Genomic DNA, 57,671 nt, shown 5'->3' with positions numbered 1-57,671 from the left:
GATGCCTTCCTCCTCCGCCTGAACCCATACATGCTTAGCCAGACGCTTTGCCGTCAATACAAATGCCAATCCCCTACTTCCTTCTACGGCCTCAACCGCAATCTCAGGATCAATAAGCTCAAGCTGTCTTGTATAGACAAAATAATGCTCCGAACGCGCCAGCTCCTGACCTGCCCTCACAATACGTCCAACCAGCACAGACCGGCTCGCATCGTAAAAGCCCAGCTCATCAGTCGTTAACGATAGCGCAACTACAGCCGTACGCGGCGCCACCGCAACAGAAACGGAATCCTGCTTCAGCAGTTCCCCGTCAAAGGCATATAAGCTCCACTCCAGCGTACCCTCCATGGACTCCCCAAGATCCGATACAACGTGGAAGTTAACCGTATTATCCACTTGGTCGATCGACAGCAATAGATCCTCAAAGCTATTCTTGATCAAGTACTGTGCTGCCTTCCACCGACCGTAGTAATCCATGCTTGACCAGGAAGCAACCGGCCAGCAGTCATTAAGCTGCCAATATAACGATCCCATACAATAGTCCATGCTCCGGCGGTGAGCTTCGATAGCCTGCTTCATCGCTTCGGCCTGCAGCACCTGGCTGATATAAAGGAAAGAAGGGAAATCCTTCGGATCCTTCATATAACGGTCCGCATAGTCCTTGATCAGGAAGTTACCTCTGCCGTTCTTCTGATGATGCAGCATCACCTCAGAATCCAGCGCCATGTCCTTTTCTTCCGCATATGCACGAACGGTCTTATATTCCGGGAACGACTGGAAGCCGTATTCGCTCATAAAGCGTCCGATATTGTGGTTGTACTGCTCGAACGGCTCCTGCGCATGCCACACAGCCCAGTAATGGATATCACCGTGTGAAGAGTTGTTCGTCGCATGCTGATCGGCATTGCCTGTTACACTCTGCATGGGGGACGATGGCCAATAAGCGATGTCCGGCGCCATTGCCTCTACAACCTCCGGCAGAAGCTGATGGAATACTGCCTCATAATCAGCCCAGATCCGCTCCCGCTGCTCGCTCGTATATAGCTTTTTCCAGCCCCAGCCGCCATCTTCCACAAATTGTGACCAAGCCGTATCGATCTCATTATTCCCGCACCACAGCGCAATACTTGGATGATTGCGCAGACGCCGTACGTTGTCCTCAGCTTCCGCCCGCACGCTGCTTAAGAAAGCTTCGTCCCCGGGATACATACTGCAGGCAAACATAAAGTCCTGCCAGACAAGAATACCGTTCTCGTTACACAGCTCGTAGAAAATATCCTGCTCGTAGATTCCCCCGCCCCATATACGGAGCATATTAAAGTTGGATTCGATTGCGCTGGCAATCTCATGGCGGTAACGCTCCGGCGTTACTTCGGTGAAGAAGCTGTCGTTCGGAATATGGTTAGCGCCCTTCGCAAATACAGGGATACCGTTTACTTCAAAATAAAAAGTCGACCCCTTCTCATCCGGCTTGCGAATGAGCTTAATAGAACGAAGGCCGGTCATAACCGAGGCGGCCGCCACTGCCGACTCTCCTTGCGAGAGATCTGAAGTAAACGTATACAAATTAGGATCACCAAGACCACGTGACCACCACAGCTTAGGCTGCTCAATCGTAATCGGCACGGAAATGACTTGCGCGCCTTGCTCTAACACAACTTGGCTTGCCCACTCATGGCCGTCATTCGTTCGCAGCTTAAGCACAAATTCTCCGCTATTCTCCGACTCAATGTCGAGCAGCGCTGTGATTTTTGCCTCTGCCGCTGTCACATCATCTTGCTGAATATACAAGTCAGAGATTTTTGCACCACTCCAGCCCCTCAAATATACCGGTTTGCTGATGCCACTCGTTACAAACCGTGGACCCCAGTCCCAGCCATAATGATAAGGTGCTTTGCGCGAGAATACGCTTACTTTTTTGTCTTCTAATCCGCCAGTTACAGAGTCATCATTAGATGCTGGAAGAATCGGGCCATAAGCATCCAGCTTAGCTAATCCCTCTTCGATCGGGGAACGGAAGCGAATATACAGACGATTGCCTTCTTCTTGGACATAAGGCTTAACATCCACAGTCCAAGTCCGGAACATATTATTAGCTGACAGGATCGATACATCATTCAAATAAACGTCGGCATACGTGTCGAGGCCTTCAAATACCAGCTCCAGCTTGGAATGACCAAGCAGCTCAGCCGATACATCAAATACGGACTCATATTCCCATACTTTCTTATCAATCCATTGCAGCTCTTTCTCGTTCGTCCCGACAAACGGATCGGGAATGAGCTCATTCTTAAGCAGGTCCGTATGCACGCAGCCAGGCACAAATGCCGGTCTCCACTCTTGCTCCTCCCTATTTTTAAAAGCCCAGTTCGAAATTTGACACTTCAACTCACTCATTAGAATCCTCCTAAATATAAGGCCATTAACTAGTTCCCTAATATGATTCTTGCTGTTCGTGAAAATGGTGTATTTCAATGTAGTATAACGGAGTATATAAACGAATGATACCTCACTAATTTATGCTTTTTTCAGACTTATTTTATAGAAATTCAGGCTTATCCTATAGAGTGCTTTTCATGCTTTATACTTTTTTTAGATTTGGTTTACGGAATATTTGAATGCACACGCTACAATGGAAGAGAAATGAGGTGCTTTACGAACATGTCGATTCGAAAAAAACTGATTCTGTCCTATGCCGCGATGGTCGCTGTTCCGGTTCTATTGTTTGGCCTAACGTTCGCGCTGCTAGGAAATCTGATTATAAAAGACGTCATGCCGGGAGCCAGCGGCGGTAATAAGTCCGAGCATGCTTTTCCATTCTCGTCGATTCGTGATCTGTTCATGGGTCGCACCGAGCTGTCATCCGGACTAAAATTCGTGGCGCAGTATGATCCAAAGCTGCTCACCGATCCTACTTTTCTTAAAGACACCGAAGCCAAGCTTGAACAGTTAGAGTCAGGTATCATCGTTGTTCATAACGAGGAGGCCACCTACGCCTCGCCCGGATTATCCGCAGCTGCTATTCTTAGCCAAGTCCGCAAAGGGACAACCCGCCAGGAGACTAAACATCCCGGCCCGCCGAGCGGTAATCAATGGGAAGCGATTCCCTATACAACCCCTGACGGAACGACCGGTATGCTCATTATCGTGACCGATATGGATCCAGTTGCTAATTTCTTCAAACAGTTGTTTCCACTTGTATTGCTTACTGTTCTGGCGGCGCTTGTTGTCACCAATGGCTTGCTGACTTATCTCGTTTCCCGCAGCATCATTAAACCACTGTACGCCTTGCAAGAGGCGGCCGGCCGGATTCGCGAAGGTGATCTGGATCATGCTGTAAAGCTGCGAAGACAGGATGAGATTGGACAGCTTGGATCTGCTTTCGAGGAGATGCGCGTACGATTACGGTCATCGATTGGCGCCCAGCTTCAGCTCGAGCAGAATCGCAAAGAGCTGCTGGCAAATATCTCTCATGATCTAAAGACACCCATAACGGCCATCCAAGGCTGCACGGAATGTCTTCGCGACGGCATTGCGGATACAGAAGAGAAGCGGCAGAAGTATGTGCAGATGATTGCTGGCAAAACAACCGAGATGAACCGAATGATTGAGGAGCTTCAGCTCTATTCAACCCTCGATACCGGCAAGCTGCCCTTCCACTGGGAAACGGTTGATTTAGCCGAATACCTCGACCAGATGGTAAAGGAGTTAAGGCATGATCCTCGTTTAAGCGGAGTTCAGGTGTCACTTTCACTTGGCAGCCGTGTATCCGAGTTTACGATGATCCAAGCTGACCGCCAGAAGCTGCACCGGGTCTTGATGAATCTGGTAGATAACAGCCTCCAGCATATGAAGACTGACCCTAAGTGCATTCAATTCCTGCTCGGCCAACAAACTGATGGCAAGATTGTTCTTGAGCTCCAAGATAATGGAGAAGGCATTCCCGAGGAGGCTTTGCCCCGCGTGTTCGACCGGTTCTTCCGGGCAGAATCCTCACGCAGCCCAGGCAAAGGCAACAGCGGACTTGGCTTAGCTATTGTGAAGCAAATTATAGAAGCACATGGCGGGACGGTGGAAGCAGCAAGTCGTAATGGCGAAGGAACGACCATTCTGCTCCGATTCCCCCTGCTAGAGAAGGAGGCTTATGATGAAACGAATCTTAATCATTGAAGATGATCCGGTAATTGCCGAGGTGCAGAAGGATTATCTGCATGCTCATGGTTTTGATATTGGTATGGCCGAACGTGGTGATCTGGGACTCGAGATGGCCTTGCAGGGCGGGTATGATCTTATCCTTCTAGATTTGATGCTCCCATCGATGGATGGCTTTGAGGTATGCCGGCGGATCCGAGAGGCGAGTAATGTTCCCATTCTGATCGTATCGGCCAGGAAAGAGGAGATTGATAAAATTCGAGGCTTCGGTCTTGGAGCCGATGATTATATTTTGAAACCGTTTGGACTTGGTGAGCTGGTAGCCCGCGTGAAAGCCCATTTATCGAGATATGATCGATTAGTCGGACAAGGAGAATGGCGTAAGGACGAGCTGCAGCTAAACGGCATCCGCATCGACAAACAGGCCCGACGGGTATTTGTGAATGAGCAGGAGGTGTCTTTTACCGCAAAAGAATTCGACCTACTTCTCTTTCTCGTAACCAATCCGAACCGGGTATTCCGCAAGGAAGATCTGTTCGAGCGGATTTGGGGCATGGACGCCATTGGCAGCGACCACGCGACGGTGACCGTCCATATCAGCAAGCTGCGGGAGAAAATCGAACGCGATCCGTCCAAGCCTCAATACGTCGAGACGATTTGGGGCGTTGGATACCGCTTTAATATTTAAGTCATGCTTACAAAGTAAGGAGGCTCCTGTTTTGAAAAAAATCACTTTGCAGCAGCGTCGGATTTTATTGCTCCTTCATATTATTTTTGCGGCGATTATGCTTGGTGTGCAAGCTGTGTTTATTATTCTCGCTCTGACTGCAACCGTGACAGATGACGCTGACGTACTGCAGGCCTGTTACACGATTATGCATCTGCTGGCGGATACAAGTGTACGAGCCTCGACGATCGGAACGACCATAACCGGTATTATGCTGTCGGTGATGACCTCGTGGGGATTGTTCCGCTATTACTGGATTATCGCCAAAGAGGTGCTTACCCTGCTCGCCATCGGCATCGGTCTCATCGGGATGTACGAATGGACTCTCCGCGGATTGGATCATGGCACCTTAACGGTGCATCATACCTGGCTTTTGATCGGCATTGCTTTGCAGACCATCTCGCTTGTTGTCATGTATATCCTGTCTGTCTGGAAGCCTGGCGGCAAACGCAAAAACCCGATCTCTTTATAAAGAGGCCGGGTTTTTGGCGACTATTCAGCAATATTCTTATAATAGATCATTGTCGTGTCCAAGCCGCCATCCGCCGATCTCGCGAAATTAGGGATTTTACCTGCTAAAAGGTATCCGACAGAAGTGTACAAAAGGTTCGATGGATCCCCTTCCCTTGTATCCAGCACCAGCAGTGACCGGTTCTCCTTCCGGGCAATCCCTTCTGCCTCCTCCATCAGCAATCGGCCAATTCCTCTGCGCCGATAGTTCGGATGTGTTATCAGCTTGGCGATTTCTGCCCGGTGAGAGCCGTTAGATTTGCCGCATAAATGCAGCTGAACGGTCCCCGCAATATGGCCGTCCACCTTAGCAACAAGCAGGATGACATCAGAACCCGGAACACTTTTCCAGTAATTCTCTGCCTCTTCTCTGCTTAATGGCGGTAAGAAACCGATAGAAGCTCCATCCTCTACTACCTCAATTAGCAGCTCCGAAAGCTCCTCTATATAGGTGTCAATCGATGATAATTGTTCGATGATAACCGGTTGCTTCATGTTGATTCCCTCCATCTTGAAGTGTGCTCCAAACTTTATAGCCCTATCATAGAAGCATATCAATCATTTGTATAACGAATAATATATGTTACTATAATTGAAATTTTCGATAATGGAAGGGCGTTAAGAAATGGACTCTTCTCAACTTGAAGCATTTATTGCCATCGCTCAAATCCTCAACTTCACCAAAGCTGCCGAGCATCTTCATATCTCTCAATCTGCCATTACCTCACGAATCAAAGCTCTGGAAGCTTCTGTCGGCAAAGAATTGTTCGAGCGGGACAACCGTAACGTCAGCTTGACGCAAGCAGGTATTGCCTTCTACCCCTATGCCGAACGGATGCTGCGGCTATCCGAGGAAAGCAAGCTGATGTTGTCCGACATTTTCGAGCAATCGCTCGTCTTAAGCGGCCCGGGGTCCGTCTGGCATTACCGCTATTTGCCTCATATTCTCACCTTTAAGCGAGAGAATCCGCAGGTAGCGGTCAAGTTTCTAAGCAACATTGATCCCAGCTATATGATTCGTGATCTGCTGCTCGACGGGATCGTCCACCTATCTATCAAGTTTGATCCGCCAGATCATCCGAAGGTGACCAAACAGATGCTATTTGAGGATGATATCCTGCTTATATCAAAGACGCAGCGCTCATCACCAGTTACAGCCTCCGATTTTCTATCACCAGATTACTGCCATCTTGCATGGGGTGCCCCTTTTCCGGAATGGTTCGCGGATATTGTAGGTGCAGGCTATGTCCCTTCGCTGGAAATTGACCATTCGACTATTATGCTGACGATGCTTCTGCAGGGAGCAGGGTTTGGTTTTCTGCCGCGTTCTATTGCACAGCCTTACCTCGATTCGCGGGCCTTATTCGAGCTGACTTGTGCGTTCGAGATCCCGTCCATCAAGGCATACGCCCTCTATTTAACGGACCAGCATGATCATAAGAGCGTCCAGCTTGGCCTCAAGCTGCTTGGTCTTTCTTGATACAAGTGTCATATCCTCGCTGCTTTCTTCATATAGTTAATTTGCTGACTCCTTACCCGAATATAAAAGGAGGATCGCGATGTGAGACACGGGGAGCCGATAACGGCTGGCTATGCCATGATTGTAAGAGAAGATATCCCGACGGGGCTTCGCTATGACGCGCTTGTTGCTGCATTCGAACGGCAGATGGGAAGATGGGAGCCTGATTTTAGCATCGGAAATCAGGTCACTTGGGAGCAGGTAGAAGCTGCTGTCAAACAGTTGGAAGGCCCTCATGGGCTGATGATTATGTCAGAGGTGAATCAGGGTGAGCTTCTATCGCTTCATGGCGGCATAAAACGCTGCCGGCTGTATCTAGTAGGCAATCCGATCATCGCAGAGTCCATCCTATCCATTGACCGGAGAGCCAGCCTGTATGTTCCGTTCCGCGTCACCCTGTACGATAACGGCAGCCCGCATGGCGCTTTTATTTCGTTCGACCGGCCTTCTTCCTTCCTCGGAGCGCTCCATCAGCCAGACCTTGTGCCATATGGACAACTGCTGGATGCCAAGATCTACAGCGTCGTACGCTCGATCCTCATGTAGCTATATGGTCATTTCATAAGAACAAGGAGGACACTGCATGATGCAGTGTCCTCCTTTTGTATCCTGCTATTATCATTCAAACGGCTGTGACAGCACCGATTGGCGTCCGCGAGCGATGAATTCTGCAGGTGTTAGATCGGTATGTTTCTTGAACATTCGGAAGAAGTAGGAAGAATCTAGGGATGCCGCAGCGGCATCCCTGTTTGTTTTCCCAAGCTTAGTCACTCTGAGGACAAGTAAAAGGAATATTTGTCCACTAAATAGAATTACAATAATAAAAAAGGTAATCCAGAAAGAAAGCGGTGTAATGAGCATGGCTGGAATATTTGGCGTGTCTGGTCTATCCTTCTTACTTGTAACCTTTTTCACACCATTACTCATTTGGGGGCTGCGTGTTCTTAAGCTAACGCAACCGATCCGCACGGAGCTGCCTCCTGATCATCAAGCCAAACGAGGCACACCGCTGATGGCTGGCCTGATCCTGCTTATCGGCGTAGCAATGTCGTTACAGTTTCATCCCGCTCCATTAATGACTTTATTGTGCGTTACCTTTCTTCTATTCAGCTCAATTGGTTTTATGGATGATTTCAAGAAGGCAGCATGGCAGGATCCATCTGGTATTTCCGGACGAGCCAAGCTGGTACTGCAATTCGCCTTTACTGTTGTGTTGCTGTTCACCTTGTTCCATTCTTTCTCCCTAACGAGTGATATTACGTTGTTCCACGCGTTTCAACTTCACTTGCCCGTTTACGTGTACATCGTCATCATGCTCCTCTTTGTAGTTGGTTCAGCGAATGCTATTAATTTCACCGATGGTCTGGACGGGCTGTTAATCAACGTTGCGATCCCCACTTATTTTTTCTTCTTCCTGATCTCAGACAAACCTGAAGTACAAACCTTCTCGCTTGTCATGATTGGCTGTCTGCTTGGATTATTTCTCTATAATATTTATCCCGCCAGGGCGTTTATGGGCGATACCGGATCACTTGCCATCGGGGGCTCACTTTCCATTCTAGCCGTAATTGAAAAGGTTGAGATTCTAATCCCAATCTTGTTCTCCGTCTATCTCGCTGAACAATTTTCTGTCATGCTGCAGGTCTGGTACTATAAGCGCACCAAATTGCGCCTTTTCAAAATGGCTCCGATTCATTATCATTTCAGTCTAAAATATGGCTGGAGCGAAAATAAAATCGTCATGGTATTTGGATTCATTTCTTGGGTTTCTGTTCTTATCTGCTGGTTGTTGTGGAAATTCGTGCTATGATCGGAAGCCATATAGCCAAAGAAGGAGGGAGCTGCATCATGCAGCTCCCTCCTTCTATTCGTTACAACTGAAAAGAAAGCGTGCTTCCTGTTCCATACTCAATCGTATCGAACAAGACGCGAGTAACACTTCCTGGTGTACTGCATCCAACCGCGATCAGAAGCGGCACAAAATGCTCAGGCCGTGGTACCGCACGTGCTGCATGTGGCGCCAAAGTCTCGTAATGACTAAGCGCTTCAATGTCTCTCGCCAGTACCTTGTCGATCAGCCAATTTTTAAATTGAAGGACCCATTCAGGAGGCGCTGCCTCTTTGTCACGAGAAAATTCATTGAAGTTATGACTTACAAACCCGCTTCCAATGACAAGAATGCCCTCTTTGTCCAGTCCCTGCAGCGCTTCGCCAATCGCAATTTGTTCTCTAGCCGATAGAAAAGGATTCACCGATACAGGAACAACTGGAATATCGGCTTCAGGGTAAGCGTGCATCAGGATTGGGAATACGCCGTGGTCCAGTCCACGGTATTTCCTTTGAACCGGAATGTTATGCGCACGGAGACGTTCTTCCACGATCGTAGCTACAATAGATGAACCTCTGGCAGGATATTTAACCTGGTAAAAGGACTCCGGGAACCCATAATAGTCATAGACCATTTCGTGGATATCATCGGTTGCCGCAATTGTTGTTACTTCGCTTTCGAAATGCGCGGAGAAGATAACAATAGCCTTGGGCCGGTTTTCTTGTCCGAAACGCCGCAGAAACGTTGTAAAATCAGATTCTTCAAATATGGTAAATGGTGAACCATGTGCTAGAAATACGGGGGAAACCATACCTCATCCTCCTGTCTTATAAGCTTATAATGATGCTCTTAGAAACGGCCAATTACCACAAATACGGCTAATGCGAGCAAAATAATGTTCATGCCAATGCCGCTGTATTCCGCTCTTCTGGCATGGAAAACCGCAGCCATCAGCATGATAACCGCAATCCCAATCGCTGCGATTGGTGTAAGAACAGGTGCAATGTCGGTTGCCCATGGCAGAATTAATCCAAGACCACCAAGCAGCTCCGATACGCCAACAAAAGCAACAAAGCCCTTCGAAGCATCCTTTGCCCATGGCATGGTTGTTTTTACTTTCTCATACTGAAATGATTTCATCATACCAGCCGATATAAACATGAAAGCGAGCAGCCCTTGTACGATCCACAGTGCTATATTCATCTGTTTGCTCTCCTTGATTCTCTATTCGTTATAGCGCTATAATAAGCCCAAGGGTTTGATGGCGGAAGTAGGCACATGAAATAAACCTAGTATCCAAAAAGATACCATAAGCCCTGTCTGGGATTGGAGGAATTAGAATGGCTGATAACTGCAAGGTTGAGACCGCATTAGAGCTATTGGTCGGGAAGTGGAAGCCGGTCATTTTATATCAACTTTTCTCAAATGGTACAATGCGATTCAGCGAGCTTCAAAGGGCGCTGCCGGATATTACGAAAAAAATGCTTACATCCCAATTAAGAGAATTGGAATATCACGATATTGTACATCGGAAAATATATATGCAGATCCCTCCAAAAGTTGAATATTCCATTACGGAGTATGGCAAAAACATGACCCCTCTCCTGCAAGCGATGAATGATTGGGGCGTCGCTCATTTGCAGCATTTGAACGAGCTGTATGGCGATGACCGAGGTACATTACAAACTAAATAACGTAAAAAATCCCCACAAATGTGGGGATTTTTTACGTTATTTAACCGATTTAAGCCACGTTCGCCTTCTGACCGTATGCTACTTTTCTAGCTCTTGGACGATGATGCAGCATGTAATAACCAACTGCACAGATGACCGCTACGAAGCACGCTACAAGGTACATCATCCGGTAATCTGTAAAGGAAGCAATCATCCCCATGAAATACGAGCCTAACCCATAGCCAAGGTCAAACATCAGGAAAAAGGTTCCGTTCGCACTGCCCCGCCGATGCTCAGGAGACAGCTTAATCGCAAGCGTCTGGAAGCATGGCAGCAGCGCGCCATAACCAATCCCCATAATTACTCCCGCGATCAGCACCATTGCTGCCGAATGAGCCTGACTCAGAAGGAACATACCAACCGCAAATAAGCCAATGCCCGGATAATACAAGTAATGCTCCTTATATCGGTCGAACACTTTGCCTATGACAGGCCGGAAAGCAACAATCATGACAGCGAACACCATAAAGAACGTGCCTGTCACTTGTGACTGGTGAATCTCATCGGTGAACGAAGCCATAAAGCTGGATAAAGAACTGTATGCAAAAGAAAGAATAAAACCAACCAGCGAGATCGGCAGTGCCGCCGGTTCAACAAGGTTGCTCCAGCTCCAGCCTTTCTTGGCTGGCTCAGCATCAGGTTCTGCTGCTGGTGTAGCTTGAGTGGCAGCTTCCGCCAAGCTGCTGTCCTTCTCTCGTGGCATTTTTAGTCCGATTGCAGAGACCAAGGACAAAGCAGCAATAATACAGATCGCGATCAGCAGGACGTTAATATTCTTATCTTTCCACAAGAACAGCCCAAGTGCTGGCCCCACAACCATCGCGATGCTCATAAACATCGTGTAGTAGCCCATTCCTTCCCCTTGCCGGGAAGTCGGAACAATCGTTGCAGCAACTGTACTCATGGCCGTAGATGCAATCGCATAGCTCATGCCGTGAATGAACCGGACAACAAGGAACAGAATAATCCCTTTTGTCCCAAAGTAACAAATACAGGCGAGCAGGAAAATAATCATCCCGATTATCGCCATTTTTCGTTTGCCGAAGCGGTCGACCCACTGGCCCGAAAACGGTCGGATCAGCACGCCGCCAATCACATAAATCGTAATGACGAGACCCATCTGCTGCTGGTTACCATTTAGGCTGTCTCGAATATACAACGGAAAAGCCGTCGTTAGAACATAAAAGGTTAGGAACATGAAAAAACTGCTCACACAAATGACGATAAAGTTTCTCGTCCAGATATTTTCTCTAAGCAAGATCAACGCTCTCCAATCCCTATTGTAACTTTCTATATGTTGACTCATTATAAAATCAGAAGCTTATAAAGTATAATACTAATTTTATGATGAAATCATTACATTCAAGTTATATAGGAGAGGAAGGGCACTATGGAATTCCTTCAATTAAAATACTTTCAAACCGTTGCACGGTTAGAACATATTACGCAAGCAGCCAAAGAGCTTAACGTTTCACAGCCGTCGCTCAGCAACTCCATCTCTCGGCTCGAGAAGCGCCTTGGCGTTCCACTCTTCGAGCGGAATGGCAGGCATGTGAAGCTGAATGCTTTTGGCAAAACCTATCTGCGGCGCATCGAACGTGCCTTTCTCGAATTAGAGGAAGGAGAACGGGAAATTATCGATATGGCTGGACTGGAGCATGGCGTCGTTTCGATCTCGATTACGCTGCCTTATGTGCTGCCTACTCTGCTGAAGGAATTTCTGACTGCACATCCCCATGTCCGGATCATTCAGCGGCAGTTGGGCTCAGCCCATGAGATTAGAAGTGAGCTGGAGAATGCCGATATCGATTTCTGCATCACTTCCACTGCTATAACCGGGCCGGATATCGAGTGGCAGACCCTTGCCCAAGAAGAACTATGTCTGACGGTTCCGAAGGGACATCGTTTCGCCTCCAGAGAAAGTATTGCGCTTAGCGAAGCGGCTAATGAGCCGTTTATCGCTTTATCGCAGCGGTCTAACTTCAGGAAAATTACCGATGACTTCTGCCGCAAAGCCGGCTTCGAGCCGCATATTGCATTCGAGCTGGAGGAAGCGAGCTCTGTCCAGACACTTGTCGAGATGGGTCTTGGTCTAACCTTTGCCCTTCCCCTGTCTCTTGGCAAGCGAGCCTCCAATCCGGATACCGTCCAGCTGAAAATAACCGATCCTGTCTGCCAGCGCACCTTCGGCATCGCCTGGAACAAGAAGCATTACCTTTCCCAAGCAGCCCTGCATTTCCGCGAATTCGCTGTCGCGTTTTTCGGGAAGCTGTAGCCGGACAATAAAGACCCCCGATCTCATAGAGATCGAGGGTCTTCATCCTTTATTCAGGCAGAGCTTGTACAGTCAACGAATCGACTTCAGGATCTTCGCTTTGGGCTGCGATTTGCAAGCGAGACATATAATGTGTCCAGCCTTGTACATGCGAGGCAACCTCTTCTTCCGGCAGATCGTAATGGGTTAACACGAGGAGCGTGCCATTATCCTGAGGAGTAAGCTTAAATTCAAGCGTACTTGATCCGGGAGGAACCATCTTCGACTGCTCCCAACCCCATGACATGACGATTTTCTCATTCGGAATAATCTCCTTGTATTCCCCCATCGCAATGTTGCTGCCGTTCAAATCAATCCTGAATTTGCCGCCGATACTCGGATCGAGTAATACTTGGCGTCCCATCCATCGTACTAATTTGGCAGGGTCGATGAAAAAGGAAAATAACGTCTCCGGGCGGCATTCAATAAAAACTTCCTTCCTAATCGTGTTATTGCTGGAGTTCGTGTTCATCATTGTCTCCTCTCTTCCTCTTCGGCTGCTTCCTTAAGGCGCAGCAAGCTGTCATCCCAGAAGCTCTCCAAATATTGCATTAACTCTGCGAAGCCTTCTCTCCTGAGGCCATAATATCTTTTGGTACCGGCACGCCTAACTACGACAAGCCCTGCTTCTTCCAGAACTTTAAGATGCTGCGATATAGCTGGTGCTGAAACGTCAAACTTCGACGCAATGGCGCTGGAGGTCAGCTCCTTGTCACGGACGAGATTCAGAATATCTCTGCGCCTTGGTTCCGTAATGGCTTGAATGGCTTTATCTATCATGATGTTAATTTAGCATATACTTAATTAAGTGTCAACTTAAGTAATAAGCAACCGCCTGAGAGCACGATAGTCGATAGTTACACTGGATTTCGTACAGTAGAAAAGAAGACTGCAGCGTTCGAGGAAAGCTATGTCAAACGAATCTCGAAATTTAGAAAGCCAGCACCCTTTCACCCGGACGAATGCCCATTCTGGAAAGCACAGGTTTGGGAACCAACTGCAGGATTTGGGTTCATTAAGTGAGTCGGTTTAGAGAGAAAGCGAATACATTATCGTATATGCCAATCACGAGGGAAGGGGTGGTCCCAGTGAACATTGCAGTTGCTGTCATTCATGGAATCGGTCAAACCCGTGAGGATTTCTATGTTGATTTGGCGAAAGATCTGCATACGCAAATGGCGGTCGTTAATCCGAACGTAAAGCTGTATATAGAGGGCATTTACTGGGGAGATATTGTGAACCGGCTGGAGAAAAGACTTTGGAGCCGGCTTCAAGGAAACAAGCTTCGTTGGACGAAATGGATTAGACTTCGTTCCTTCTTCGTTAATATAGTAGGCGAGGCCATCGCCTATCAAGCCGTTCCGCGGGATAATGATCCTGCTCCCGATGATTATATCTACGACGAGATTCACGGGCGTTTCGCTGCCTGTCTGCAGCGTCTATCTGATCAAGCAGGACAAGATGCACCGCTATGTATTATCTCTCACTCCTTAGGATCCATCATTGCCAGTAACTTTTTCTATGATCTGCAAAACGATAAGCTGGCACCAAAAGTACTCCCCATTATGGAGGCAAGTAACTCCAAACTTGTGCGGGGCGAAACGCTGACTCATTTTTATACGATGGGCAGTCCCCTCGCGGTGTGGGCCATGCGTTTTGAAGACCTTGGAGTACCCATTACAGTACCCGCTTCTCCGTTCCAGGGAAGTGGTATAGGAGAATGGGTGAACTTCTATGATACCGACGATGTCATTGCTTATCCGATCAAACCATTAAATAATCTATACGAAAAAGTCGTGACCGAAGATATGGAAGTAAAATGTGCGGGCTTATTAAGCTGGACACCATTCTCCCATCGTAAGTATTTCCAGACCAAAACAACACGGGATCGAATTGTGATGGCGCTTAGTGCTATGCAGCATCAAGCGGACGCCTGAATGCAGGGCGTCGTACATAATGAAAAAGCCCGACCTTCTGAAAGGCCGGACTCACTGACATTCACCAATACTAAAGCTTAAACTTGCCTACCGCTGCTTCTAGACCTGTACTTCTCTCCTTAAGCTGATCCGTTGTATATGCAATCCGCTTAGCCGCTTCCAGCTGATGTCTCGACATCTGTTCAAGGGAAGAAGAGCTGTCTGCAGTTGTTCGAGAAATTTGAGCAATCTGCTCTACCGAAGCAGCCACCTCCTCGGATCCAGCCAACACCTCTTCTGCAGCCGCGGAAATCTCCTGAATCTGACTGTTTACGAGTACAAATTGATCCATTGTCCGACTGAATAAAGCTTCCACCCGTCCGGACAACTCCGTTCCCTTCTCCATCTCAATACTTCCTGCCTGCATTCTTTCCCCGATATGGATAGATTCCTGCCCAATCTGCTCAAGCAGCGAGGTGACCTGTGAAGCCGAGATGGACGATGCTTCCGCCAGCTTCCGAACTTCTCCCGCTACAATCGCGAACCCTGCTCCATGCTCGCCTGCCCGGGCTGCTTCTATAGAAGCATTTAGAGCCAGCAGCTTGGTTTGATCGGAAATGCTGGTGATCGACTGCAGTACCGGCTCAATCTGCTGCATGTAGGTATGAAGCGTCTCTACAGATTCAGCCGTTTGCCTCGCAACCGAAGACATGAGTTCAACCTGTTCCCGTAAACCATGAATCGAATCTCTTCCTTGCTCAGCAGATTCCAAGGCTTCATGGGATACGCTGGACACTTGCATGGAAGCTTCCGATACCCGCTGAATAGCCTGCGTGATATCTTCCATGGAGCTTGCACTTTCCTCTGCTCCAAGCCGTTGATGCCTCGCACCATCCGCCATTATAGATACCGACTGCCCAAGCTGCTCATTTAGGGCAACCATCTGAGCCGCCTCCGTGCCAAACTGCTCCGTGGAGTGCACAATGCTTTGGGTCGTGACTGCCATATCGCGAACAACACCCTCCAGCGTTACCCCTAAACGTTCACTCATCTGAATCATTGCTGAATAAGCTTGTCCAATCTCATCCATTGACTTCACTTTGGCTCCGCCAAGATGCTGTTTCGCTTCCGCGAAATTCCCTCGTGCTATCGCTTCAGCGCCTTTTACAATAACGCCAAGTGGTCTCAGTGTCCGTGCCAGGAAGAAGGCAATGAACAGAAAGACGACAAGAGTAAGTACCCCCATGATGATAAAGAGCGGCATGCTATCCTGAATAACTTCTTTATAAATCGTCTTGGACACCGAGACATCCGTATCGATCCCAATCAAGCCAATAACGGCACCGCCAGAATCATGTAAAGGAGCATAAGCCGAAATATAATCGCCGTATTCTTCATTATGTATAATGCCGGACTTTGCTGCCTGTCCTTCTAATAACGCTTCAATCGCATTTTTTGGTATATCCGTCACTTCACCTATAGGGGAAGCGGAATCCGAATCCTTCGGTTGACCGTCGATCAGTAGAATTGGTTCCCCTTTATCATTAATCTGCACGGAATAGACGTACATCGCTCCAATACGCTCACGATATTGATTCATCTGATCCCGAATCGTCCAGTATAGTTCGGATTCCTTCTGATCCTTCAAAAAATCAGCATAAGCGCTTACATCAAACTGACCAGCAAAAGCCTCCGCCATATGAATATTAAAGCTGCCTATCGCCTCTTCACTAGCCTTCTTGGTGTTCTGAACCTGGATGTAGATTAAGGCAGACGATAGGATGATCAGGATGGCCAATATAATAACGGATAACTTTAATACTAACCGACTCCGAAAAACAAACATGATGTCTTTACCCCTTCGACTATTTTTTGAAATGTCTTCCTACAAATTTCCCTAATTTTCCTTTAATTTCGACATGTTCCTTCCAATCTCCTCCATCCGGACAAAAAACAAAACCCTCAACCGGTAAAGGTTGAGGGTTTTAGCTATTATTTCTTAGCAGCAAGGAAAGCGTTCAATTGCTTCTGTTTCTCAGCAATGACTTTATCCAGACCATTTGCTTTCTCTTTCTTCTGGAATTCTGCTGCTTTCGACGGATCAATGGCACCTGTCTCGAGGCCCGCAATATATTTGTTGCGAACGGTAACGAGTGCGGCAACCTGCGTTTTCACCGGTTGAGCGTTAAACGTAAAGCCAAGTGCTGGCGACAGCTTCGCGCCTCTGTTGAAGTTTTTGAAGGCTGCCCATTTGTTTGATGCTTCTGTATTCCATACATAGTTGAGGAATTGGTTGCCGAACATCCAAGTTGCACCTGGATTGTAGTTCGCTGCTTTAGGACCTGGCTTAATAATTTCAGCCGATATTTTCGTGTAATGCTCGCCTTCAATACCGAAGTTCAGCAGGTTGTTCAAATATTTGTCGGAGTGAAGCAAGTTAATGAACATCATTGCACGAGCAGGGTTTTTCGAAGTTGTCGAAATACCTAGCATCGAACCTGCTGTCTCACCCGTTGATACCGTCCGCTCCGTCATATTGATCTGCTTCAGCTTGCCTGCAAGGTTTGCAGCAATAGCAGTCTCTGCATCTTTACCTGGCTTCAGGGAAGCGACAATCATGAAGACGTTGCCTTTCTTCAGTGCGTCCTGTCCGGACAGCTGCGTTGTTGCCGCATCTTTATTAATGTAGCCTTTCTTGAAGAATTCGCGAGTCAGCTTCAACTGATCCATGTACTGCTTGTCGTCGAAGCGTGTAATCACCTTCGTACTTGTGCCGTCTTTGCGGATCAGGCCTTCAATGGTAGTATCACCAAGGAAATCCTGCTGTGCAAAGTAGTGAGAGTTAAAGTTGTCACCATCACGCAGGAACAGCGGTGTCATGTTTGTCTTCGCTTTAACTGTCGCCAGAATGGCCTCCAAATCCTTAACGGTCTTCACCGCATTCAGTTTGGATGTCAGACCAAGCTTATCCGCAATATCTGCCCGGTAGATAACGCCGCCTTGAGCAGCCAGCTCCTTATTAGTAGGAACGCCATAATTATGGCCGTTCACTTTGGAGCCTGCCAGGAAGGCTGGATCAAGTGAGCTTGTAATGTTCTTGCCGTACTGGGCGAGCAGATTACCTGCAGGTCCATTCGGATCGTCAAGGGCAAGGAATACTTTCTTAGCCACATCATTGGCATGGCCATTCCATTGAGCGGTGAAAATAATATCCATCGGTTCGCGGCTGGCTTTGAGCAGGTTCATCTTGCTGTCCCACTGGCCCCAGTCGATTGGAATGAGGTCGATAGATGCATTAATTTTCGTTTTTAAATACGAATTCATTTGCGCTTCAATCTTGGCTTCATCCTTGGCTGGGGAGCCCGGATAATACATTGTCAATTTGTATGGTGCCAGTGTGCTGCTAGAACCTGCAGCATTTGCTACCGGTAAAGCAGTTAGAACAACGCTGCTAGCTAATACGAGAGAGATGCTTTTTCCCAGCTTGCCTTTTCCTTTGAACATGCGGTAGTGCCTCCCTTTATATAGTGAATTGCCATGTATACTCAACCGGCTTCAGCCGGACCGAGTCGAACTTGGATAACCCTCTTCTTCCTTGCTCGATCAGCCCTTAACTGCGCCAACCGTCAAACCTTTTACAAAATAACGCTGGAAGAACGGGTAAGCGAATACGATTGGACCAATGCCTACTACAGCCATAGCCATCGTTACCGTTTCGGTAGGCAACTGATAGTCTGGATTCTGAGCAAGCAGTGCCGAATACGCACTCGAGTTGGCGCTCAGGAAGGTAACATCAAGCAGTGCCTGATACATCCGGAACTGGATCGTGTAGAGCGTATCCTGATTGATGAACAGTAAGCTGAGGAACCAATCATTCCAATAGTTCAGCGTACAGAATAAGCCAACGGTCGCAAGTACAGGCAGCGAGAGCGGAAGGATAATCTGGCCGAATATCCGCCATTCGCCGGCTCCATCAATCTTGGCGGACTCCATAAGAGCCGCTGGTACCGAGTTGGTGAAGAATGTACGCAGAATCAGGACGAAGAAGGGCTGGACAAACAAAGGGATCATTAGCACCCATAAGGTATCCCGCAGATGGAAGCCTTGCGTATACAGCAGATAGAATGGAACCAATCCGCTGTTGAAAAGCAGCGTAAAGAACATAATGAAAGAGAAGATTTTGYGGTGCTTGAAATCCTGCCGCGAAATCGGATACGCATACAAAGACATGGTAAGTACGGCAATCAAAGTGCCCACAATAGTGACGAAGAACGATACCCCATATGACCTTGCAATACTTCCCCAGTCACTAAGCAGAAAATCATAAGCTGACGTACTGAACTTCTCCGGCCAGATCTTATAGCCGTTCAGCAGGACTGCATTCTCGTCCGAGAAGGAGACCGCTACAACAAGAAGAAGAGGAAGTACGCAGATCAAGGTGTAGAACCAGAAGAATCCGTTGATGAACCAATTGGCTGTATTGGAAATTTCATTGACGTTCTTTTTCCGCTTGGATACAGATGTAACCGCTGTCATTATCACTACCCCCTTAGAACAATGCATCGTCTTTACTGATTCGACGAATGACCAGATTGGACACCAGTACCAAGGCGAACCCTACGACTGCTTGATAAAGCCCGGCTGCCGACGACATACCAATGTCTCCACTTACGATAAAACCTTGGTAGACGTACGTGTCGATGACAAGTGTCGTATCGTAGAGGATCCCCGAGTTGCGGGTCACCTGGAAGAACAAGCCGAAATCAGAGTAGAAAATGCGTCCGATCTGCAGGAAGGTTAGAATAATAATAACGGGACGGATGAGCGGAAGAGTAATGCTCCGGATTTGACGCCATTTGGAAGCACCGTCTATCGTTGCCGCCTCATAATACTCGTTATCGATCCCGATAATGGCTGCAAGGAAGATAACGGCGTAATAGCCGATCCCTTTCCATGTATTTACAATGGGCAAAATGTACGGCCACCACTTCGATTCGGTGTACCAGTCAATGGCATCAAGGCCAAACCAAGGAAGCACGACTTTGTTAATAATCCCAATTTCCGGATTGAGGAATGCGTATACGAGATATGAGATAACGACCATCGATAGAAAATAAGGGAGAAACATCGTTGTTTGGTGGAACTTTGCAAGCCGGCGGTTTCTCATCGCATTAAAGAGGAGGGCAAGCGATACGCCGATGACCAAGTTCAGAACGATAAACACGGCATTATAAAACAGCGTGTTACGAGTAATCGTCCAAGCATCCGATGTGCTGAATAAATAGTCGAAGTTTGCCCATCCGACCCATTTGCTGTCCAAGAAGCTTTGGACAAAGCTTGCAGACGTATACTCAATTTGCTTAAAGGCAATTAAAGAGCCGATCATCGGGAGGTAATTGTTCATCAGCAGCACGAGCAGTCCGGGAGCCATCATGATATAGAACACACCATATTTTCGCCAGTATCCAATGTTTTGTTTAGCCCGCACTTTAGGTACTGCCCGCTTCTGAGCGGCCTCCGCAGCTTCCGTTGAAGGAGTCATCCCCGCTACCATCCTCTCGCTTGTTTGTAGCTTTATTGTATAGGGCAAGGGCATTCTCCATCTATCTACTGCGGTGACCGACATAGCACTACGGTGACTTTCAATGTAACTTTACTGCTAGAGAATATTAGTGCAAAATCTGATGCATCTTGCGGTACTCCTGCGGCGTCAGCCCTGACATCTTCTTGAACAGCTTGGCAAAATAGGAAAAATGAATATAGCCGACAGCCTCGGCGATATTGCTCACCTTATCATTTGTTTCTATTAAATAACGTTTTGCCCGCTCAATTCTCATCTCGGTAATGTAATCGGACAAAGAATAGCCGGTCTCCTTACGGAATAATCGCGATAAATAAGCAGGATTACGATACACACAGGCTGCGATCTCATCACGGGTCAATTCCGTGTGCAGATGGTCATGAATATAGGTCTGCACCTTTGTGATAACCGCTGAAGCGTCACGCGGACGTTCCTCCAATGCTTGTCCCATCTTGCCAACCATCTTCAAAGCCCATGCAGCCAGCTGCTGCGAATTACGCGGCACCTGATAATCCTTTAATTCCGCGGCAGTAAATACCTCATAGATCGATAAGCCTTTACGGTAAGCAACGCGGTACAGCATATTGAGAATCCCATATTGGAACAGCTCAAGTGCTTCACGGGTAGCTTGCTCGGCCTGCCATTCCTTCAGCGTTTCGTCGATGAGCATACCAAGCTGTTCCTGGCCGCCGTTATCTAATAGTGAACCCCAGTCTGCAAAGGACGGAATCATAATTCCCGTCCCTGCTGCCCCCGTATCGGCACTTCCTGCCAGCGCATCTTGCACCAGCTGTGTAGCCGATACATTCGAGTGCTCGAGCTGCTGCAGCTTTTCAAGTGATCCGGTCAGCTCATGAATGCCGGAGGCCTCTCCCACATAACAAGATACCCGGCAATGGAAGTAAGCATGGCAGGCTTGTATATATTCATGACATCGTAATAGAAGAATATCGCGGTCAGTAAATTCAGTATCATTCATATAAAGAAGTACCATGTTTAATTCATTGCGGTCCTGCAGCACTGTACCTGGCCAATCGCCCAGGATAATTTCCGCTGCGGACTTCCTAAGCGCATATTCCATAATGCTTTCGTCACGTGTATCCAGCTCAATATCCCACTGCTCAATACTAAGCAAGATAGGAAGCACCTGACTGCCCGAAGCAAGCGGAATCTCATAATTCTCCAGCTCACGGTTCAGTCTCTCCGGAGAAAGCCGGGTACGCCCCGACAGCAGCTCCTGCCAGAACCGCTCCACCAGTATTGGAAGCTGGTTCTGCCACTGTCTGCGGTTATCCTCTACCATCTCTTCGAATTTCTGCCGCTCTCTGCGAAGCCCAATCTCAACGAGGGCACGCTTCACATTCTCCTTTAACGCATCATGATCAACGGGCTTCAGCACATAGTCGAAGCAGCCGTTCTGTAGTGCCTCCTGCGCATAATCAAACCTTGCATGCCCCGTCAGAAAAATAGTTAAGGTCTGAGGCTGGTTATCCCGAAGCCAGCGAAGCAGCTCAAGGCCATTCATTCCTGGCATCTCGATATCGGATATGACGAGGTCGATGGCATGCTCTTTTAGAAGCTTAAGTGCTTGAGGAACATCTTCTGCTTCCAGGACCGAATGAATCGGCAACTCGCTCCAATCAATCCCTTGCGTGATTCCTTTCAGTGCATAAATTTCATCATCCACAACGAGCATATTTACCATAACTATGACTCCCCTTCGTATATAAGTTGATTACTCTCGGTCATCAAAGCTGCTTAAGTGCTGAAGCGGAAGCCTGACTTGTACAATAGCCCCACCTGTTTCTCCATTCAGGAAGGTTATGCTCCCTTCTGAGCCATACAACATACGGAATCGCCTTAGAATATTCCAAATGCCCAGATGTTGTTCTCCGGAACCTTCAAGAGAATCACCGTTATGCAAGCCTTCCAGGAAGGCTGACGGAAATCCGGGTCCATTGTCTGTAATCGTAAGCAGGATGAAGAGATCCGGTTCTTCTTCGTCAAGATCCGATGTGATGTCGATTCGGAATGGTACACCATCCTGTACCTTTTTACTAAATCCGTGAATAACCGAGTTCTCGACAAAAGGCTGCAGCAAAAGCGGAGACAGCTGAACAGGCAAATGTTCGGTCCGCATTTGAATGCCATATTCCAGCTTTGTCACATAGCGGATCTTCTGAATTTCGAGATAATGCTCAATATGCCGGATTTCTTCCTCAAGTGTGATCATTGTGCGGTGTCCTAACATCAAGAACCGGAAATAATCGGCTAGATGCAGGCTCATTTTTTGAACCAACTTATAGTCTTTGAGTGCAGCAAGGTTGTAAATAATATTGAGGCTGTTCATATAAAAGTGAGGATTAATCTGAATTTGTAGATGTTTGTATTCGGCCTTCTGCACGCGAAGCTGTTCTTCATAGACATCAATCTTCAGCTTTTCGATCTGCTCAGCCATCAGGTTAAACGTCCCTGACATAAACGCAAATTCGCTGTTATCAGTGGCTGCCGGCATCCGAACATCAAATTGCCCCCGTCCCAGCTTCCGCATACCCCGCACGAGGGAAACTAACGGCTTGAACATGACTCTCTGCAGGAAAATCAGATAAAGAGATAAGACAGTTACAACAATTAGAGGAATCCAAATGTAGAGCATCTTTTGGAAATAAGGGAGGTTCTTGAGAATATCCTTATCGGGAATAACAATCATGTAATGAATATCTGCGATGGAGGATGGCTGCCTGATGACGAGAAAATGGTTCTTATTCCAGCTGTTGCGGTTCTGCTTCGTCATCTCGACAATATCGCCGTGGACGACTGAAGCTTGTACCACCGGCAGCGGAGAATTGGTCAGCGGATTACCCGCTGGATCTACAACAAAGGCCGCCCCTTCGGGACCAACATCAAACTTGCTGAATTCCTCGTTTAAGCGGTCGACCTGAACAAGCGCCCCAATAAAAATGTCTTGGCCAAGATCAACCGTCTTGATGAGGTAATTCGTATCATTCGGAATCGAGAAGCGCTCCCAGCGCCTGTTCTCTTCGGGCAGATCCTTGGAAGCGAGGTTCGTGGTGTAATTTTGAAGAGCTGACTGCACTTCTGCGAAGTGAAAGCTGTACTGCGTAGCGAAGAACATATCATTGTCTTTGCGGGAATAGACGAAAAAGGTATCGACCTTGTTGTAGTAGCCGGTATCCAGCAGAAACCGCCGCGCCAGCTCCATCTTGGCCATCGTATAATCCGAATCATCCTCGGCTAGTGATAACGTCTGAAGGACTTGAATATTCGGATCACCCTGCATCCGGTATAAATACCGCATCGTTTCAAGCAGAATGGCGTCGTTGTTCTGTACCTGCTGCTCCATCAGGTTATTGTAATGCAGGGAAATCTGTTCACGTACGACATTAGTTGCATACCGTCGAACCGATAAGGCATGTCCATCTTCACTCTTTAATTGCTCCCGAGCTTGTCGTTTAAGGCGAAGATATTCCATGCTGACCTTTATTTCACGATCTCCTTGTGCCTTCGTGCATCGTTCTTTCAATGGGCAGCCTTCACATGAAAAGCTACGATAATGTTGCATCGGGGTCGGTTTTACTGAAACTGTTGCGGCTTCCGAGTGTTTCCTGCTGATTTTCATATTTTTGCAGGCTTGGCCGTACAAGGCGAACGGCTTTCTTTAGCGGTTTGTTCTTTGGCTTTTCTTGAAGCTTGTTTTCAAGCTGCTGAACGTGTAGCGAATGGCATTCGCTTCGATCTTCGGAACTCTGGGCATTGTCTGGCCGCCAGCCACATGAACATGATGTTTTCGCGTATCGCTTTCGCGATTTGGGGAGACGAGTGAATGCGCTGTGTGTAAGCATAAATGATAACCTTCAGAAGCATTTTGGGGTGTTAGCTGTCCCGGCCACCTCCGGGATAAGCTTTGGTGAAGAGATTCAGATCTAAACGATTGACCGCGTCGTTGATGACGCGAACGAGATGATTTTCGGGGATATCTTCTTGCAAGTCCATTGGCAAGGACAGCTGATCCATGGTATATTCTTTGTACATCAAGAAGCCTCTCTTTACTTAGAATGGTTGGGTGGTACCTCCATTTTAACAAGGGTTGGCTTCTTTTTGTTTGAGCATTTCATGAACAGGTTAAAGGCAAGCGGAGCATTTAAATGATTCTGGAAAAGCGTTAGCGGTCGCTTTTGCTCGGGGATTCCAACCTTACCTCGTTGATTCAAGGAATCCCCGAGCAATGGCGATTGGAAGAACATTTAAATGCGCAGACTGCTGTTTAGCCCAGATTAAAGAGGTGTCCCATCGTCATTTTCATGAATTATGGGACACCCCCTTCTAAAATACAATTTAACCGCAGCATTTCTTATACTTTTTCCCGCTTCCGCAAGGGCACGGCTCGTTTCGCCCGATTTTGCCCGAAGCAGCAGGCCGGTTGAAAGGTACAACATTATCGACAGGAGCTTCCCCTGAAGTAATTTGGCGCAATTCAACAGGTGAATACCCGCCATTGGACCACACTCTTGTATGGTTATAAACATTAATGATCAGTTGAATAGTCATCTCCAGCTGATCTCTTGTTTCGAACTCAATGCCACGTCGCTCGAACTCCGCCATAATAACTTCAACGGGCTCTTCCATTGAACAGGCCAGCTGAATGTCATCCATCAAATGGGTAACAAGCTCTTTATCCTTACATACAAACTGCAGGATATATTGCTCTAGACCTGCCAACTGAGGCGTTTGTTCAAAATAGCCAGGGTCAGCGTATTTCAAGAACTCCAACTTAGCCGGAATATAATAAGGCTTGTCCTTCATTCTCTCAAGCAGAGCATCCAACTCTTCTTCATTTTCCGGGTCAAAATAATCACTGATTAGTTTCTCACCATCAAAATGCCAGCTTTGCTCGCGTCTGCTGAGCAGATCCGTAATCTGATCAAACTCATCCTCAGTTAACGACTCTTCATTCTGAGCATTAAAGATGTCCAGGAACTTATCGACAGGACATACCCCATACAGATTCATCGCAGCAAGAATGTATTCATGCACCAGCTGGCAGCGCTCACGTTCTTGAAGGAACGACGATACGACTACTTTTGCATACGTTTTCTTGATTTCCTCGGGGAGGACATAATACAGCTTGTCTTGATCGTAGAACGAGTACAACAGTCCCGCATTCATCAAGAATAGGTAAGTTCCCGGGAACAACGTATCATCCTGCAGGGCTGGAACGGCAAGAAGCTCCTTCACCAGATCCCATTCCTTTGCCGTTGCAATGAGTAAACCCATGCTCATCTCATGAACGTCCAGGATGGACGAATAGAGCGCATCGGCCAGCTCCTGCTTTTTCAGCTTGGAGCGGCCTTTAATCTCATAGTTGCCGGCCAGAAGATTCAACTTCTCTTTCGTAAGAAGCGGCAGAATCTCGGCTAATTTCGTTATAGCCCTGCCTTTTATCGCGTTCTGAACGTTCATCTGTTGCAGTTCTGCTACATAATCCAAAGCTTTACACCATTCCTTTAACGTATAATTTCAGTAAACCCTTTTGCTGTTTCTACCATACACTTACAGCTGACTAATTTCAAATCAGCCTGACAAAAGGGATGCCCTGAAGGCATCCCTTTCGCGTTACACGACCACTCTATTTACTCCTGTACAAATTCAATCCAATCAATCTGCATGCCCGGCTTCACGAAATCAAGCTTCAGCTCGTACAGCCCTTCCGGCAGCTCGACCTTCACAAGCTTCTGACGGATCCAAGCGCTTTCGGTACCGTTCGTTTGTACCGTTGTCATCAGCTCATCGTTAATTAACACATTACATGCGCTTTGTGCCCACGCAAATTCTGTCGACATGAGATGAACGGTAATTCGGTAAACACCACTTTGCTCGACTTTCATAACAACAGGCTCAGAAGCAGTGAATTTCACCTGTACATCTGCCGCTAACGACTGTACGTGCTCGGAAGACAGTGCAGCATTTGGATTAAACCGCTCTGCCTTTTCCTCAGTCACCAGCTCTCTCGAGAATACAGGGGCTTTCATAATGAAATCACAGATGTTCATTGCACTGCGCTGCAGTTCTCCGCGGGTCAACGTACCGTTCTCCAGTGACTCCAGTGTGTTATCTCCCCACACGTTCGACTCCGCGCCGTAGTTCGAGACAACCATGTACAGGTCGTTCTGGGAGCGGACCATCCAGTTCGTAAACTTGCGGTCAGCTGGCCCTCCTTCAACTACATCATTCATCACAGCCCACCAGTCCGTCATAACGATGCCCTTGAAGCCCCACTCACCACGAAGAATCGTCGTGTTCAGATCATAGTTCGACGCTGCCCAATGTCCGTTGACCGGGTTATAGGAAGTCATGATGGAATTCGCTCCGCCCTCTTTAACGGCAATCTCGAATCCTTTCAAATAAATCTCCCGAAGAGCACGTTCCGATACGACGGCATTCACGCGGTGACGGTATTGCTCCTGATTATTGCAGGCAAAATGCTTCAGCGTCGCATTCGAGCCGCCCTTCATAATGCCGCGTGTACAAGCAGCTGCAAACGCACCGGAAATTAGCGGATCCTCGGAGAAATACTCGAAGTTACGTCCGTTCAGCGGACTACGTCGAATGTTGAGACCAGGTCCAAGCAAAGCATCTATATCATTGCTCAGCAATTCTTTGCCTTCCATTATATACAGCTCTTCGATGAGCTCCGTATTCCACGTTGCAGCAAGCAACGTACCAATCGCCACTTGCGTAGCCTTATGGCCGCTGTCCATCCGAATGCCCGACGGACCGTCCGCTGTGCAGGCTACCGGAATACCGTAACCAAGAAGATTGTCGCTTACACCGCCAAAGGCCGAAGCCGTGCCCGGCGTAACTTTTGGACTGCTCATGCCTTCGCCCCGTACAATAGCAGCCAGGTCGTTATCGCTAAACTGCGCAACGAAAGCTGTCATACTCACTTTGCCGTCCGCAACATCCTGCAGCTTATAGCCTTGATCGCCTGTTTGCGTAATTGTCGCAGGCAGATTGCTCTCAATCCGCTCAGCCAGCGAAACCTTGCGAACCGGCACCTCTGTAGAGATCAGCTCATATGTGCCATCTTCCTTCCGTGCCCCTGGCTTCATGCGTGTAAAACCTACCGTTGGTGACATCGCTTCCGTCAGCTGTTCCACAACTTGAAGCGTGTCCAAGATGTATCCGTCTTTCCCTTCAACACCTACTGCTACTACCTGCTTCACACTGTTTCCGACATAGAGACGGTACATACCCGCTTCTAATACATAAGCAGATGGATGTCCTGTTACACCGGCATCATCATATGAAGCCATTGCGCGAACCGGGAAGCTAAGAGTAAGCTGCTCTGATTCGCCAGGCTGAAGCTCTTTCGTTTTCGCGAATGCTGCAAGTGCTTTGGACGGTTTGCCCAGCTCGCCCTGCGGCGCTTCATAATAGACCTGTACCGTTTCTTTGCCTGCATAAATCGAACCTGTATTTGTAACGTTGACGCCGATTTCGAGGTATGGTTGTCCTTCTTTAACCGTCACTCTAGCTTGCTCCGGCTCATTCGTGAATGAGGTATAAGATAGACCATAACCAAATTCAAATTGAACCTTATCCGGCGCGAACGTCTCAAAATAACGATACCCAACATAAATATCTTCTTCATATAGGTTGTTCAGCTCATTGCCATAGTTGCGAGTCGACGGATAATCCTCGATCGAATAGGCAATCGTATCTGTTAGCTTACCGCTTGGCGTCACTTCTCCAGCAAGCACATCGGCAATTGCATTGCCGCCTTCCATCCCGCCCTGCCAGGCATAAATAATAGATGGAATCGATTTCATTTCCGCTTCGTTTAACCAGCTCATATCAATGATGTTGGAGACATTGAGTACAACAACCGTTTGCTCGAAATAGGCTGTTACTGCCTTAAGCATCTCGATTTCTTCATCCGTTAATTGATAGCTGCCGGGCTTAACGGCATTATCCTGATCTTCACCAGCCGTACGTCCAATTACCACGATTGCCTTACTCGACTCACTTCTAGCCTGCGCTACTAATTCAGTGGTTAAAGGCATTTCTTTTTGGTGCCAAGGTTCAGCCGCCCAGCCGCCTCCGCCGTTATCGAATGGATTTTGTTCAATCCACTGTTCATATACAGCTGCCAGCTCTTCATTTACGGTAATCGTTGTCTTGCTTCGCAGACCTTCCAGCAGATTCGTCGTATGAGTGACGTTAACGCTTCCGCCTGATCCTGTACCGCTGCGATAATAGTTGACCTGCGTCCGGCCAAAAACCGCAACATTTTCGCCTGTCTGAATAGGGAGCACTTGGCCGTCATTCTTTAATAGAACAGCACCTTCTGCTGCTACTTTTCTGCTGAATGCAGCAAAACCTTCTAATGGAATGCCATGTGTATTCATATGATTGCTCCTACCTGAGTTTCTATATGCACTATGTATTATCATAACAAATTCTATATCTCGAAAATAGAATAAGCATTTAATTATTTTTGCCCAATATGCAATTGTTATTATCCGTTAATCTTTTTGTAAAAAAACCCCTGAAACTTCCAGCCGGACGTTAATGGTCCCCTAACAATTCGGATCTATACTGAACTTGTGCAGCAGACTAATCTGATCCCAAGAAAGGAAACCAACTTATGGGAATTCATACGTACTTTCAGTCACTGACTGATCTGGAGAGAATCATCCGCTGCCCAGGCAAGTTCAAATTTCAGGAGCATAGCGTTTCGGCGCATTCCTGGAAGGTCGTTCAGTATGCGAAGACCTTAGCGGATATCGAAGAAAAGAATGGCGTCACTGTCGATTGGAAGAAGCTTTACGAAATTACGAGCAGCCATGATTACGGAGAAATTTTTATCGGGGATATCAAAACGCCCGTGAAGCATTATTCCCTGGAGCTCCGCTCGATGCTGCAGCAAGTCGAGGAAGGGATGGTCGCTCATTTTATTGATGACAATATTCCTGAGGAATTCAAATCGATCTTCCGCAGACAGCTGCGTGAAGGCAAAGACAATTCCGTGGAAGGCCAGATCCTTGAGGTAGCTGACAAGCTGGATCAAATATACGAGGCTTTCACTGAACTTCAACTCGGGAATACCGAGAAAGAATTTATCGTCATGTACCGATCCGCTCTTATCAAAATCAAACAAATCCCGCTTCATTGCGTCGATTACTTCCTGGAGCACATTCTCCCCGACCTCGTCAGCGCAGGGGCCAAATCCCCGATCGATATCGAGACCATCACTAAAGAAGCATTAGCCGCGTAAACCCTCTTCGTTCGTTCCTAACCTGCTTTCCTAATCCAAGCACATAGCAAAAAGCCTGCCTCATACGGCTGGCTTTTATTTATATCAAACGACTATTTCCAATATCCTTCATGGGCGGCTACAGCCTCTGCTTCGACCTCTGGGAAAGGTCCTAACACTTCAATCGCTTTTGCCCCTCTATTAAATACTTCTCTGCACGGTAAATCAAGCATCGGGTTCTGATCAGCCTCACCGGTCAGCTCCATTAAACGTTTCTCGGTTATGCTGTACGACAGCGTCTAGATAGACCCCGTATATGTTAATAACTAACCACGCACTACATCTGTATGGATCTACAACAAGACTCGGACGATCTCTCCAGGTCCAACATGAACCCTCCTCCACTCCACATGATTGCATGAACCAAGCGGTATCGCCGCTTCTTCCTCCGTCTCCGCAAGCAGCTTCACTTCAGCCGGGTAAGCGGTTGGATTCGTCACTACCAATGTGGAGGCTGCTCCCTCTTCCAAACGGCATTGCACTTGGTCGATCACCGTGATATCCCCGCTGGTTCTATTCACGTAAATGCCGGGAAGCTGCGCATAGGAAAGCATAAGTGACACTTCGCACCAGCAGGAAAGAGGCAAGACCTCGCCGACAAAAGAATGGCCTTCCCAATCGCTCATATTGACCCGTTCACTCATATAACCAGGCGGCATATCTCGTCCATCCCAGCCTCTAACTGGTCGATCCTCCCGAGACAAATATTGCGGCAGGTTGCCGGTGATTTCCCGTAGCAGCTCTAGATAACGTTTATTTCCGGTAGCCCGAGACAGCTTAAAGAGCGAGTCACCTGACAGCGTACAAATCCCCGGTGCACTATGCTTATTCTGGACATTGGCAATAACCGAGCCTGTCGTGCGCATGCCCAGCCGTTCGAAGGTCGACCCCTTCGGAAAATCGAAATCATAGGAAACGCACCAAGTCATGGCTTGAAGCGCAGCCTCTTCCGCTCTCTCGATCCACTTCTGATCTTCACTTGTCTCGTACAGAACGATATACGATTCGAGTAAAGCAAACGCAGACTCGCTGTCCGGGCACTGCAGGATTTCCCCTGGCCCACCTGTCGTGATCCCTTGAGAAGTGAACTGCTGGTAATATTGTCTGGCTGATTGTTCCGCTACGAACGTATAGCTGTCCTCATTGAAATATTCTCCGCATAGGGCAAGACCTGCTGGCGCAATACCCCCGGCTGCCGAGCCGCCGATGATGATATCCCCTGTTCCCGTATGGACCCATTGGCCAAATTGACCATAGCGATGCCATATTCTTACGAAAGCGTCAGCAAGCCGTCTCGTGCCGTCCAGCCAGTCTGCCGGAATTTCAAAATCCGGCCGTACCTGCTCAAGCGCAAGCAGATGCTTCATAATGAAATACAAGGCATCGGCACTTTTCCGCAAAATATGCCACTGCTCCGGATACCTGCGATCCGGAGCATCATTAAATTCGTCGCCGTACCATTGCCCGTTGTGACAGACGCCATGGAAAAATCCCGCTTCCGTCTGGCTGCTGAACAGGAAACGAAGCGTGTCTAACGCCCTGCTCACTGAGACTTCACTGCCTTCAAGAAGCAAAGCCAAGCTCGACATGCCGCCTCCTACCCAGCCAACCTGCCAATCCTGATGCTTCATATCAACAGTGCCAACCGCGTAATAGCCAAGCTCATTATTCCAGTTCATCGCATTGTACTTCGACTCTTGGATCTGCCATGCAGCGGAGAACGGCAGACTTGGTGCCAAGCTAACTGCAGGCAGTCCTTGCCTGCGTACCGCCGCAAACCGTTCGAATAAATCCTGCACGCTGGAGCAAGGAAAACGGTAGACCCGGCAGTTCAGCTGAACTTTCTCACCAGGCTTGAAATCATGCCCTCTATCGGTGCTTGGCACCTTTGTTGTTGTCATCTCGTATTTCGTGGACGGTCTAACGCCTGGGGATTGGAAAGAAATCCGCACCGAGCTTCGATCCTCATTTTCCACCACATGCATCGAGCTGTCCCCAAGGGCTGTACCTTGCTTGGTTACGAACAGCCACCCCGTTGCTGACCTCTGATCGATAATCCCAATCGCAGGTGTTGCAGCATCTCCCGTCAAGAGATGAATAGCTGAAGGTCCTCCCGCTTCATTCGATAGACGCGGAACATCCGTGATCAGAATGGGAACATCAGGTCCTGCATCATCGATTCGTGACCAGCAGGGCGCATAGGATAATTCACGGACCTCAAATCGATTACCGGCATATACGGCACCAGGTACAAGTACGTAATTTTCCGCGGACCATCCACTTAGATGAAAAGACAACGCCACAGCTGTTTCGTTTGAGAGGCAGTCCGACTGAAATTCGGCATTCAGCATCTGTCCATTCGGATAATCTATTGAACCCTCACTTATCACCGTTACGGACCAGTCCGGGGTTAAAGCTATGTTATCCATTCCCTGTTCAGTCAATGGGACCTCAGCGGACTTAAATACTTCACTCCCTCTATATTTCGTTACACATAGACGTGGTTCCATCTTGAACATACCGCTAGTTCCCCTTCCTCTATAGGCATTGCCGCCACTTTATTGAAGGTTAACTTATCATGCTGCTCGCCGACGGTCTATTGTGAAATAAACGAATCACTGTACAATATCGCGATCACCTATTAAAATAAAAAACCGGCCTCAATCAAGGCCGATTTCCACTATCTACAGCACACCAATAGCAATCAATACCCAGCCAATCATAAAAGATAATCCGCCAAGCGGCGTGATTGGGCCAAGCAGCCGTACTCTTTTCATACTTAATACGTACAAGCTTCCTGAGAACAATAGAATGCCTACGGCTAGAAACCATCCACCCGTCACAATCATTCCGGAATCCGGATAACGGTCCACCAGAAGGCCAACTCCTATTAAACCTAAGGCATGAATGATGTGGTACTGTACGCCGGTCTCATAAACTTTGAGCTTGTCCGGCTCCATCTTGCTTTTGAGCGCATGTGCCCCAAACGCACCAATAGCAACCGCAATGACCATCAAAATACTGCCAAGCACAACAAACGTCTGCATTTTATTCCCTCTTCTCTTGTGATCTACTATTATGCTTACGAAGTATGAATAATCACATATAGCTCAAACAGGACTATATGTGTGATTATTCATTTTAGCATACCATGATCCACAATAATTTCCGATTGCTTTACGGTTAGCACAGGAGTAATGTTGAAGGTTGGAATAGCACCAGGAGGCACCTACATCATGAAATTCATTCAATCCACCGCCGCAGAGTGGAACGGCTGGTCCCGCAACATTCGTTTATTCTTCCTAGCGAACATGTTATACCAATTCGGAACGGGGCTTTTCTCGGTATTATACAACTTATATATCCATGAGCTTGGTTACCCGGATGCCATGAGCGGAACCGTTGTCAGCATGCAGTCACTTGCTACAGCTCTATGTTTTATTCCGATTGGCTTATTTGGCGATCGAGCCAGCCGCAAACGATTACTCGTCATTGGTGCCTTATGCAGCGGAGTTGTACTTATTGGACGCTCTTTTTTCGAGTCAGAGAGCAGCCTTCTTATTACCGCCGTCCTAACCGGCTTATTTGCTACCATCTTTCAAGTACTCGCGATCCCCTTCCTTGCCGCCAATGTCGCGAAGACGGACAGGCTGCGCATATTCAGTATTTACTCTGCCTTTGTCCTTGCTGCCCAAGTGGCCGGAAGCCTTGGCGGAGGTGTCATCTCCGATGTCTTGCAAGCTGCAGGATTAAGTGAAAGGCTTTCGTTCAAGTTTGTGTTGCTTGCGGGCAGTATAGCAGCAATAGCAGCCTTCCTGCCGCTGCAGGCTATGAAGGAAACGAAGCAGCCCGAGAAACCTATCGCAGCAGCAACCACAAACCAATCTACTTCGACAAAAGGGGAATTTAGCTTTATCGCAGCGTTTGCGGCCGTGGAGCTGCTAATTGGAATTGGTTCCGGACTTGTCATTCCTTACTTAAACTTGTATTTCACGAATCGGTTCTCGACTTCGCTAAGCGGAATGAGCTTCCTGCTGGCGCTTGGACAAGTTATGACGATCTTCTCCATGCTGATTGGTCCCAAGCTGGTTAACCGGGTTGGACAGGTGAAGGCGATTGTTATTTTCCAGACCCTGTCGCTCCCGTTCCTGCTTATAACCGGCTTCACAAATATGCTTATCGTGGCCTCAATCAGCTTCCTATTCCGGCAGGCCCTTATGAACGCAGCCAATCCGCTCCTATCCGCCACTCTTATGGACCGGGTCTCTGCCAAGAAACAAAGCTTAGCCAATTCCTGCATGCAGACCGCCTTCATGATGGGATGGGCCACCATGGGTCCAATCCACTCCCATCTCATTACGGCTTATGGCTACTACTGGGGATATGCCATTACGTTCAGCATTACGGGGTTCTTGTATGTAACGGCTTCGATGCTGTTCTTTCTATTGTTTCGAGAGAAAAAGAAGGTTCGAGCATAAGAAAATGAGAATATAGGAATGCAATCACCACATCCGAAATTGGGTGTGGTTTTTTCAATTTATGTTAAATAAGTACAGTAAGTCATTTAGTTCTTATATTAAAACCATTTTTAATACGGGCTATAATTTTCTCTATGAAAGGAGGATTGCTCCAATATTAATGTAAGCGCTTAACAAATTCATTTCGAAGGGGAATGCAATACATGCGTAAATCATTGAAAAAAGTCGTCTCGGTCTTGCTCGCAGCGGCTTTGCTTGTTCCAATAGGCAGGCTTGCACCAGTTGCGGAAGCTGCAACAACGGAAACAACCGTATACCACGAAGATTTTGCTAATGGCGTAGGTCTGGCTAAACAATCTGGCAGTGCCAGCTTGACTACGGTAACGGAGAAAGTATTTACCGGCAATACAGATGGAAGCGCTTTATCTGTAAGTAACCGAGCAAACGACTATGATGCAGCTGACTTCAACTACACTGACCTAGGTCTGGAGAATGGTAAAACCTATACGGTTACCGTCACTGGCTTTGTGGATGCAGATACAACCATTCCTGAAGGAGCACAAGCTTATCTGCAAACCATTAGCAGCTACGGTGTGGTAGCCAGTGAGAACTACACAGCTGGATCTGCCTTTACATTAACAAATTCGTTTACCGTAGATACAGCACATGACACGAAGCTGCGGGTTCAATCGAATGCAGTCGGTAAAACCGTGCCATTTTATATTGGAGATATCCTCATTACCGCTCAGCAAACAACAACGACGAATACGATCTATCATGAAGACTTTGCTAACGGCTTAGGTTTGGCTAAACAATCCGGCAGTGCCAGCCTGACTCCGGTAACGGGTAAAGTATTTACTGGCAATGAAGATGGAAAAGCATTATCCGTGAGCAACCGCGCAAATGACTACGATGCAGCTGATTTCAGCTACGCTGACCTGGGCCTGGAGAACGGTAAAACCTATACAGTTACCGTTACTGGCTTTGTAGATGCAGATACTACCATACCTGAAGGGGCACAAGCGTATCTGCAAAAGATCAGCAGCTATGGTGTGGTAGCCAGTGCGAATTACGCAGCTGGATCTGCTTTTACATTAACAAATTCGTTTACTGTAGATACTGCGCATGACACGAAACTGCGAGTTCAATCGAACGCAGTCGGTAAAACCGTGCCGTTCTACATCGGAGATATTCTGATCACCGAGACCGTAGCCGGCGGTGGTGAAGAAGAACCAACTAGACCTCCGGCTTTGCCATTCAACACAATTAACTTTGAAGATCAAACTGCCGGAGGCTTTACTGGTCGTGCGGGCACAGAAACACTCACTGTTACTGATGAAGCCAACCATACAGCGGACGGTTCCTACGCCTTGAAGGTTGAAGGCAGAACAACAAGCTGGCATGGCCCATCCTTGCATGTTGAGAAATTTGTTAATAAAGGCTATGAGTATAAAGTAACCGCTTGGGTGAAGCTTCTTTCTCCTGAAACAAGCACCAAGCTCGAGCTGGCTTCCCAAATCGGCGATGGCAGCAGCGCCAACTATCCTAGCTTAGCAAGCAAGACCATTACCGCAGCCGACGGCTGGGTTCAACTGCAAGGCAGCTACCGCTATAACAGCGTAGGCGGCGAATATTTAACCATCTATGTACAAAGCTCTAATGACACAGCTTCCTACTATATCGACGATATCAGCTTTGAGAGCACGGGCTCCGGTCCTGTCGGTATTCAGAAGGATATTACTCCGATTAAAGACGTGTACAAAAATGACTTCCTGATCGGTAACGCTATTACGGCTGAGGATTTGGAAGGCACACGACTTGAGCTTTTGAAAATGCATCACGATGTTGTAACCGCCGGCAATGCCATGAAGCCGGATGCTCTGCAGCCTACGAAGGGCAATTTCACCTTCACAGCAGCGGATGCCATGGTCAACAAAGTGCTTGCCGAAGGCATGAAAATGCACGGCCACGTGCTTGTCTGGCATCAGCAGTCCCCAGCATGGTTGAATACAACAACCGATTCCTCCAACAACACAGTTCCGCTTGGACGTGAAGAGGCTTTGGTTAATCTTAGAACACACATCAAGACCGTTATGGAGCATTTTGGCGACAAAGTTATCTCGTGGGATGTTGTCAACGAAGCGATGAACGACAATCCTCCTAACCCGTCGGATTACAAAGCTTCCCTGCGTCAGACTCCTTGGTATAATGCCATCGGATCGGATTATGTGGAGCRGGCCTTCCTCGCAGCAAGACAAGTGCTCGACGAGAATCCGGAATGGGATATCAAGCTGTACTACAACGATTACAACGATGACAACCAGAATAAAGCAACAGCCATCTACAACATGGTGAAAGATATGAATGACCGCTATGCATTGACGCATCCAGGCAAGCTCCTGATTGATGGAGTTGGCATGCAAGGACATTACAATGTCAACACGAACCCGGACAATGTTGAGCGGTCCCTGGAGAAATTCATTTCTCTCGGCGTAGAAGTAAGCGTAAGCGAGCTCGACGTTACAGCGGGCAGCAATTACACGCTTCCTGAGAATCTGGCTACTGCTCAAGCCTATCTTTACGCACAACTTTTCAATATTTACAAAGCACATGCTGAGCACATTGCACGTGTTACGTTCTGGGGATTGGATGACAATACAAGCTGGCGGGCTGAGAACAATCCACTGGTATTCGATAAGAACCTGCAGGCTAAACCAGCTTACTACGGCGTCACAGATCCGGACAAATACATCGAGGAAAATGCGCCTCATTCGGAAGATGCTAATCAGGCGGAAGCGCAATACGGCACGCCAGTCATTGACGGAACTGTAGATTCAATCTGGAACGGAGCACAGACAATGCCAATCAACCGTTACCAGTTGGCTTGGCAAGGAGCAACCGGTACCGCCAAAGCGCTGTGGGATGATCAAAACCTGTATGTGCTTATTCAAGTCAGCGACTCTCAGCTCAACAAAGCAAACGAAAATGCATGGGAGCAGGATTCCGTTGAGGTCTTCCTGGACCAAAACAATGGAAAAACATCCTCCTATCAAGATGATGACGGCCAATATCGCATTAACTTTGACAACGAGACTTCTTTTAACCCGCCAAGCATCTCAGAGGGTTTTGTGTCTCAAACCAAGAAAACGGCTAATAGCTACACAGTTGAGCTGAAAATTCCGCTTACGGCTGTAACGCCTGCTAATGAGAAAAAACTTGGCTTTGACGTACAAATTAATGACGCAACAGACGGCGCGCGCACCAGCGTAGCCGCATGGAACGATACAACCGGCAACGGCTATCAGGACACATCCGTATACGGCGAGCTTACTCTTGCAGGTAAAAGCACTGGCGGCTCCGGCAGCGGCAGCAGCTCTGTACCGCAAACGAACAATGTAGTGAAGAACGCAGACGGCTCCACTACGATTAAACCAGAAGTAAAAACAACAAACGGGACTGCCGTTGGCACGATCTCAAGCGACAACCTGAAAAAAGCTCTTGAGCAAGCAACTCCAGCAGCAGGTGGCAAGAAACAAGTGATTATCGATCTTCCGCTGCAAGCAAATGCTGCTTCGTATGAAGTGCAATTGCCTACGCAAGGTTTGAAAAGCACAGAGAATTATCAGCTTACAGCGAAGATCGCTAACGCCTTTATTCAAATTCCAAGCGATATGCTGTCGGGCACAACCGTTCAATCGGAGCAAGTATCGATCCGTGTAGCCCCAGCTTCTACGGCTAACCTTGATGCAGCAACACGCGAACAGATTGGCAACCGGCCAGTTATTGATCTGAGCTTGATCTCAGACGGCAAAGTATTCGCTTGGAGTAACCCTAAGGCACCTGTAACGGTAGCTATTCCTTACAAGCCAACAGCGGAAGAACTCAAGCATCCGGATCATATTGTGATCTGGTACATTGATGGCAGTGGCAAAGCAACTCCGGTTCCAAACAGCCATTATGACGCGGCAACGGGTACTGTGGTATTCCAAACGACTCACTTCAGCATGTATGCAGCGGTGTCCGTCTTTAAGACTTTCGGAGACCTAACTAATGTACCTTGGGCAAAAGAAGCTATTGATGCAATGGCATCCCGAGGCATCATCAAAGGCACTGGCGAGAATACCTTCTCTCCTGCCGCTTCGATTAAAAGAGCTGATTTCATCGCCCTTCTTGTAAGAGCGCTTGAACTGAAAGGCACCGGAACAGATGCTGCTATGTTCAGCGATGTTCCAGCGGATGCTTATTACTACAATGAGCTGGCTATTGCGAAAGGGCTTGGCATTGCGACTGGCTTTGAAGACAACACGTTCAAACCAGTCAGCAGCATTTCCCGTCAAGACATGATGGTTCTGATAACTCGTGCTCTGGCTGTAATCGGCAAACAATTACCAGCAGGCGGTTCTTTAGACGCTTACTCTGACGCAGCAAGTGTTGCTGGTTATGCACAAGCGAGTGCAATTGCACTCGTGAAAGCTGGTGTTGTTACCGGCAATGGCGGCAAGCTCGCACCAAACGATCAACTCACTCGTGCAGAAGCAGCAGTCATCCTATACCGCATCTGGAAGCTGTAATTCCCTAAATTAAAAAGACGCTCTCTTCACATGTTAAGTGTGACGGGAGCGTCTTTTTTCATTTTATTCTATTTCTTTTTCCAGCTAGCAATAAGGGTATTCGCATCAGTATTTAGCACACTTTTCGCATGTTCCGAAGCGTCCTTTTTACTTGCCTTATTTAGCTGCTTCATAACGTTCTCCATCTGCTTGATCGCCTGATCCCGCTTCCCTTTGTCCAAATGCTGCTGGGCTTGTTTCAGACTAGCTGAAAGTTGTGAAGCTAGTGACTTACTCACCTCATTCGAGGCTTTATATCGGTCAACCAGATTGTTCATGCTCTTGATACTCGTCTTCACCTGGACATGAATCGTCTTCTGAAGCTTGTTCCCCGCTGCATCCTCTACTGCAATGGCAACCGACTTCTCTCCCAGATAACCAGCCAGTTCAATGCTTAGCTCCCGTGAATTCTTAGGAGTTACTGTATACGTCTTACCATCGAAAATAAGACTAGCCGATTGAATGGCGGTCTTGCCATCACCAACCTGGAAGCGCAGATACGAATCATCCTCAAGTACTGCCCCTTCCACCAATTTGGAGCCATTAGCCGTCAAAGAATAGACGGGAGCTGCCAGGACGGGCACTGTCACTCCTGCCGATTCATTACCGGACTTATCTGCAGCGCTTATAACAAGACTATAGCTCAGATCAGCTTCAATTCCGGTAAATACGGTTGTCTGAACGCCCCGCTTCACTTCTTTAACAGCGCCAACCTGTTGACCATTACGAACCAGCTTAAGGTGGACAACATCCCCATCTACCGCATATGGTCCATCCCACTGTACCGTCAGCTCGCTGTTATCTCGGGTAACATGAACGTTCTCTACCTCTCCCGGCGCAACATGATCTTCTACAGGTTCAGGAGCAGGAGGTTCTGCGGTAAAGACAGATGGATCCCCAAAGGTGAATTTGTCGAAGTTGTATAACCAGTCATTCCCCTTAAATAGGAGGTAGACGAGGTGTTTACCCGTTACAGGAGCCATTACATGACCAGAGAAGACCTGGAATTTCTGCCAGCCACCTGTGCCGCTAACTTCAGCCGTTGCAATGACAGGCCCGTTGATGCCGTCAATACGAGCTTCAATTGTTCCTCCTGCCGTATCACTTGCAGCCTGAATGTTGAATTGAGTAGGGCTCACATCGCCAAAATCAATATAGTTATACATTGCGTAAGGATTATTAGGACCATAAATACCTGCTAGGTACGTCTGATTACCGCCATTTTCCGTACCTGCGTTTATGCTGTTTGTATAATTTTCTGCTTCAAGCTTACTGTATGCATCCCTTGATTTACCCTTAATTGTAGAGAAGGTGAACCAATCCAGATTACAAGGGTAATCGCTGCCGTCTGCGCCGTGGAAGATTAGATATACATCATGAACGCCAACAGCCTTCGAATCATCGATGATGGAAGTAATGTCGACCCAATCATTCCAGCTGCCTAATGCAGGAACCTCGATAACCCCTGCAGTCGGACCGTCCAGACTGTCCAGCTTCACTTCAATCGACCCACCCTGATTGCCACTGGTGAGATGTGCCGTAATTCCAGCAGCGCCGGAGCCAAAATCAATATCTTCATAAGAAGCATAAGCGTTATGATGAATGCCATCTGTATATTTTCCGCTTGAGTTAATACTCAATCCGTCACTGCTTGCAAAGTCTTCTGCTTGTAATTTGGCATACGCATCCGTCTTTGTTGGATCGGTCTTCGTAAAGGTAAACCAGTTCAGATTGAACAAATACGAATCATTTGTTTTCTTGAACACCAGATACACATCATGGACGCCTGTCACGTTGCTTGCATGGCCTTGATCATCCTTCAGCAGCGTACCCGCATCGATAAAAGTATTCCAGTTGCCGGTACCTTCGACTTTTAATGTACCCACTTTCGGCCCGTCTACAGCATCTAGCCTGATCTCAATGTTGCCGCCGCCGGTTCCGCTTGATGCCCGCGCAATGAAACCGCTTGCACCATCTCCCGATCCAAAATCAACATTTTTATAAGCGGCATAGTTACTGTCTTGAATTCCTCCAAGCTGAAGCGAGCCTTCGATGCTTCCTTCCAGGCCAGGACCATTTACGATATTGAAGTTTTCCGCTTCCATTCTGCTATATGGGTTCTTAACGGCATAGGTCAGTTCCCCTGCATTCTGCGGCTTAAGAACAGTCAAAGCTTCCACAGCTGCAGCAGAGCTCCACGATTCAAAGGTCCCGGACAGCTGTTGACCTGCCCAGTTGCTGTCAACCAGATTATCGGCATTTCGATGACTCCAAGCCATATCGGTATTTAAAGCAAGCCATTCATTATAGCTGTCGGCAAAGGTTTTGTACTGACTCTCCGCTCTTTCGTTTACCGCCTTCTGAAGATAACCGAGATTACGAACGAGTATCGTTTTGCCGCCCTTTAAGTCGCCGTTTGGACCTTCATAGCGCAGCAGCTTGTTCACATCAATCATCCGCTCTTTCGTAAAGGTAGCCCCTTTGAGCGCATCATCCAAGTACACCTTGTCTCCCGTAACCTGATAGAGACCTACTGCCGCTCCAATAAACGTACCTTGATTATAGTGAGTTGCATCTTGAATAGATCCGTTTTTTGTTTCAATCCGGTCGAATACCTTGCCATTTCCGTCCGTCAGCATCGTTTTACTCCAACGATAGATGGTTGTGGCAGCATCCAAGTAGTGTTTGTTATGTGTTGCGTTGTATAGGAAAACCGCGGCTTCGGCAGCAGGGAAGTTAATGCAGGCATTTTTCGTCGTACGGTCATCGCTCTTCCACCAAATACCGCCGCTCGCAAACTCATCGTCCCACTGCGTATCATAGACGTAGTTAAAATAATATTCCGCTCTCTCGAGGTATTTCGCATCATTCGTAATGGTATAGGCTCTTGCACTCGCCATCGCCCACCACATAATGTCATCGTTGAACGTATTATTTGTCCAATCCTGGCCGTACTTTGCTACAGCTCCATCGAACACCTCATCAATCTGGGTACGCAGCTTCGCTTTTAATTCCGGATCTGAAGCCTGGAGATAAGCATCCATCACGAGCTCCCACAGCTCAGCCTCCACCCAAAAATCCTGATATCCGTCATGATTGGAGTTTTTCCAGAAATATTTGGCGCTCGCATCCCAGAATGTATTGTTGTAGGCTTCAATCGCTGTCTTCGCATCTGCTGCAGCAAAAGCATGGGCTTGAGGTATTCCGTTTGGAAATAAGGGACTAATCGAGAGTGCAAAAACAACAGGCAACACAATAAGCTTTGACCTTCTAATTTTACTAGTCACTAACATCCCTCCTCTATATTGGGCAAAAAATAAAAGCCGATTCGCATGCGTGTATACGATCGGCTTCAGTCATTCAATAATATAATGTTTGGTTAATATTATGTCAATATATCATAAGTATTTAAATCCTTTAGACTACGGATTAATGATATATCATGTTATACTAAATAAGATAAAAGAACTACCCTTACCAATGAATTTGTCGAATCAAGGAGATTATCTCAGCTTTTTCGTTTGTGCTTATTGGCCATTGATCTATTTCATGTTGCAGACGCTCCAAGCTTAGGAAGCCCTTCGCCACTCCATTTAATCGGGCCACTAAGGTCGAGTTCTCCAGCTCCTCGTCAGACGGGTAGAGAGTGCTCAGTTTCGCAACCGCGTCCGGGAATCTTTTCAAATAATACTTCTGATGCCTGGTTTCAGCTGGGTAAAAAGCTTGGAACGGCGCTAATTCTGTATCCAGAATTCCCTTGTCCCGCTCCATCCTGTTCTTAATCCTCCGAAATGCCTCTTCTTGCTCCTCGTCACGATAAAGAAGTAGCGATTGGTATTGCCGATCCTTATATCCGTTAATGTTATAGGGATTATGATTGTTCCAGAATGTCTCTAACAGCGTGTCGTAAGAGACGAGTGCAGGGTCAACAATCAGCTCAACTGTCTCCGTATGGTCGCCCATATTACGATAGGTTGGCTCGTGTGATGTCCCCCCGGCAAAGCCGACACGTGTCTTGATCACACCAGGCATCGCACCAAATAAAGCCTCAGGGCTCCAATAGCACCCCATGCCAAGTGTAATCGTATGAAAGTTATTTGCATGCTGGTTATCGCTCAACTTGCTGCCCTCCAATCGAATTATCACCATCTCCTACTAAACTATATTTCTGTAAACCGTTTAGATCAAGCAGGGAAGGAAAGCCTAATTAGAGAAAGAGATTAGGAAGCCAAAACCTGGGAGGGTATCATGGGAAGAGTAATTCATTTCGAGATTCATGTCGATGATGTGGAACGTGCGAAGAAGTTTTATGGAGAGGTATTTGGATGGACCTTCGAGGATTGGAGCGACTATGCCGGAATGCCTTACTTCGGAGCCGTAACGGGTGATGCGGATGCCATGGGGATCAATGGTGCTTTGATGAAGCGCATGGGACCAGCTCCACAGCCGGGTCAAGCGATGAACGGCTTTGCCTGTACAATGGGAGTCGAAGACTTCGATACGACAGCAGCCAAAATCCTCAGTCTCGGCGGCGAGGTAGCCCTGCCGAAGCACGCACTGCCAGGTATGGCGTGGCAAGGATATTTCATGGATACCGAAGGCAATGTGATTGGCATCCATCAACCGGATCTTAATGCAAAATAACAAGCGTAAACGGCTGCGCCGTCCCTAGGAGGAGCAGCCTACGTTTCGCAAATGAATATAAGCACAGTATAGAGAAAACATATATATTCTTATGTTTGAACAAAACCCGACCTCACTTGGTCGGGTTTTTTGTTGCATCCGTCTTCATACGAAGCTGGGTTAACAACTGATTCTTATCTGCAAGTTGATTGGAAGATTGTTTGAGGAAACCGTTGATCTCCTCAATTTCTTTTTTCAGCTTGTTCTCACGTGTTATCTTATTGCTCAAGTCATTAGCATTTCGACTTAATTTCTGGTCACGCTGCAGCTTATTAATCGTGGACAACGCCTTTTGGCGTTTGGTCTCACTCTCGCGAACAAGCTTCTGTATATCAGCAATTTCTTTCTCTAACCGAGTAATCGTAGGAGCAGTGAAGCTAAGTGCCATTCGTACACCTCATAATGATATAGTCTTGCCTTGCTATCATTTTACTACACTTCTCTTTACTATAGCGAGAACATTGGAATCCCATTATTAGATTAACTAATTGTTTTTTATTTTATACGACAAAATCTTGATGATGATGTACAGGCCATTCCCCACCAAAATTAGAAAGGAAAGGATAGAGAACACTCTGCTCACATGTGCAAACATTAAAAGAAATAGGGCAATCCAAAATAAAAATGGACTCGCTTTAAGGTATCTCTGTTGAAAGACCTGATTGAGAAACGCCATACCTTCAACCACCTCATCAGAAAAGAGTAAATTGTGACGCTGTATTAGATCCAATATTTTACTTTTATATCATCGTATATCACTCGAGCATGATCTGTATATAAAAAAAACCGACCTCTAAGGGTCGGGGTTCCATACTATACGACCCTATTCTCTAGAATCTGGTCGATTTCACTCTTAAGCAACAAGTATCTATGAACATTTCTCATGATAGGAACTTTAGTGAGATTATTTTTATCCACGAATACCTTCATTTGGTCTTTAGTGAGACCAAGTAACTTGCCTGCCTCCGTGACCGTAAATACATCTACGATACTCGTTGCATTAAAATCTCTTTTTAATTTTTGGTTCCAGTCTTCAAATACCTTCATGTATCGGTTCCTCTCTTATTCCTAATCGATCGGATACTTCATTATAACATGACTTCATGCAAATGCAGTTATTGAGGTAGGGATATTACATCGATTTCCACCGTAAGAGGGATAATAAATAGATGACAAATTTTGCTACACCGCGAAACATAGGATATTTCGCCGCTTCGTAATTGAGATGACATACTTTTTGTTATATGATAGGAAATGGTTTAGACCGATTAATAAGCTTATGACACATTGTTCATGCGATGAGAGAGGAATACTACCCTATATGAATCCAAAACAATTGAATTATACAATGCCAGCTGAATGGACGCCGCACGAGCGTACCTTCATCTCTTGGCCGATCCAAGACTCCATGGTGTATCCGGAGCATTATGAACAGGTGAGCGCCGGCTATGCCGAGCTGATCCATGCTATTGCAGAATTTGAACCTGTAACGGTTGTTGTTAATCCTGCAGATATGGAAAAAGTGAGCAGCTTGTTCGCAAATAATACTGCGGTGGAATGCCTGCCGATCGAGCATAACGATGCGTGGCTGCGCGACAATGGCCCAACGTTTGTCGTGGGTCCTGACGGCGAGCTGGCCGGAGTGAACTGGAAGTTTAATGCATGGGGCAGCAAGTACTCTCCATGGGATTTGGACGATGCTGTAGCTCCACAGATTCTGAAGCATGTTGACGTCAAACAGTTTGATGCTCCACTCGTCATGGAGGGCGGATCCATCCATACGGACGGTGAAGGCACACTGCTCACCACTGAGGAATGTCTGCTGAACGTGAACCGTAATCCAGAGCTTAGCCGTGAGCAAATCGAAGCATATGTAAAAGAATTCGTGAACGTGGATACCATCGTATGGCTGAAGCGTGGTCTTAGCGGCGATGAAACGGACGGACATGTCGACAATATCGCCTGCTTTGCGGCACCTGGTAAGGTGATCCTGCAGGTATGTGATGATCCATCTGATGACAACTACGCAATCACGCAGGAAAATCGCCGTATCTTAAGTGAGGCAGTTGATGCAAAAGGCCGTAAACTCGAAATTATCGAGATCGAGCAGCCGCCACTGGCGGAATACGAGGATACTCGTCTGACGCTGAGCTACCTGAACTTCTATTTTGTTAACGGCGGCATTATCTTGCCTGTATTTGGTGGAGCAGCAGAAGAAGCCGATCGCAAAGCGATCGAGAAGCTGCAAGCGGCGTTCCCGGATCTCCGCATTCGTCCAATCGACGGCATGGCTGTTATCCGCGAAGGCGGTAACGTGCATTGCACAACACAACAGATGCCGGCTCTACGCGCATAGCAACAAGTTAATCAACAATTTAATAAGATTCGGCTTACAAGGAGGCTGACATACCCATGAGAACCGTTAAAGTAGCAGCGACACAGATGAGCTGTACAACTAATATAGAAGAAAACATTCGCAAGGCGGAAGCGCTGGTCCGCGAAGCGGCGGCGAAAGGCGCGCAAATTATTTTGCTGCAGGAGCTGTTTGAAACACCGTACTTCTGCCAGAAGGAAAAAGCCGACTACTACGTCTACGCAACTGAGCTTGAGGAAAACAAAGCGATTAACCATTTCCGCGGCATCGCCAAAGAACTTGGTGTTGTACTTCCGATCAGCTTCTACGAGAAGAAGAACTACGCACGTTATAACTCCCTTGCAGTTATCGACGCCGACGGTGAAGTGCTCGGCAAGTACCGCAAGAGCCATATCCCTGACGGACCTGGGTACGAGGAGAAGTTTTATTTTAATCCAGGCGATACAGGCTTTAAAGTATGGAAAACGAAATATGCCAAAATCGGCGTTGGCGTATGCTGGGACCAATGGTATCCAGAAGCGGCACGCAGCATGGCACTTATGGGCGCAGAGTTGCTGTTCTACCCAACGGCTATCGGCTCGGAGCCGCAGGACGGCACCATTGACTCGAAAGACCACTGGCAAATGTGCATGAGAGGCCATGCGGCCTGCAATCTGATGCCAGTTATTGCGTCCAACCGTATCGGCGAAGAGATCGATGAAGACTCGTCGATTAATTTCTACGGTTCATCGTTCATTGCTGGCCCACAAGGCAACATGATTGCGGAAGCTGGCCGCGACGAGCACGGCGTGCTTGTTGCTGAGTTCGATCTCGATCAGCTCGAATCGCAGCGCATCGAGTGGGGCATCTTCCGTGATCGCCGTCCCGATCTGTACGGCGTAATCGCCTCGTATGACGGCGAGATTCGGGTAAGATAATTTGTAATAACAAGAGGACCCTCAAGCCAAATGGCTTGAGGGTCTTTCTGTTATATGATTTTACACCAGCTTCATGTAGAAAAGATTTGTAACACCATCTTTTGTAATCGTGTGTGCGCCTGCCGCCAGAGATACCTGGACAATACCATTGGTCATGACGTAGCTTGTTCCATCAATCTTAATTTTTGTGCCATCTGCTGTGTTAAACACCAAGGTTAAAGTTGAAGCTGCAGGCGCCGTAAACGAAATGCTCGTCGCACTCTCGATTTTCAAACATTGTGTCAGGGTTAGACCGTTATAGGTCACCGTCCCCTTCGAGGTAGAAAGATTGCCTTGAATAGTGAAGAAGTCGCTTGCTGTTCCATTCGTAGTAAAGTTATGAACTTTTTCTCCCGGTGTTGGAGTTTCCGACGGGGTTGGGGTTGGGGTCGCTGATGGGGTAGGCGTCGGTGTTGGTGTAGCTGTTGGACTTGGCGCTGGAGTAGGTGTCGGTTCTGTCGAGACGGAGTTGCCTCCAACCGATACAAGCTGTGTAGTGTAGCTGGTTATTTTGGACATCAGCGCTGTATTAATCGTATACGAAGTGTCATCAACAGAGTCATTAAACTCCCATGTGAAATCTCCACTACCAAAGCGTCCCGCTTCTGCTGTAACCACTTGTTCAACCGTACTCGCACTATCAATATTAGCAACGCTCACTCCCGTATCGACAGTTGTATCGAAGTTATTATAAGCGGTCCCGCCAACTAATGCTTTGTAAGAGCTCGGAACCGTTTCCGTTCTAGACGAAGCTAAGTACGCATCAAATGAGGTTGCATTAGCCGCAGCAGTTCCGGTATTGGAGTTGGCATAGATCAGACTTTCTGCATTAACAATGATATTGTTATAAGCTTTAATCATCCCTCCGTTCTCGCCCGAGAACGTGCCCTCCCCTATTGCATCCGTGCCTTGCAGGGAGCTCATCATCGGATCTTTCGTATGTCTAAAATAATTCGATTCAACAAATGCGGATGCTCCTGTTGTAACACCAACTCCATATTTGGAGACGCCATCATAGAAGTTATTATAAACATGTGTAGATGCCACTCTTATACGAGGATGACGAGAGTCCGAATGATCAAACCAGTTGTGATGGAACGTCACAAAAAACTCGGATGACTCACTCAGACCAACAAGAGCAGCTTTTCCGGAGTCCCAATAGTGATTGTATGAGATGGTAATATACGTTGAACCCTTCTTAAGGTCTGTGGAGCCATCCCCTTTTGCCTGATCCGCATCTCCCCCAGCCGTACCATAGAAGATATCATTGTTATGCACCCAGACATTCACGTTACCTGTATCCATCGAAATGCCATCGTCAGGGAATAACATCACCCCTAGATTTCTGACCTCTACATTACCGACGTAGCGAAGAAGCATTCCCCAGCCATACGCGTAAGCATCGTCACCAATACCTTCAAATGTCATGTTCATTTCCGCGTAATTGCTTTTCCCTTTGACTTCAAGATATCCGCTGCTGTTCAGCTGTCCGCTTAAGTCATTCGCAGTAACCTTCCCGATCAATCGGATGGCCAGTGGAGTTGTATCATAGCCTTTTTGTCTGAGTGTCATAATTTCACCTAGACCCACAGCGGTTTGTAGCGTACCAGAGCTGCTGACCTTGACATCAAGCGAGACGGTTTGCGCCGTTTCCGATGTGACATAGATCACTTGAGCGCCATTCTTCAGTGTTCCATTATCGTTATAAGCCCCAGACCCAGTACCATATTGCGAATTAGACGAAAAAGCAAAGCCAGATCGATCAAATGCCGTTACGGTTAATGGACTCGTAACCACACTTTCCTTTGAACCACCTGACAATAGGGCTTCTACCTTTAAAATATAACTGCCAGCTGCCAAGCCTACGGCATCCGCTCTCCAATTAGATGGATATTTCCGTATCAATTCATTGTCTAATTGTTGATATCCTGCATCCGATGCACTGGCAGGCTTCACATAAACATTGTATCCCTGAGCATTGCTTACAGGTGACCATTCTACATAGGCCGTTTCATTCCAGCCTCCACTGCCCGTTACCGCAAGGCCAGCAGCATGCAAAGTTGGATTAAACACTCCCAATAAGGATAATGTAAGCACCATCGCCATTACAAAACCCGTTACACTTGCTAATCTTTTCTTCAAAATTAATTCCTCCTCAAAATGTATTGTCACCCTTGCGGCAAACTCCCCCTTCACCTCCCCTAAATTCCATTCTTAAGATAGCAACAGTTCTGAAGCAACCAGAGCATATCAGCCTAAACGGCGGTTCCGATACAATCATTTGCTCATATCGTCCTTTTCCCACAGCGTTTTCTGAGCTAATGATTATAAGACGGAGTGAAGACACTTATCGAGGCAAAACAAAAAAACCACATCCTCCTATGGATGTGGTTGATGGTGGTTGAGGGGCGCCGTGCCCCTCTCAAGCCTAACCCTTACTCCTTTACCGCACCAAGCATAATACCGGAAACGAAGTATTTTTGCAGGAACGGATAAACGACCAGCATCGGCACCATTGCGATAAACACCTTCGCCGAGTTAAGCGTCCGGTTAGACAACTCCGAGAGCTTCTTGTACTGCTCCGGCGTTAGGTTCGAGCCAACTGGAATGTTGACGACAAGCTGCTGAATATAGGTTTGAAGCGGATAGCTGGATTGCGTGTTACTGAGCACCAAGCCGTTAAAGAACTCGTTCCAGTGGTAAACGCTGATGAACAACGCTACGGCAGCAAGTACGGGAATCGAGCATGGGATATATACCCGGAACAGGACCGACCATGGACCAGCACCGTCAACGACTGCCGCCTCATTCAGCTCCTTCGGCAGATTGCGGAAGAAGTTCATAATCAGGATGACGTCAAATACCGGTACTCCTGCGCCTAGCACTAACGCCCAGATCGTATCGATCAGATGATAGTTCTGAATGGTCAGATACCATGGAATCAATCCCCCGTTAAACAACATACAGAAAACAAGAATCCACATGAACATATTACGCGTTTTAAAATCTCTCTTAGGCCTTGCCAGCGGATAAGCCATTAATACCGTTACAAACAAGGAGAACGATGTACCAAGTACGGTACGTTGAATCGAAATCCAAAACGCGTTAAAAAACATACTGTCGTTAATAATTTCCTTATACGGCGTCAAGGAAAATCCGATGGGATAAATCGTCACCAGGCCCGCATTAGCCGCCGATTTCTCGGAAATCGATACACAAAAGGTGTACCACAGAGGATATACGCAGCTAATGACCAGGAGAGCGAGGAGGACAATATTAGCAATATCAAACGCCCGTGAACCTAACGTTGTATTTCTGACCATTGCAGCGTCCTCCTCTTAGAATATCGTGTAATCGGCATAACGATATGCCAGACGATAGGATATATAGATCAGCGCAAAGCTAATGACCGACTTGAACAACCCTGCCGCCGTTGCCAGCGAGAACTGGAGATTTTGCAAGCCCAGCCGGTATACCCATGTATCCAAAATATCTCCCGTCGAATAAACAAGCGGGTTATACAGGTTATATACCTGATCGAAGCCGGCGTTCAGCACGTTGCCAAGGCTCAATACTCCAAGCAGGACAACCGTAGTTGTCAGTGCAGGCAGCGTAACATTACGGATCAGCTGCCACCGGTTAGCCCCATCAATAGCGGCCGCCTCATAGAGATTAGGATTGACGCCTGTCAATGCCGCCAGGTAAATAATCGCGTTATAGCCAAATTCCTTCCATACATCGGTTCCGATGATCAACTGACGGAAAATGCTGGAATCCGCCATAAACAGCTTGGGATCAACACCGAAGTAACCGATAACTGTATTTACAACGCCATAATAGCCGAAGATTCCAATGACAATCGTGGACATAATAACCCACGACAGAAAGTGCGGCAGGTAAACAACGGTCTGTACCAGCTTCTTGTAGCGAAGGCTGCGAAGCTCGTTCAATAGAATGGCAAAGACAAGCGGTACTATCAAATTCATCACGATTTTGCCGATGGCGATAATGAAGGTATTCACGATAACCGTTTTGCTGTCATTCAGTTGAAACATATACTTGAAGTTTTCAAGTCCTACCCACTCGGATTTGAACAGCCCCATTCCCGGATTATAATTCTGAAATGCCATCAGAATTCCGAACATAGGCACAATACTGAACATTACAAGCCAGACCATTCCCGGCAGCAGCATCAAATAATAGTGCTTCTGATGGCCTAATTTTCTCATCAAGGATAACCTCCTGTCTCTCTACCAGGATGTAAAGCTTGCGAAAAGCACCGACACACAAGTGCCCTCCGCAAGCTTTACGCATCGTTATTTCTTCAAGAGCTCTGCAACTTCCGCCGTGATTTCGTCCCCGCCTTGAGACTTCCAGTCCTTCACGAATTTGTCGAAGGAATCGATAGGCTGCTGGCCAAGGATGATTTTCAGGACGGTCTCATCTTCCATCTTCTTCAGGTTGGCCCATTTGGTTTCCATCGTTGGAGTCTGGTTGTAGGTTACGCTGTAGACCTTCTTGTCGATTGGAGTTGATGCAAACGGACGATCGCCAATCAAGAGCGAATACAAACGCTGGAAGTCGCCGAAGTTGGCCGTGCTGAAATTGCTGACGCCAAGCTCGTCATACGGAGGCTTCACGACGTCTCTTACTTTTTTCGCATCCGCATACATCAGTTTGTACAAGCTGTTCGGTACGTTATAATCCTCTGGTTCTGCCTCGCCCCTCAGAACTTTCATCAGCTCGGTGTACTCGTATTCCGTCTCGTTAGCCGCAGCCATTACGTTGCGGAGCGGATACCACCCCACTGCAACGGACAGGTCAAATGTCGCTTCATCGCGCACAAGGGCATTGTTCATGATCATAATCGCTTTCACGACGTCCGGCTTAGCATTTTTGCTAATAATGGTGTAAGTGCTGCCCGTCGTTTTCATATGCGTATTCCATTTGCCGTCATCGGAGTAGACGGGGTAAGCCTGCCAGTTCGCCGTAGGATCGTTCTTGAAGGAGTCGCCATTGCCATAGCCGCCGTTCCACCAAGGTCCGAAGAAAATGCCCGTTTGGTTGGCATTGATCGGATCCCCTGTGTTATCGCGAGTGCCCACTTCAGGATCGATAAGTCCTTTTTTGTACCAGTCAGCCAGCACGGCCAATGTTTTCTTCGTATTCTCCGACGTTGTTCCGTAAGATACCGTCCCGTCGCCATTGTCGAGCCAGTAGCCTGGATACGCATCGTTTGCGCCAAAGATCGGATCAAATCCAGCCATATTGTTGGAAGATACGAGGAAAGTGGAATAAGGGAATGTATTTTTGGAAGGGCCGGCAATACCTATGGTTTTGTCCCCACCCAGCTTGTTATCCATAAACGCTTTAGCCGTTTTCTCGAGATCGGCAATCGTCTTCGGTACCGGCAGACTCAGCTTATCGAGCCAGTCCTTGCGGATCCACATCACGTGCACGCCGTCGGTGTCTACCGTAATGTTCGGGAGCGACACCATTTTGCCTTTATAGCTGGCGTTTTCCAGGGCACGTCCTTCGGTACTTGCCATAATATCTTTAACCTGTTTGGACGCATATTGATCAAAGAGATCGCCAATATCGTACAGCAGCCCTGAACTTGCGGCTTTCGTCATGAAGGAGCGGTCGTCGACCACCATACCGTCAGGCAGCTTGCCCGATGCGATGGTCAGGCTGACCTTCTGCTTGAAGTCGTTACCGGTAGCAGCGGTCCAATCCACAATTACGTTGATGTTGTAATTATCCTTGAGGTAACGGGTATATTGGTTATTGCTTACGCTGTCGCCTTCCGGCAGCGTTTTGTCCGTCGGGTCCACCACCATGCCGATGTGAACATCAACAGGCTTCGGAAATTTGGAGAAAGCCAAGTCATCCCCAGACAAAGCCGGGCTTGCGGAACTATCTGAATCTGGGCTTGAAGACGCTTTCACATTGTTGTTCGATGAATCATTGGAAGAAGAACATGCTGTCAAGCTGACGCCAAGTAATGCAGCAGAAAGCAATAATGCCAAATTCCTTTTCATCTAACCCCTCCTAAAAAAATTCTTACTCCGTAAGCATTAGCTTAAGATTTGTGAAGCCATTCTTTGTAAACCATTTGTTCCTTGCCTACTCATTGTACAATGTAAGCGCTTAAAAAGAGTCAGACGGTTGTGCCCTGTTTTGTGAGAGATATAAAAACAAAGGTAGGTATTTGTTCGGTCAGTTGTAATCAATCTTCCCCCCTATGAATTGCGCCCGGAACTCGGAGGGCAGCAAGCGGGTCTGCTCATAGAAGAGCTGGGAGAAATATTTGGAGTCGTTGTAGCCAACGGCATGCGCAACCCACGCGATAGACTGATTCGTCTCGCACAGCAGACGCTCTGCGGCTCTGATCCGCTCCTGCTTCAAGTAATCATTAAATGTCGAGCCTGTCAGCTTCTTAAAGCATTGGCTGAAATAGCTCCGGCTCATGTGCACATGATCAGCGACGTCCTCGGCATGCAGCGTATTTGAAGCCTGTTCGCGGATAAACAACACGGCTTTCAGAATACTTGTCGTCGTATTGGTAAAATCGGCGGACGCCGCAACCTGCGCATACACCCGTGTCCTGTAATCACGCAGCCACTCAACCGTCGAACGGATGTCATCCGCATCGGAGCGGAGCTCGGCACGGAGTGTCAGGTCAGTCTCCAGCTGCGACAGCAGACGCATAAACAGCCCTTCCACGCGGCGAAAAGATATCTTCGTAGCAACGGTCTGTTTGCATAAGCGCTGGAAGACCGGTTCATTAAAAAGCCAGTAGTGAGTGCGCCATTCTTGCTCCAGCTCACTCCATTCCTCTTCTTCCAGTGAACCGACGTTTTGTTCGGAAGCAGGTAGAGGCTTCTCCAGCACCAGAGGTTTAGATGACGGACGAAGGATCACCTCTCCTGCCATTTGCTGCTGGATTCGGTGCAGGATTTGCTCGTCATCTTCCGATTCCAGACGTACCTTAGAGATATAGTCAAGCACGCCCATTCGGTAGGCCGTCTGCACATTCTCGAACTCCTCATGAAACGATAAAATAACGGAACGAAGACCCGGGAATCTCTGACGCGTAACCTGGAGCAGCTCCATTCCCGACATGACGGGCATCGAGAGATCCACAAACATAAGATCCACCTCATGCTGCTCCATAAATTCCAGTGCTTTCGCGCCGTTTGCTGCTTCTCCAACAACAACCATATCGTGATTGGACCAAGGCATAATGGAAATGAAGCCTTTGCGCGCCAACTTGTCATCGTCAACAATGAGTACACGTATCACATGGCTCTCTCCTTTCGTTGGTCGAGAAAAGGAAGATTTAACGTAACCGTAGTTCCTTGATTCGGAGTGCTTTCTATACCCATATGAGCCTTGTAGCCATAAAAGGATTCCAGCATCGAACGGACATAACGGAGTCCTATTCCCCAGCCCGTCTGCTGCTGATCAGGCGTATCGCGCTGCAGCAGGGCCAGCGTCTCCTGGCTAAGCCCTTTGCCATCGTCGCGGATTATGATACGCACCATCTGCGATGCCTCATCAGAGTCAATGCTAATCTCCAGCATGCCGTTATCGTCGAGACCGTGACAGACGGCATTTTCCACGATTGGCTGCAGGATGAACCTTGCGACCGGGCTGTCCAGATAAGCCCCCTCTGCAATGTCCAGCCTCACTTCAAAATCATGCCGCATCTGCTGCAGCTCAAGATAGGTTCTCATGACCTGAATTTCTGAGCGGAAGGTCGCTTTTTCCTCCGATTTTCCCAAGTTATAGTTCAGCAAAATAATGAGTGAGGAAACAAACTTCTCAATGTCCTCCTGCTTATGCATGACCGCCAGCCAGCGCACCGAGTTGAGCGTATTCATCAGAAAATGAGGATTGATCTGGTACGCAAGCTTTTCGATCTCCAGCTGATGCCTGCGCTTTTCCTTCTGTTCTACATCCAGGATGAGCTGCTGAATCTGCCGCTTCATAATATTAAACTGATCGAATATCCGGTCGAATTCATCAATACCCGTATGGTATTGGCTGGTTCCCATGTAGCCCTTGCCAAACGTCCTCATTTCCTTCTCGATTAACAGAAATGGCCTGTTGATGAGGCGGCGCAAGACTAGAGTTAGCATAAACATCATTAGGAGGGCAATAGCGAGAATCCAGTACATATGATTTTTCCACGTATAGAGCTCATGGTTGTAATAGGAGACGGGAAGCAGCAGCGTAACATCATAGCCATAATCACCCGTCGTTCGATTCCATACATAATCATCCGTTGTGCCCGATTGCCCCTTAAGCTCAAGATGCCGGCCAGCCTCAAAGGCAGCCGGGTTACTGCTATAGGTCACTGTGCCCCCCGTATCGGTAAGTATCAGCGAATAAGGCATATTTAAGCTCTCTGTAAGCGAATTCATATCTGTTGTGATATCAGTCTTTGCTTCCACATATACAACAAGCTCTGTACCGTCCGGAAATTCGACCTCTCGGGTTACCGACACCACCAGATCATCGCTGAATCGGCATAAGGATTTATGAGGGGACTGGTATTTCAGCTCTCCCATACTGGCAACATTAGGCAAAGATTGCAGCGTAAAATCCGCGCGCAGCGGCAAATTCGAATAGGACGCCCGTCCGCTTGCGGGATTATAATACATAACCAGCTGCATAGCCGGATTTGAGAAAGTAATTAATCCAATATTATAGGAAATATCACGGGAGAGAACACGCTGACTATAAATATCTTCGGTAGAGATATACGTCTCCATCAGATGACCCACCGTACCTTCCGGTGTCATTTGTTGAGTGACCTGAAGCAAGTTGTTATACACCTGGTTCTGCTTGGTCGTTTGTTGATACAGATCAAAAGCCATAGAGGTCTTTATTTTATCGCGCTGCATGGTGTAGATCGCATTGTAGGAGACGGAAGCCATCAGTATGGCGCAGCCTACAAAGCCCACCGTCAGCAACACCATAATACGTTTGCGAAGAGAGGAGAAAACAAACCGATTACGCAGCATAGACAAAATGCCCATTTTCTTATGAACCGTTCCGGGAGACTTGAACATGCGTTTGCCTTGCACCTCCATCACCTCACACATAAGTATGGAACAACACAATATTCGCTGCCTCTTCTGTTTATCCTGCCTGGCGGAGGGAGTTAACAAAAACCAAAAAAGGAAGTCCCCTATCTATAACTAGATAAGAGACTTCCGGTAAAAATCAGGCGTTACGCCCGCTATTATGCAAAATGGTCGGGATGACACGATTTGAACATGCGACCCCCTGGTCCCAAACCAGGTGCTCTACCAAGCTGAGCTACATCCCGAAAAATGGAGCGGAAGACGGGAATCGAACCCGCGACCCTCGCCTTGGCAAGGCGATGCTCTACCGCTGAGCCACTTCCGCTTATGGTGCGGTCAAGAGGACTCGAACCTCCACGTCATTGCTGACACTAGAACCTGAATCTAGCGCGTCTGCCAATTCCGCCATGACCGCAAAAAGAATATGGTGCGCGTAGAGGGACTTGAACCCCCACGGTCGCCCGCCAGATCCTAAGTCTGGTGCGTCTGCCAATTCCGCCATACGCGCATGAGTAAAACTTATAAAAGTGAGCCATGAAGGACTCGAACCTTCGACACCCTGATTAAAAGTCAGGTGCTCTACCAACTGAGCTAATGGCTCTCATAAAAAGAAATGGTGGAGGGCGATGGATTCGAACCACCGAACCCGAAGGAGCAGATTTACAGTCTGCCGTGTTTAGCCACTTCACTAGCCCTCCAAAAACTATGGTGCCGGCGATAGGAGTCGAACCCACGACCTACTGATTACAAGTCAGTTGCTCTACCAACTGAGCTACACCGGCATATTGAAATTTTGAACCATCTAACATGGTGGCTCGGGACGGAATCGAACCGCCGACACGAGGATTTTCAGTCCTCTGCTCTACCAACTGAGCTACCGAGCCTGATGTTTGATAAAATGGCGGAGCTGACGGGATTCGAACCCGCGGTCTCCTGCGTGACAGGCAGGCATGTTAGGCCTCTACACCACAGCTCCACATCGTGTTCTCGGTATAAACCAAAGATAAAGTTTTGGTTGCGGGGGCAGGATTTGAACCTGCGGCCTTCGGGTTATGAGCCCGACGAGCTACCGGGCTGCTCCACCCCGCGTCATTGTAAAAAAATATTATATGGTGGAGGCTGAGGGGATCGAACCCCCGACCCTCTGCTTGTAAGGCAGATGCTCTCCCAGCTGAGCTAAGCCTCCATATTTACTCCGGGGTCCCAGAAAAGTAATCGGAATAACCTTCAAAGCACTTCTTCACTTTATGGGATGAAGTATTTGGTGACCCGTAGGGGATTCGAACCCCTGTTACCTCCGTGAAAGGGAGGTGTCTTAACCCCTTGACCAACGGGCCTTGAAATTTGCATAGTAAGATCTACTTTGTAAGAAAAGTTAATGGCAGAGAGGAAGGGATTCGAACCCTCGAGACCCGGTTAGAGCCTACACGATTTCCAATCGTGCTCCTTCGACCACTCGGACACCTCTCTATATGGCTCCCCGAACAGGACTCGAACCTGTGACAACTCGATTAACAGTCGAGTGCTCTACCAACTGAGCTATCAGGGAATAGTAGATTGAGAGCAGTAAAAAACCCACTACAATGTGGGTGCTTCTTCATATAAAAAGATAACACCGTAAAAACTGAATATGATTCATGCAAAACTTAGCTGGTTGTCTTTAGAAAACAATTAATACGTATGCTTCCGAAGTAACTTTCCTCAGAAAGTTTGTAGGATAAGCCCTCGACCGATTAGTATTCGTCAGCTCCACACATTGCTGTGCTTCCACCCCGAACCTATCAACCTCGTCGTCTTCAAGGGGTCTTACTAATTGGGAAATCTCATCTTGAGGGGGGCTTCACGCTTAGATGCTTTC

Annotated in this window: 44 protein-coding genes, 14 tRNA genes, 1 rRNA gene and 1 pseudogene (1 of these 60 running past the window's edge); 15 read left to right on the top strand and 45 right to left on the bottom strand. The window is 47.6% G+C overall.

Going from position 1 to position 57,671, the window contains the following annotated elements:
• On the bottom strand, nt 1-2,397 hold the 5' portion of the coding sequence (locus AB4Y93_RS13375) for a beta-mannosidase (RefSeq protein ID WP_441892659.1). It extends 141 nt beyond the left edge of the window; only the first 2,397 of its 2,538 coding nucleotides appear in the window; it begins with the start codon at nt 2,395-2,397; its stop codon lies beyond the left edge, outside the window.
• A gap of 264 nt (nt 2,398-2,661) precedes the next feature.
• On the opposite strand from AB4Y93_RS13375, the gene AB4Y93_RS13370 reads away from it, so the two are divergent.
• The 3 genes from AB4Y93_RS13370 to AB4Y93_RS13360 are packed head-to-tail and all read left to right on the top strand — an operon-like array spanning nt 2,662 to nt 5,351.
• Nucleotides 2,662-4,170, top strand: a complete 1,509-nt coding sequence (locus AB4Y93_RS13370) for a sensor histidine kinase (RefSeq protein ID WP_441892657.1) — start codon at nt 2,662-2,664, stop codon at nt 4,168-4,170.
• Nucleotides 4,148-4,840, top strand: a complete 693-nt coding sequence (locus AB4Y93_RS13365; RefSeq protein WP_441892655.1) for a response regulator transcription factor — start codon at nt 4,148-4,150, stop codon at nt 4,838-4,840. The genes AB4Y93_RS13370 and AB4Y93_RS13365 overlap by 23 nt, the downstream gene beginning before the upstream one ends.
• A gap of 31 nt (nt 4,841-4,871) precedes the next feature.
• Nucleotides 4,872-5,351, top strand: a complete 480-nt coding sequence (locus tag AB4Y93_RS13360; protein ID WP_441892653.1) for a hypothetical protein — start codon at nt 4,872-4,874, stop codon at nt 5,349-5,351.
• 20 nt (nt 5,352-5,371) lie between these two features.
• Here the strand turns inward: AB4Y93_RS13360 and AB4Y93_RS13355 are convergent, their stop codons facing one another.
• On the bottom strand, nt 5,372-5,884 hold the full coding sequence (locus AB4Y93_RS13355) for a GNAT family N-acetyltransferase (protein WP_441892651.1): 513 nt from the start codon (nt 5,882-5,884) through the stop codon (nt 5,372-5,374).
• Nucleotides 5,885-6,014: 130 nt separating this feature from the next.
• Between AB4Y93_RS13355 and AB4Y93_RS13350 the strand changes: the two genes are divergently transcribed.
• From AB4Y93_RS13350 to mraY, 3 genes are all read left to right on the top strand, one after another.
• Nucleotides 6,015-6,869 (top strand): LysR family transcriptional regulator, encoded by an 855-nt coding sequence (locus AB4Y93_RS13350; protein ID WP_441892649.1) that lies wholly within the window; start codon nt 6,015-6,017, stop codon nt 6,867-6,869.
• An 81-nt stretch (nt 6,870-6,950) separates the two neighbouring features.
• Nucleotides 6,951-7,454: a DUF302 domain-containing protein gene (locus tag AB4Y93_RS13345; protein ID WP_441892647.1), complete on the top strand. Its 504-nt coding sequence runs from the start codon at nt 6,951-6,953 to the stop codon at nt 7,452-7,454.
• Nucleotides 7,455-7,767: 313 nt separating this feature from the next.
• Nucleotides 7,768-8,718 carry a phospho-N-acetylmuramoyl-pentapeptide-transferase gene (mraY, locus tag AB4Y93_RS13340; protein ID WP_441892645.1) on the top strand — a complete coding sequence of 317 codons (951 nt, stop codon included), beginning with the start codon at nt 7,768-7,770 and terminating at the stop codon, nt 8,716-8,718.
• A gap of 61 nt (nt 8,719-8,779) precedes the next feature.
• On the opposite strand, the gene AB4Y93_RS13335 is transcribed toward mraY, so the two are convergent.
• Nucleotides 8,780-9,547, bottom strand: a complete 768-nt coding sequence (locus tag AB4Y93_RS13335) for a DODA-type extradiol aromatic ring-opening family dioxygenase (protein WP_441892643.1) — start codon at nt 9,545-9,547, stop codon at nt 8,780-8,782.
• A gap of 38 nt (nt 9,548-9,585) precedes the next feature.
• On the bottom strand, nt 9,586-9,939 hold the full coding sequence (locus tag AB4Y93_RS13330; RefSeq protein WP_441892642.1) for a DoxX family protein: 354 nt from the start codon (nt 9,937-9,939) through the stop codon (nt 9,586-9,588).
• A 137-nt stretch (nt 9,940-10,076) separates the two neighbouring features.
• Between AB4Y93_RS13330 and AB4Y93_RS13325 the strand changes: the two genes are divergently transcribed.
• Nucleotides 10,077-10,430, top strand: coding sequence for a winged helix-turn-helix transcriptional regulator (locus tag AB4Y93_RS13325; protein ID WP_441892640.1), 354 nt, complete (start codon nt 10,077-10,079; stop codon nt 10,428-10,430).
• Between the two features lie 49 nt (nt 10,431-10,479).
• Here the strand turns inward: AB4Y93_RS13325 and AB4Y93_RS13320 are convergent, their stop codons facing one another.
• On the bottom strand, nt 10,480-11,727 hold the full coding sequence (locus AB4Y93_RS13320; protein WP_441892638.1) for an MFS transporter: 1,248 nt from the start codon (nt 11,725-11,727) through the stop codon (nt 10,480-10,482).
• 132 nt (nt 11,728-11,859) lie between these two features.
• On the opposite strand from AB4Y93_RS13320, the gene AB4Y93_RS13315 reads away from it, so the two are divergent.
• Nucleotides 11,860-12,744 (top strand): LysR family transcriptional regulator, encoded by an 885-nt coding sequence (locus AB4Y93_RS13315; protein WP_441892636.1) that lies wholly within the window; start codon nt 11,860-11,862, stop codon nt 12,742-12,744.
• A gap of 49 nt (nt 12,745-12,793) precedes the next feature.
• Here the strand turns inward: AB4Y93_RS13315 and AB4Y93_RS13310 are convergent, their stop codons facing one another.
• Complete coding sequence (locus AB4Y93_RS13310) at nt 12,794-13,258, bottom strand: SRPBCC family protein (protein ID WP_441892634.1); 465 nt, start codon at nt 13,256-13,258, stop codon at nt 12,794-12,796.
• Nucleotides 13,255-13,563 (bottom strand): ArsR/SmtB family transcription factor, encoded by a 309-nt coding sequence (locus AB4Y93_RS13305; protein WP_441892632.1) that lies wholly within the window; start codon nt 13,561-13,563, stop codon nt 13,255-13,257. Before AB4Y93_RS13305 ends, AB4Y93_RS13310 begins: the two co-directional genes overlap by 4 nt.
• A 308-nt stretch (nt 13,564-13,871) precedes the next feature.
• Between AB4Y93_RS13305 and AB4Y93_RS13300 the strand changes: the two genes are divergently transcribed.
• Nucleotides 13,872-14,720 (top strand): chemotaxis protein, encoded by an 849-nt coding sequence (locus AB4Y93_RS13300; protein WP_441892630.1) that lies wholly within the window; start codon nt 13,872-13,874, stop codon nt 14,718-14,720.
• 70 nt (nt 14,721-14,790) lie between these two features.
• On the opposite strand, the gene AB4Y93_RS13295 is transcribed toward AB4Y93_RS13300, so the two are convergent.
• The 10 genes and pseudogenes from AB4Y93_RS13295 to AB4Y93_RS13250 form a co-directional block, all read right to left on the bottom strand.
• A complete protein-coding gene (locus tag AB4Y93_RS13295) occupies nt 14,791-16,545 on the bottom strand; it encodes a methyl-accepting chemotaxis protein (protein ID WP_441892628.1) in 1,755 nt (584 codons plus the stop codon).
• Between the two features lie 146 nt (nt 16,546-16,691).
• Nucleotides 16,692-18,203, bottom strand: coding sequence for an ABC transporter substrate-binding protein (locus tag AB4Y93_RS13290; protein WP_441892626.1), 1,512 nt, complete (start codon nt 18,201-18,203; stop codon nt 16,692-16,694).
• Nucleotides 18,204-18,302: 99 nt separating this feature from the next.
• Nucleotides 18,303-19,235 (bottom strand): carbohydrate ABC transporter permease, encoded by a 933-nt coding sequence (locus AB4Y93_RS13285; RefSeq protein WP_441892624.1) that lies wholly within the window; start codon nt 19,233-19,235, stop codon nt 18,303-18,305.
• A gap of 13 nt (nt 19,236-19,248) precedes the next feature.
• A complete protein-coding gene (locus AB4Y93_RS13280; protein WP_441892622.1) occupies nt 19,249-20,241 on the bottom strand; it encodes an ABC transporter permease in 993 nt (330 codons plus the stop codon).
• A gap of 127 nt (nt 20,242-20,368) precedes the next feature.
• Entirely contained in the window at nt 20,369-21,985 is a 1,617-nt protein-coding gene (locus tag AB4Y93_RS13275) for a response regulator transcription factor (protein ID WP_441892620.1), read from the bottom strand.
• A 30-nt stretch (nt 21,986-22,015) separates the two neighbouring features.
• A complete protein-coding gene (locus AB4Y93_RS13270; protein WP_441892618.1) occupies nt 22,016-23,920 on the bottom strand; it encodes a histidine kinase in 1,905 nt (634 codons plus the stop codon).
• Nucleotides 23,921-24,108: 188 nt separating this feature from the next.
• Nucleotides 24,109-24,165 (bottom strand): annotated as a pseudogene (locus tag AB4Y93_RS13265) (hypothetical protein); the annotation flags it as partial.
• 9 nt (nt 24,166-24,174) lie between these two features.
• Entirely contained in the window at nt 24,175-24,333 is a 159-nt protein-coding gene (locus AB4Y93_RS13260; RefSeq protein ID WP_441892616.1) for a hypothetical protein, read from the bottom strand.
• A 303-nt stretch (nt 24,334-24,636) separates the two neighbouring features.
• Nucleotides 24,637-25,761 carry a YecA family protein gene (locus tag AB4Y93_RS13255; protein WP_441892614.1) on the bottom strand — a complete coding sequence of 375 codons (1,125 nt, stop codon included), beginning with the start codon at nt 25,759-25,761 and terminating at the stop codon, nt 24,637-24,639.
• Between the two features lie 170 nt (nt 25,762-25,931).
• Nucleotides 25,932-28,709 (bottom strand): glycoside hydrolase family 3 C-terminal domain-containing protein, encoded by a 2,778-nt coding sequence (locus AB4Y93_RS13250; RefSeq protein ID WP_441892612.1) that lies wholly within the window; start codon nt 28,707-28,709, stop codon nt 25,932-25,934.
• A gap of 239 nt (nt 28,710-28,948) precedes the next feature.
• On the opposite strand from AB4Y93_RS13250, the gene AB4Y93_RS13245 reads away from it, so the two are divergent.
• Entirely contained in the window at nt 28,949-29,578 is a 630-nt protein-coding gene (locus AB4Y93_RS13245; RefSeq protein WP_441892610.1) for an HD domain-containing protein, read from the top strand.
• Between the two features lie 92 nt (nt 29,579-29,670).
• Here the strand turns inward: AB4Y93_RS13245 and AB4Y93_RS13240 are convergent, their stop codons facing one another.
• From AB4Y93_RS13240 to AB4Y93_RS13230, 3 genes are all read right to left on the bottom strand, one after another.
• Nucleotides 29,671-29,823, bottom strand: a complete 153-nt coding sequence (locus AB4Y93_RS13240) for a hypothetical protein (RefSeq protein ID WP_441892608.1) — start codon at nt 29,821-29,823, stop codon at nt 29,671-29,673.
• An 87-nt stretch (nt 29,824-29,910) separates the two neighbouring features.
• Complete coding sequence (locus tag AB4Y93_RS13235; RefSeq protein ID WP_441892606.1) at nt 29,911-32,136, bottom strand: hypothetical protein; 2,226 nt, start codon at nt 32,134-32,136, stop codon at nt 29,911-29,913.
• A gap of 165 nt (nt 32,137-32,301) precedes the next feature.
• Entirely contained in the window at nt 32,302-32,664 is a 363-nt protein-coding gene (locus AB4Y93_RS13230) for a DUF423 domain-containing protein (protein WP_441892604.1), read from the bottom strand.
• Nucleotides 32,665-32,853: 189 nt separating this feature from the next.
• Here AB4Y93_RS13230 and AB4Y93_RS13225 point away from each other — a divergent pair, with 189 nt between their 5' ends.
• Together AB4Y93_RS13225 and AB4Y93_RS13220 are read left to right on the top strand one after the other, a co-directional pair.
• Nucleotides 32,854-34,095, top strand: coding sequence for an MFS transporter (locus AB4Y93_RS13225; protein WP_441892602.1), 1,242 nt, complete (start codon nt 32,854-32,856; stop codon nt 34,093-34,095).
• A gap of 203 nt (nt 34,096-34,298) precedes the next feature.
• On the top strand, nt 34,299-38,666 hold the full coding sequence (locus tag AB4Y93_RS13220) for an endo-1,4-beta-xylanase (RefSeq protein ID WP_441892600.1): 4,368 nt from the start codon (nt 34,299-34,301) through the stop codon (nt 38,664-38,666).
• 68 nt (nt 38,667-38,734) lie between these two features.
• Here AB4Y93_RS13220 and AB4Y93_RS13215 read toward each other — a convergent pair whose 3' ends face one another.
• Nucleotides 38,735-41,992 (bottom strand): carbohydrate-binding protein, encoded by a 3,258-nt coding sequence (locus tag AB4Y93_RS13215; protein ID WP_441892598.1) that lies wholly within the window; start codon nt 41,990-41,992, stop codon nt 38,735-38,737.
• A 187-nt stretch (nt 41,993-42,179) separates the two neighbouring features.
• Nucleotides 42,180-42,824 carry a peptide-methionine (S)-S-oxide reductase MsrA gene (locus tag AB4Y93_RS13210; RefSeq protein ID WP_441892596.1) on the bottom strand — a complete coding sequence of 215 codons (645 nt, stop codon included), beginning with the start codon at nt 42,822-42,824 and terminating at the stop codon, nt 42,180-42,182.
• Between the two features lie 129 nt (nt 42,825-42,953).
• Here AB4Y93_RS13210 and AB4Y93_RS13205 point away from each other — a divergent pair, with 129 nt between their 5' ends.
• The gene (locus AB4Y93_RS13205; RefSeq protein ID WP_441892594.1) at nt 42,954-43,349 is read left to right on the top strand and encodes a VOC family protein; all 396 of its coding nucleotides are present in this window, start codon (nt 42,954-42,956) and stop codon (nt 43,347-43,349) included.
• Between the two features lie 112 nt (nt 43,350-43,461).
• Here the strand turns inward: AB4Y93_RS13205 and AB4Y93_RS13200 are convergent, their stop codons facing one another.
• Together AB4Y93_RS13200 and AB4Y93_RS13195 are read right to left on the bottom strand one after the other, a co-directional pair.
• A complete protein-coding gene (locus AB4Y93_RS13200; protein WP_441892592.1) occupies nt 43,462-43,776 on the bottom strand; it encodes a hypothetical protein in 315 nt (104 codons plus the stop codon).
• Between the two features lie 425 nt (nt 43,777-44,201).
• Nucleotides 44,202-44,435 carry a DNA-binding protein gene (locus AB4Y93_RS13195; RefSeq protein WP_441892590.1) on the bottom strand — a complete coding sequence of 78 codons (234 nt, stop codon included), beginning with the start codon at nt 44,433-44,435 and terminating at the stop codon, nt 44,202-44,204.
• A 274-nt stretch (nt 44,436-44,709) separates the two neighbouring features.
• Between AB4Y93_RS13195 and AB4Y93_RS13190 the strand changes: the two genes are divergently transcribed.
• Both AB4Y93_RS13190 and aguB read left to right on the top strand, forming a co-directional pair.
• Nucleotides 44,710-45,744 (top strand): agmatine deiminase family protein, encoded by a 1,035-nt coding sequence (locus AB4Y93_RS13190; RefSeq protein ID WP_441892588.1) that lies wholly within the window; start codon nt 44,710-44,712, stop codon nt 45,742-45,744.
• 56 nt (nt 45,745-45,800) lie between these two features.
• On the top strand, nt 45,801-46,679 hold the full coding sequence (gene aguB / locus AB4Y93_RS13185; protein ID WP_441892586.1) for an N-carbamoylputrescine amidase: 879 nt from the start codon (nt 45,801-45,803) through the stop codon (nt 46,677-46,679).
• A gap of 60 nt (nt 46,680-46,739) precedes the next feature.
• On the opposite strand, the gene AB4Y93_RS13180 is transcribed toward aguB, so the two are convergent.
• The 21 genes from AB4Y93_RS13180 to AB4Y93_RS13080 form a co-directional block, all read right to left on the bottom strand.
• On the bottom strand, nt 46,740-48,824 hold the full coding sequence (locus AB4Y93_RS13180) for a pectate lyase family protein (protein WP_441893311.1): 2,085 nt from the start codon (nt 48,822-48,824) through the stop codon (nt 46,740-46,742).
• Nucleotides 48,825-49,153: 329 nt separating this feature from the next.
• On the bottom strand, nt 49,154-50,041 hold the full coding sequence (locus AB4Y93_RS13175; protein WP_441892584.1) for a carbohydrate ABC transporter permease: 888 nt from the start codon (nt 50,039-50,041) through the stop codon (nt 49,154-49,156).
• Nucleotides 50,042-50,056: 15 nt separating this feature from the next.
• Complete coding sequence (locus AB4Y93_RS13170) at nt 50,057-50,947, bottom strand: ABC transporter permease (protein WP_441892582.1); 891 nt, start codon at nt 50,945-50,947, stop codon at nt 50,057-50,059.
• Between the two features lie 87 nt (nt 50,948-51,034).
• Nucleotides 51,035-52,759, bottom strand: a complete 1,725-nt coding sequence (locus AB4Y93_RS13165; RefSeq protein ID WP_441892577.1) for an extracellular solute-binding protein — start codon at nt 52,757-52,759, stop codon at nt 51,035-51,037.
• A 178-nt stretch (nt 52,760-52,937) separates the two neighbouring features.
• A complete protein-coding gene (locus AB4Y93_RS13160; protein WP_441892575.1) occupies nt 52,938-54,023 on the bottom strand; it encodes a response regulator transcription factor in 1,086 nt (361 codons plus the stop codon).
• Entirely contained in the window at nt 54,020-55,813 is a 1,794-nt protein-coding gene (locus AB4Y93_RS13155; RefSeq protein WP_441892573.1) for a sensor histidine kinase, read from the bottom strand. The genes AB4Y93_RS13160 and AB4Y93_RS13155 overlap by 4 nt, the downstream gene beginning before the upstream one ends.
• A gap of 168 nt (nt 55,814-55,981) precedes the next feature.
• A tRNA-Pro gene (locus AB4Y93_RS13150) sits at nt 55,982-56,058 on the bottom strand.
• Nucleotides 56,059-56,063: 5 nt separating this feature from the next.
• A tRNA-Gly gene (locus AB4Y93_RS13145) sits at nt 56,064-56,138 on the bottom strand.
• Between the two features lie 3 nt (nt 56,139-56,141).
• Nucleotides 56,142-56,228, bottom strand: a tRNA-Leu gene (locus AB4Y93_RS13140).
• Nucleotides 56,229-56,238: 10 nt separating this feature from the next.
• A tRNA-Leu gene (locus AB4Y93_RS13135) sits at nt 56,239-56,321 on the bottom strand.
• A 20-nt stretch (nt 56,322-56,341) separates the two neighbouring features.
• Nucleotides 56,342-56,414 (bottom strand) — tRNA-Lys (locus AB4Y93_RS13130).
• 13 nt (nt 56,415-56,427) lie between these two features.
• Nucleotides 56,428-56,511, bottom strand: a tRNA-Tyr gene (locus AB4Y93_RS13125).
• An 8-nt stretch (nt 56,512-56,519) separates the two neighbouring features.
• Nucleotides 56,520-56,595, bottom strand: a tRNA-Thr gene (locus tag AB4Y93_RS13120).
• A gap of 26 nt (nt 56,596-56,621) precedes the next feature.
• A tRNA-Phe gene (locus AB4Y93_RS13115) sits at nt 56,622-56,697 on the bottom strand.
• Nucleotides 56,698-56,712: 15 nt separating this feature from the next.
• Nucleotides 56,713-56,789 (bottom strand) — tRNA-Asp (locus AB4Y93_RS13110).
• 36 nt (nt 56,790-56,825) lie between these two features.
• Nucleotides 56,826-56,902: transfer RNA gene (locus AB4Y93_RS13105), tRNA-Met, on the bottom strand.
• A 21-nt stretch (nt 56,903-56,923) separates the two neighbouring features.
• A tRNA-Val gene (locus AB4Y93_RS13100) sits at nt 56,924-56,999 on the bottom strand.
• A 76-nt stretch (nt 57,000-57,075) separates the two neighbouring features.
• A tRNA-Glu gene (locus tag AB4Y93_RS13095) sits at nt 57,076-57,150 on the bottom strand.
• Nucleotides 57,151-57,192: 42 nt separating this feature from the next.
• Nucleotides 57,193-57,283, bottom strand: a tRNA-Ser gene (locus AB4Y93_RS13090).
• Between the two features lie 3 nt (nt 57,284-57,286).
• Nucleotides 57,287-57,362 (bottom strand) — tRNA-Asn (locus tag AB4Y93_RS13085).
• A 164-nt stretch (nt 57,363-57,526) separates the two neighbouring features.
• Nucleotides 57,527-57,671 (bottom strand): 23S ribosomal RNA (locus AB4Y93_RS13080); the annotation flags it as partial.

The organism is Paenibacillus sp. YAF4_2 (assembly GCF_052113225.1).
GTDB lineage: Bacteria > Bacillota > Bacilli > Paenibacillales > Paenibacillaceae > Pristimantibacillus.
Note: the sequence above shows the minus strand (reverse complement) of the source record. Positions and strands in the feature narration are given on the sequence as shown.

Coding starts and splice junctions, on each gene's coding strand:
- AB4Y93_RS13370 (WP_441892657.1), top strand. CDS start 2,662: ATGTCGATTCGAAAAAAACTGATTCTGTCCTATGCCGCGATGGTCGCT.
- AB4Y93_RS13365 (WP_441892655.1), top strand. CDS start 4,148: ATGAAACGAATCTTAATCATTGAAGATGATCCGGTAATTGCCGAGGTG.
- AB4Y93_RS13355 (WP_441892651.1), bottom strand. CDS start 5,884: ATGAAGCAACCGGTTATCATCGAACAATTATCATCGATTGACACCTAT.
- AB4Y93_RS13350 (WP_441892649.1), top strand. CDS start 6,015: ATGGACTCTTCTCAACTTGAAGCATTTATTGCCATCGCTCAAATCCTC.
- mraY (WP_441892645.1), top strand. CDS start 7,768: ATGGCTGGAATATTTGGCGTGTCTGGTCTATCCTTCTTACTTGTAACC.
- AB4Y93_RS13335 (WP_441892643.1), bottom strand. CDS start 9,547: ATGGTTTCCCCCGTATTTCTAGCACATGGTTCACCATTTACCATATTT.
- AB4Y93_RS13330 (WP_441892642.1), bottom strand. CDS start 9,939: ATGAATATAGCACTGTGGATCGTACAAGGGCTGCTCGCTTTCATGTTT.
- AB4Y93_RS13325 (WP_441892640.1), top strand. CDS start 10,077: ATGGCTGATAACTGCAAGGTTGAGACCGCATTAGAGCTATTGGTCGGG.
- AB4Y93_RS13315 (WP_441892636.1), top strand. CDS start 11,860: ATGGAATTCCTTCAATTAAAATACTTTCAAACCGTTGCACGGTTAGAA.
- AB4Y93_RS13310 (WP_441892634.1), bottom strand. CDS start 13,258: ATGATGAACACGAACTCCAGCAATAACACGATTAGGAAGGAAGTTTTT.
- AB4Y93_RS13305 (WP_441892632.1), bottom strand. CDS start 13,563: ATGATAGATAAAGCCATTCAAGCCATTACGGAACCAAGGCGCAGAGAT.
- AB4Y93_RS13295 (WP_441892628.1), bottom strand. CDS start 16,545: ATGTTTGTTTTTCGGAGTCGGTTAGTATTAAAGTTATCCGTTATTATA.
- AB4Y93_RS13290 (WP_441892626.1), bottom strand. CDS start 18,203: ATGTTCAAAGGAAAAGGCAAGCTGGGAAAAAGCATCTCTCTCGTATTA.
- AB4Y93_RS13280 (WP_441892622.1), bottom strand. CDS start 20,241: ATGACTCCTTCAACGGAAGCTGCGGAGGCCGCTCAGAAGCGGGCAGTA.
- AB4Y93_RS13275 (WP_441892620.1), bottom strand. CDS start 21,985: ATGGTAAATATGCTCGTTGTGGATGATGAAATTTATGCACTGAAAGGA.
- AB4Y93_RS13270 (WP_441892618.1), bottom strand. CDS start 23,920: ATGAAAATCAGCAGGAAACACTCGGAAGCCGCAACAGTTTCAGTAAAA.
- AB4Y93_RS13260 (WP_441892616.1), bottom strand. CDS start 24,333: ATGTACAAAGAATATACCATGGATCAGCTGTCCTTGCCAATGGACTTG.
- AB4Y93_RS13255 (WP_441892614.1), bottom strand. CDS start 25,761: ATGAACGTTCAGAACGCGATAAAAGGCAGGGCTATAACGAAATTAGCC.
- AB4Y93_RS13250 (WP_441892612.1), bottom strand. CDS start 28,709: ATGAATACACATGGCATTCCATTAGAAGGTTTTGCTGCATTCAGCAGA.
- AB4Y93_RS13245 (WP_441892610.1), top strand. CDS start 28,949: ATGGGAATTCATACGTACTTTCAGTCACTGACTGATCTGGAGAGAATC.
- AB4Y93_RS13240 (WP_441892608.1), bottom strand. CDS start 29,823: ATGGAGCTGACCGGTGAGGCTGATCAGAACCCGATGCTTGATTTACCG.
- AB4Y93_RS13235 (WP_441892606.1), bottom strand. CDS start 32,136: ATGTTCAAGATGGAACCACGTCTATGTGTAACGAAATATAGAGGGAGT.
- AB4Y93_RS13230 (WP_441892604.1), bottom strand. CDS start 32,664: ATGCAGACGTTTGTTGTGCTTGGCAGTATTTTGATGGTCATTGCGGTT.
- AB4Y93_RS13225 (WP_441892602.1), top strand. CDS start 32,854: ATGAAATTCATTCAATCCACCGCCGCAGAGTGGAACGGCTGGTCCCGC.
- AB4Y93_RS13205 (WP_441892594.1), top strand. CDS start 42,954: ATGGGAAGAGTAATTCATTTCGAGATTCATGTCGATGATGTGGAACGT.
- AB4Y93_RS13200 (WP_441892592.1), bottom strand. CDS start 43,776: ATGGCACTTAGCTTCACTGCTCCTACGATTACTCGGTTAGAGAAAGAA.
- AB4Y93_RS13195 (WP_441892590.1), bottom strand. CDS start 44,435: ATGAAGGTATTTGAAGACTGGAACCAAAAATTAAAAAGAGATTTTAAT.
- AB4Y93_RS13190 (WP_441892588.1), top strand. CDS start 44,710: ATGAATCCAAAACAATTGAATTATACAATGCCAGCTGAATGGACGCCG.
- aguB (WP_441892586.1), top strand. CDS start 45,801: ATGAGAACCGTTAAAGTAGCAGCGACACAGATGAGCTGTACAACTAAT.
- AB4Y93_RS13180 (WP_441893311.1), bottom strand. CDS start 48,824: ATGGCGATGGTGCTTACATTATCCTTATTGGGAGTGTTTAATCCAACT.
- AB4Y93_RS13175 (WP_441892584.1), bottom strand. CDS start 50,041: ATGGTCAGAAATACAACGTTAGGTTCACGGGCGTTTGATATTGCTAAT.
- AB4Y93_RS13170 (WP_441892582.1), bottom strand. CDS start 50,947: ATGAGAAAATTAGGCCATCAGAAGCACTATTATTTGATGCTGCTGCCG.
- AB4Y93_RS13165 (WP_441892577.1), bottom strand. CDS start 52,759: ATGAAAAGGAATTTGGCATTATTGCTTTCTGCTGCATTACTTGGCGTC.